The following is a 53,601-nucleotide window of genomic DNA, read 5'->3' as shown; positions in this document are numbered from 1 at the left end:
GGATCTGAATATCTCACGTGCTTTTACGCGGCCATGAACCAGACGCGCCGCAACGGCGAGCTGGTCAATGTGGCGCTCGATGAGGCGCGCCAAAGACTTCTTCTTCTAACTCATAATGACGGGGGTGGGGCATGAGCGACACGCTTATTCGCCAGTCTGTCAGCGTGCGCGACAGTACCAGATCAACTGGCAGGCGCGTCATGCAGGGATTTGTCAGCAATGGGCTGGCAGTGATCCCGCATGAAATCGTTGACGAACTGAATACGGACAACGCGAAGGCGCGCTGGATTGATGGCGGGCGCGTCGGCGCACAGCCGGGGCCGCAGCTGATACGCGGATTTATCCTTGTGCATGCACATAGTGGCTATGTGCTGACGCCGGTGGGCTGGATCCTGCCGACGCGTGAGGTCGCAGCAACATGCGTTCGTCGGCTTGTGAACAAGTTCGGGGGCCTCTTTGAGGGTGGCGCGAGCGATATCCAGTCGCTTTCAAGTGCCGTCTGCAAGGTCCAGCGAGAAGCGGGTGCATTGACGGGCAGGCACCATCATCTGCGCCAGATGGATGCTCTGTTTGATGAAGACGAGTATCAGCGCAAGCTTGCCGAACTTCGCGCATCCAAACAGCCCGCGCATCATGGCGTTGCTGCATTTCAGGAGGCGGCGGAATGAAAGAGGAAGCCACCATTCGCCGCGGTGCTCGAAATGCCCGCTATGCAGCAATTCCAAATCATGTCTTCGAGGAAGTACGTCTCTCAATGGAGGCTCGCTGGCTTCTTGGTTATCTGCTTTCCAAGCCCGACAACTGGACGGTGGTGCTGCGCGACATCATCAATAAGGGCAATTGCGGGCGCGACAAGGCACGGCGCATGATAGCTGAGTTGGTAGAACTGGGTTATGCGCAGAAAGAGCAGGCGCGTGACAGTGGGCGATTTAGCGCGTTGTCTCTGGTCATCTATGATGAGCCGTTTGCGCCCGTAGTATCAGAAAGTGTTGCATCTTTACCGCAGACTGAAAATCCGTCGACGGTAAATCCGTCAACGGAAAAACCGGCGCCGGTAAATCCCCCCCTAGTAATAACTGATAATCTAGAAAAACCTGATTATAGATCTGAGAGAGGCGCGAGCGCGATTGATCAGGAAGATCGAAAGAAAATAGAACTGGCATATTGGAAGCTGGTTCGAAGCTGGCCGAAGCTCAACGGCACGCCACAGGCAAAGTGGTTCGACACTTGGTTGGCCTTGACGCCCGAAGAGCGCATCCAAGCCGCAGAAAAGCGGGATGCCTGGGTTGAGCTACTGCGTTCGAACGGTCGCGATCATATCCATGTGCCGGGAACCTACTTCGAAAATAAGCTTTGGGAACAAGTCCCTGATGCACCGGCACCGTCTTCCGACCAGCCTGCACGTCTTGAAGCCAAGCCCTTCGGCAAGCTGTTCGGTGTTGAGGTTTATCGCAACTTTCTGACGGTTTCACCGGGAATGATATCAGCACCAACCGCTTTCGAGCGTGGCCAGATCCAGCGCGGTGAGCGAAGTGAGCAAGAGATCTACCGCGAGAAACTGGTGAAACAGGGCTGGGGATCAGTTGAAGGTATGTTCGAGCGTGCCGCCACTGGACGATCAACGGCAGTATCTGCCCGGTTCTCACCATTATGCGAACAGATGGAGTCTGTTCGGGTCGGTGGCGAGCAATGGCTCGCATGGCAGGCATATCACGCTGAACGAGGCTGGCGTTGGTATCCAGCGCCTGACTGGCTGGAATGGGTTTGTTTCCCGGTTGGTGGCCCGGATGGAATGAAAGACTTCGAAACAGCTTTGAGGGGAATTGGTGATGATGATGGCAGATAAGCGTCTCACTGAGCAGGCAGAAGAAATTGACCTCACTCGTTGCTATGCAAAGCTTGATCGATTCATTGAGGCGCGTACGCGCAGGCGTGCAGCAATCGCAAATGCAGCTATTCGTGCTGGTGGTGATTCGCCTTGGTTGGTGCTTCGCGTCATGACAGGACGTGAACTTTACGTAAAAAATGAGTTAGAAAGTGTGGATATCGAAGTCTTATCCCCAATGAAGATGGGGCCAAAACTGAGGCGTCAAGGACGGGAAATACCCCCAAAGCTCCAGCCCGTCATGATTGGATATGTCTTGGTTCGGGTAGTGATGTCTAATGAGAATTACGCCACGCTACTTGGCTTCGAGCATGTTGTTTCAATCCTTGGTGGGTATGAAAAGCCTTATACGGTAAATGCCACAAAAGTTAATGAATTCAGTGGCAAAGCGGATAAAGGTGATTTTGATCATGAAGTACCGCATACGGCATTTGTGGGTGTGAAGCGCGTCAAAATTCGTGAGGGCGTGTTTGCTGGTATAGAGGGTGAACTTCTGTCAGGCGGCGGCAAGGGCAAGGGCGTAGCCGTGGTTGAAATCAAGATATTCGGTCAGCCAACGCCGATGATCATGCCTCTTGCTTTTCTGGTTCCGGTATGACTCATATCGGTTTCTGGATGATCCGGTTTAGATAGTGATCCTCGATACACGGTAGCACGTGGGGAGCAATGCTCCTGAGGTGTCCACGCTCGGACCCCGCCCTGACAGTCTCAATCAAGAGGCATCGATTCAGGGCTAGAGCGTAAGCTATGTCTGAAATTCACCAACCACATTGAGCGCCTTCGAGGCGCTCTTTCCATTTCCATATATGTGAGGTCGTTATGAAGCGCCGTGCTTTCCTGCGCATGCTTGGTCTTGCGCCTGTTCTTGCAGTCACTCCCAGCCTCGCTCTGCCAAAGCCTGACAGCCCAAAGCGGCTGGCAAGCGGTGGAACTGTTGGTATGCCTCAATCTCGCATCGTTGGTGAAGTTCCTAATGGTTTCCCGCTGACATTCGAGAATGGTCGCCTGACCATGCAGACTTCTGTCACTCGACCTCGTGACGGAAAGGTAACGATAGTTGACCGGGGTGATACTGCTGAGTTTCGGATTAGTGTCTGATGGCATCCAAGCCCCGATCCTTTCGACCTGCGCATCTCGGCACTGTCAAGCAGGAGCGCAAGGCATACGAGGTGAGGCGGGGCAGCGCTCGTGATCGTGGCTATACGTCCCGATGGGACAAGGCGGCGGTCACATATAAGCGCGACAATCCGCTCTGCATTGGATGCGAGGCTGTTGATCGCGTTGAGCTTGCCAAGGTCGTTGATCACATCATCCCACATAAGGGCGACCAGTCGCTGTTTTGGGATAAGGCCAATTGGCAGCCATGCTGCGCCAAGCACCACGACATCGTGAAACAGCAGCTCGAACGACAGTATGAGCAAGGGCTGTTGAACGCATCGGATCTCCGCCTTGATAGCAAAGCAGCGGTCCATCTCACCCGTCTCTTTTTCAACTGATAGATCTACGAGGATGTCATGCGCGGTGAGGGTCGTACGAGGGCAATGGTTGAAGCGCTTCCAGAAACAGGGGCGCTCGTCGTCGTTCATAATGCTGTGCTTCGACGCTACGTGATGACGATGATACGCCAGCTGCGCGGAGCCGAAACGGCCAGCCGATGCAGAGTTGTTGCAGTATCCAACCATGGCGATCTCGCTCAGCTTGTCGGAGCATCACGACCAATCGTGATTGACCATGCAGTCGAAGACGAGATGGCCTTCCACCTCCGCATCCAACTTCATGACATTTGTGCCGCATCGAACGCGATGTTCCCCTCTTAGGGGGGGGCGGTCGAAAGTTCGGGCGTCTGAGGGCCGGGACCGGTGGGTGATAGCTAAAAACCCGGCGCGATATTTTCGGCGATAACTTTTTTTTCTGCACCTTCGGGGTGCCAAACAGGCGGTTCGAGGTATGGGACGGCGTAAAGACGATCCACAGTTGCAGCAAGCTAAAGGCTTTCCCGGTCGACGGAAACGCAAGGTCGAGCAGGAACTTGAGGCGATTGCGCAGGCGGCAGAAAAGTCCGGCACGGATGTTGACCCGTTTCCGGTTCCTGCTGAGTTCACGAAAGCCCCGGCCTATTGGGCTTATGCCATTCGCCTTTGGAAAGAGCTTTCCGACATCATGGTCAAGCAAGGGCGCAGGCGTCCGGCTTATCGTGGTGCGCTCGCTCGCTACTGTTGGTGGATGCAGCAATTCTTCGATTGTGCAGATCAGCTGCGCAAGGATCTGCCGAAAGGCGGTGTGACTGTCAAAGTCAAAAAGGGCGACGGCGAGATCGTTTACCGCACGCATCCAAACATTGATTTCATGGCGAAAGCTGAAACAGCGCTGCGCCTCCTCGATGCTGAGTTCGGTTTCACGCCAATGCGCGATCAGGATCTTATCCGGACCGAGTCCTTCAATGCTGGTCAGGGTCGATTGCCGCTTGGCGGCACGCATCCGCAATCGGGCGTGCAGCGTCCGACATCTGATGACGATCCTGACGCCGATCCGATGGGGTTGATGAATGGGGCAGACAGCCCACCACCGGGAGCAAGACCAAACTGACGGCTGGGCCGCTTACAATCTGCCATCGTGGTTGGCTGATGTGGCGACGGATCCTGCCTATGCATGGGCGCTTTCAGGTTGGAAACGGGCTGCCAGTGTTCCGGGGGCGTGGTTCGATCACGGCAAAGCCGACAAAGTTGTCGCTGCATGGCCCAAGATATTCCGCCTCACCAATGACCGTTTCAAGGGCGTATCGTTTCGCCTGGTCAAGTGGCAGGAAATTACGGTTCGTTTGCTGGTTGGCTGGAAAAAGCCGATTGAAGTCATCGACCCGGCCACACACAAACCTTGTATCGAGCATATCCGGATCTTCAAGCGGCTGGATCTCTGGATCCCGCGCAAGAACGGTAAATCGGAATTTCTTGCTGCTCTGGGCGTTCTGTTCTTTGTATTGGAGAAGGTTAACGGTGCAGAAGCCTACGTTTTCGGGCGCAATGAAGATCAGGGCCGCGTCCCGTTCGGCAAGATGCAGGATATTATCCGCGAGGCCAACGGCCTTTTGGAAGATGCGCAGGGCAATGAGCGCATTTCGTTGCATGATAAAACGTTCTTCCTGCGCGAAACATCTTCACTTTGCCAGCTGCTCACTGGTTCTCCAGATGGCAAACACGGACGCTCACCAACTGTCATTGTTGGTGACGAGATCCACGAATGGAAAACACGCGAACTTGCCGACACCCTTCGACAGGGAACGGGTGCCAGACTTCAGCCGATAGAGCTTTACGCCTCAACAGCGGGCCGAAAGCAAAATCGTACGGGGTTCGAATGGTTCGAAGAATCGATTTCCATAATGGAAGGCGTGAAGGATGATCCCAGCACGCTTGTCGTCTATTTCGGGATCGCGGATGAAGACGATTGGACCGATGAACAGATATGGCGCAAAGCCAATCCCAGTCTTGGTCTAACGCCGACGCTCGATTACCTTCAGACTGAGTTCCGGAAGGCGAAAGGCAGACCAGCACTTGAAGCTGTATTCCAGTGCTATCACCTCAATCGGTGGGTTGATCAGCTATCAGGCTGGATCCCGAAAATAAAATGGGCAGCTTGCACGTCCGATGCGAAATCTTGGCCTCTCCTTTGGGAGAAGCATAAAGGGCGCACAGCGTTTCTGGCGTGTGACGTATCTTCAACTCGCGATATCACGGCGCTTGTCGTGGTTTTCCCTCCTGACGATGATCACGACAAGTGGGTGATAATCCCGCTTTTCTGGGTTCCAGAAGCAACGCTCGATGACCGGGCTAATGAAGATGATCGGGTTGATTGGAAAAAGTGGGTTCGTGATGGAGCTCTGCTTACTACACCGGGCGACTTTGTCGATCAGTCCTTTGTCCAGAGAGCCATTCTCGATGCATTCGCCCAGTTCGACATTCAGGCCTTTGGCTACGATCCTTGGAACGCGAGCAAGCTTGCAGGTGATTTGCAACATGATGGCATGGATCCTGAGTTGCAGATCCAGATGCGTCAGGGACATCAGACCCTGTCCGAACCTACCAAAGAAGTCGAACGACTGATTTTTGCGGGCAAGATTGAGCATGGTGGCCATCCGGTGCTTGCATGGATGTTCGGACACTCAACTATCCGCTTTGACTCAAACCTCAATTACGTACCGGACAAGAAAAACTCGCTCGATAAGATCGACGGCGTTGTCGCGACTGTCATGGCGGTTGGTCTGGGTATGGCGGAAGAGGTCGAAGAGCCATCCATTTACGAAACGCGCGGCGTGGAAACGGTGTAATCGATGGGATTTCTAGGCACTTTATTGCGCCGTAATGCGAACAGCTCCGCCATGGCTGAGATGAGCGCCATGGAGGAACCGGCGCAGGCGCAGCCGGTCGTCACGACAGAAGATATCGTGAAGATGCTACGGGAATCGCAGATGACCAATGCCGGGATCACGGTCACGGTCGATGCTGCGATGAAAAACACTTCGATATTTCGTTGTGTGAGCCTGATCACCAACTCCATGGGCATGTTGCCCATGCATCTGATCGACTCCGCGACAAAGGAAAAGGCGCGGGAACATCCGCTTTTCAAGATCCTTCATCGTGAGCCGAATAACTGGCAGACGGCCTTCGAGTTTCGGTCGTATATGCAATACCAGGCACTGACAGAAGGTGATGCGTTTGCGCTCATTGTGCGCTCGCTTGGTAAGATTATCCGGCTGGTCCCCCTGAAATCCTCGCGGGTTTCTGTGAAACAGCTTCCCGACTGGTCTCTGGAATACTCAGTGACGCTACCGCAAGGCGGCGTTCGTAAATTTCCAGCGTCGGACATTTTCCATCTGCGCGGCATGTCGGATGACGGGATTCGCGGCATATCACTTGTGAAAGCGGCGGCTGAATCCATCGCAATCGCTATCCAAGCTGAAAAGGCTGCGGCGCGGCTCTTCAAGAACGGCATGCTGGTCGGGGGCAAGATCAAGCACCCCAAAAAGTTAAGCGATCCGGCGAAAGACTACATTCGAAAGAGCATTGAAGAGGCCAACTCCGGCGCTTCGAATGCTAATCGATGGATGTTTCTCGAAGAGGATATGGACGCTGAGCCATTCTCTGTCACCGCCAAAGACAGTCAGCATATGGAAACGCGCAAGTTTCAGGCTGAAGAGAATAGCCGGGTATTCGGCGTTCCCCGTCCGCTTTTGATGTTGGACGAAACCAACTGGGGAACTGGTGTTGGTGTGCTTGGGCAGTTCTTCGTTCGCTACGGTTTGCAGCCTTGGTTCACCGCTTGGGAACAGTGCGTGCAGCGGTCTCTCCTCGAAGAGGATGAGAAGGAGCTGTTTGAAGTGAAATTCAATGCGGGTGCGCTGATGCGCGGCTCGATGGAAGATCAAGGCGAGTTCTTCGCCAAGGCGCTTGGTTCGGGTGGTCACCAACCTTGGATGACAGCCAATGAAGTGCGTGGCCTTCAGGATCTGCCCGAAAATCCCAACGGAAACACGCTGGCAGGGCCAGCCAACGTTAAGCAGGAGACGACTGATGTCCCTTCGTGAGTTGCCTGAGATCCGTGCATTTCAGCAAAGCGATATTCTTCATTTCGAGCCGCCCGCAGAGACTGCAGCTGAGTTTCGACCAGAAATTCAGGCAGCTGCGCCGAAAGGGCAGGCGGTTATCTCGATTTATGGCCAGATCGGAACGTCGATATTCAGTGACGTTGACAATACCGAACGCCGGATCGGCACCGAATTGCGGGCAATTGGACCGCGAGATGTGACCGTGAATGTCAACTCGCCGGGCGGCAATTTCTTTAATGGTCTGGCGATCTACAATTTGCTGCGTGCGCATCCGGCGAAAGTTACGATCAACGTGCTTGGAATGGCCGGATCTGCCGCATCGGTGATCGCCATGGCAGGTGACGAGATCAACATGGCCGATGGTTCTGTCATCATGGTGCATCGGGCCTCTGCACTGATCGCTGGAAACCATCACGATGCGAGAGATGCTGCTGAAACCTTGGCCGACGCGGATGACGGTATGGCTGAGATTTATGCAGCTCGCGCGGGTGTCGAAAAGTCGGTCGCACTTTCGTGGATGGATCGCAGCCGGGGTAAAGGGACGGTGTTCACCACTGCCAATGCCATCGAAAAGGGGCTGGCGGATAAGAAGATGGCTCCCGGCACGGTCAAGTTGGTGACGGCTGATGTGTCCACAAAGCCTATCCCCGTCGAGCGCACCATCGAACGCGCATTGATGGCTTCCGGTAGCTCCGCAACGGACGCAAAATCTATTGTTTCTCAACTCAAATCGGGCAAGCGCGATGCTGTCCCAAACGTCACGCGAGACGCTGACAGACTACGGGACGCTGTGATGCGCGCCCGTTCAACCCTCCAAATCTCCTGAAAGGTCTGATTATGACTAAGCGTATCGCAAATCTTGCAGCTTTGACTGCATCCAGTGGCCTCTTGGCAATTCGTGCCGATCTGACTGATCCGGTAGCTGTCGTTGAGGCTATGAACCGTGACTGGTCTGATTTTAAAGCCGCTCACGAAGAAAAGCTGAACGGCATCACCAAGAAGTTTGATGATGTCATCACCACAGAAAAGATGCAGCGGGTTGAAGCGCGCATTTCTGAACTGGTGACTGCTCTCGATGAATCAAACGCTCGCATGGCGGCAATGTCTGTCGGTGCTGGCGGTGACGGCAGCCCTGAACTGTCAGCGGAAGATCGTGAATATCAGGCAAAGTTTGACAGCTGGTTCCGCGACGGTGACGGTGAGAATGCGCTCAAAGCCATGGTGCGTGACGGTAATATTTCTGCGGCCTATTCTGTCGGCTCGGATCCTGACGGCGGCTTGACGGCACCTGTCGAATGGGATCGGACAATTACTGATCAGCGCGTTGAAGTTTCTCCAATGCGCCGCTTTGCTACCGTGCAGAATGTGACAGGAGCTGGCTTCAAGCGCCTTTATAATGTGCACGGCACGACATCGGGTTGGGTTGGTGAAACTGATCCTCGCCCTGAAACGGCAGGATCACAACTACGCGAATATGCCTACAGCTTCGGTGAGATCTACGCACAACCGGCTGCGACGCAAACTATTCTGGAAGATTCGGCCATTGATCTTGCTGCATGGTTGTCGGATGAGGTGAATACCGAATTTGCGCGTCAGGAAGGGATTTCCTTTGTGAGCGGTGACGGCATCAAAAAGCCAAAAGGCTTCCTGATGTACGATGCAGCTGCTGAAGCGGCGCTTCCTGTGGATAATCGCCACCCTCTCGGCCCTGTGCAGGAAATTGTTACAGGTTCCGCTCTTGATATCACCGCCGATGGCATCATCGATCTTGTTTATGGTCTGCCGGAAGATCGCAGTGTTGGTGCTGCACTCTTTGGCAACCGCAAGACACACGCCAAGATCCGCAAGATGAAAGATGGTCAGGGTAATTATCTCTGGCAGCCACCATTCCAGGCAGGCCAGCCAGCGCAGGTTCTTGGTAATCCGTTCAATGAACTTGCCGGTATGCCTGACGTTGCAGCGAATTCCATTCCACTCGTTTACGGCAATATGTCCGAAGCTTATCGCATATTCGACCGCGTTGGCATGTCGATCCTGCGCGATCCGTACACCAAAAAACCTTACGTCCTGTTCTACACCCGTAAACGCGTCGGCGGCGGCATGTGGAATCCAGAATGGCTTCGCTATCAACGCGTTGCCGCTGGCGAATAAACCCAACCCGAAAACCAAAATGAAGCCATCGCAGCGCTGATTGAGGCGCTGCGAATTTCATTAGCCATTGGAGAGACCAATGAAAGCGATCGTTGTTAAGGCGTTTCCGGGTGTGCCGGATGGTGAGATCCACGCCAAAGATTTCAAAGTGAATGATTTCGTGGAAGGCAAACTCGCGGGAGTTGCTATCACACAGGGATGGGCAGTGCCGGAAGGTGACGAGTTGCCAGAGGACCTCGAAGAGCTCCGAAGTAAAGCGGCACAAACCATTGCTGATATTGAGCAAACCGTTGAGGACGCTCGCATCAAGGCATTAGCCGATATCAATTTGATCAACACATCGATCAATGATGCGCAGGCAGAGGCAAACACGAAAATTGCCGACATCAATAAGACGGTCGATGATGCTCGCACTCAGGCCAATGACGATATTGCAGGTATCCGCAAGGAAGTGGAAACCGCTCGCTCTGATGCCGATACTGAGCGCTCGGTGATTGCAAAAGAGATCTCCGACGCACGCGAACAGGCCAACAATGATCTGAATGCGTTTGCTGATGAGGTCGAAAAGGCCAAGAAACCAAGTAAGGACAAGTAATCATGGCGACCGTCGTTATTGAGCCGCCGCAGCCATTTGTTACGCCTGCCGACATTGCCGGGAGTCATTCCGAGGATGATAGCGCCGTCGCAGCGATGATCGAAGCTGTGACGGAAGGTATCGACGGTCCCTCCGGCTGGCTGGGGCGGTGCCTCGGCCCGCAGACGCTTGAACAGCAGCAATGTGATTTTTCCGATCTGCGCATTCGCTTCCCCCCTGTCATCGAGATTGTCTCAATCGAATTTACAGATCGACAAGGTGTCGTCTGGTTCATTCCGCCTGAGAATTACCGTCTGGTTCGATCATCGGTGCAGCCGGAAGTGCGTGGGATTCCAAATTTTCGGTGGCCCACGGATATAGCCGCTGATCCGGATGCTGTCCGTATTCGCTTCAAGGCGGGTTATGACGGAAGTGATGGCGTTGGCGATCTGCCTAAGAGGGCGCGACAGGCCGTCATTCTGGCTACTCAGCAGATGCTTACGACGTTCGGGCCTGCGGGAAATGTACGGTCTGAGGATGTTGAGGGCGTGGGATCTACACAGTATCTCGATGCTGATAAAGTGGCTGCGGTGGTTCAGTCAGCAAGTGAAAGCCTGTTGTCTACGTTGAGGATCCCGCGATGACACCTGAGCACGCCATTGCGAAACTGCAACGTCAGCTCGCCCGCCACGGTCAGAACGTGGATTTGCGTAAGATCGCCAATGGCCAGACACAATCTGAAGCATTGGCGCAGCGGGCTTTCGTCCGTGGCTACAAGCCTGAGGAACTGATCGAGCAGATCCAGCAAGGCGACCGAAATGTTGTGCTTCTTCCTGACGCGCCTGCTGTCGCTCTTAGAAAGGGTGACAAGATTGTCATTGCCGGTGCAGCCGCCAGTGTCGAGACGGCCGAAATCGTCCGCATGAATGATGTGTCTGTGCGGGTGAACGTGAGGGTTCGAGGATAATGGCAACTGCTACCAAGTTCGAATTCTTTGACCGGGCGATTGCGGTTGCGACGGAAGGCTTGTCGCAGGAAGCGATATCGGCGGCACTTGCCAAGATGGCCAAGGAAGAGCTGGCAAAGGCTATTCAGTCAGGTGAGGGCAGTCGTTTCTATGAGCGCTATGTTAATCGCGTCAAAGATGCACCTGAAGAAAGCGTCTCGGCTCCCGGCCCGATTGTCTATGAGTTCGTCTGGTGGCAGGCCGTTATCAATGAAGCTATATCAGGGTTACGGGAATATAGCCCGCGCAAGTCTGGCCTCTATCAGGATTCCTTCATTGTGTTGGCCGATCAGCGCCCGGTGATCAACTTTGACGAGATCTCGGCTGACGCTGAGATTATCATCACCAACGTGCAGCCATACACGCGCAAGATCCAAGTGGGTGCCATGAAAATGTCAGTCCCGCCACGCCTGTTCGAACGTGCGCGACAGCGCATGTTCCGCCGTTTCGGTCAGTCCTTCATCAGCGTGCAGGTCAAGTTCCTCAATCTGCCGTCAGGTTTGCATCGCTTGGTTCCGTATGTCCTGACCGGACATCAGCGAACGATTGCAGCAAAGGCCGTTGCCAGATCAAGCGCGCATCGAGCCGGACGCACCACGCTTGCGCGCCGTAAGGACACTGAGGCTGGAAAGCCGCTCACCTATCCCTCATTGGTTATCAATCTGGTCCGCTGATCATGGCAACACCACAAACATTTGAGCCGATTGAGGATTTCCTCAAATCGCAATGGATCGACACGCCTCTGGTTTTCGAGAATGAAGACTGGCCGACACCGGATGAACCTGAACCGTTCGTCTTTGTCGAGATATTCGGCGATCTTATGGATCAAGCTTCAATCGGCGCGGAAACACAGGCGGCGAACCGCTGGCGTGAAAATGGTCAGCTTAGTCTGCACGTGCTGGTACCGCGAGGTGGCGGAACGCGCAAAGCACGCCAATTATCCCGCCAGCTGTATGATCTGTTTCGCGGGCAGGAAATCGGAGCAATCCGGTTCGGAACGGCTTCTATCGGGGCAGGCGAACCCGGCGAAATGGACGGCAACTATTACCGCATGACCGTGACCATCGATGTGGAACGGGATGAAGGCTGAGGCCTCATAATATTCCAGCGCCGTTCGGCGTTGGTCACCTCTCAACAATCTAACATTATGGAGATGAGGCCATGGACAGCAATCGGCTGCGCATGACTTGGACTGACGAACTCACGCCCGGCATAGTACCGGCAAATCCGCGCATGCGTGTTGTTCGTCTGACTGGTGAATCCTTGCAATATAAGCCGGTATTCATCAACTCGGAAGAAATCCGCTCCGATCGCATGAACTCTGATCCGATCATGGTCAATGTGCAGTCGCAGGGCGCGGTCAATGGCGAGTTGTCTTATCCGCCTGACGGTAGCCCGTTTTCGAGCTGGCTCCGTTCACTCATGTCTGCGCCGTGGTCGCTTCGACCGTTCCGTGACAATGACGGTGCAGCCGCAAGCGTCATTACCGGCGTTGCAGCTGCGACCGGCGTTGTAACAGTAACTGCAGGTGCTGCGTTTGGCGTTGGTCACCTTGTTCGCCTGACAGGCTTTGCTGAAGCTGATAACAACGGCCTCTTTCGTATCACCACTGGATCGGGGACGGTTCCTGCGGTGGGAGCCGACAAGCTGGAAGATGAGGCCGCGCCACCTGCGACCGCACGCATTGCCGTTGTCGGCTTTGAGGGTGCGGCTGCTGACCTGAAAACAGTTGCAGATGGCCTGACCTCGGCGGCGCTCAATTTTACCACTCTAGGCCTGAAGGTCGGACAGTGGATCAAGATTGGTGGTACGGGCGCTGCGTATCGCTTTGATGCCGAAGGCCTCAATACATTTGTTCGCGTCACGGCTATTGCTGCAAACAAGCTCACACTCGACAATCTGCCGGTTGCATGGGCCGTCAATGCTGGCGCTGGCAAAACTGTCCGCGTGTTTTTCGGTGACACGATCCGCAACGGCGTGGATCTCTTTACCGGAACGCTGGAACGTGGCTTCATGAGCCAAGCGCAGCCGACCTACATTGCTCAAAACTCGATGGCGGTGGCGCAAGGTGAGTTCACCTTTGAGGCGGAGCAGATCGCCAAGTGGGCCATGACGTTTAACGGCACCACAGGTTCTCAATCAACCGTCTCTCTGGACGATACGACGGATCCTGAAACCAGTAACCCTGTTATGGCTGCGGCGGTCAACGTTGGCCGGATTGCTGAGAACGGCGTTGCCGTGGGTGGACCGAACTTCGTCCGCAGCTTCAAAGTCAGCGTGAACAACAATCTGCGCATGATCAACGCGATCCGCAGCGATGACAAAGTTGGGCCGGTTGCGATCGGGCAGGGCAGTTTCGATGTGCAGGTCGAGGTCGAAACCTATTTCGGCTCTGATGCGCTCTTGTCGAAGCTTTTTGCAGGAACGCCGACGAACATCAGCACCCGCATCGAGAAAAATCAGCAGGCGCTGATTTTTGCGGTTCCTCGCTACGTTTACACTGATGGCGCGGTGTCAGCGGGTGGTAAAAATCAAGATCTGATGCTGCCGCTCACCGGGCAGGCCAGCAAGGATCCTCTCACCTCGGCGCATCTCATCATTGATCGCCTCGAATATTACGAGAAATAAGACGCCGCGTCATTCGCAGCCCGTATTCTCTAAATAGACTTTTCTGCGGTCAACGATGTAGCGGAAGCTCTTAAAGCCGACATATCCGCCATATTGATTTTTCGCGTTTACTTGACCGCAAATTGAATCCTCGTGGCTGTTGCTTTTGTGAAGCCTTCGGATTTGCGCTGCGAGAGGATCTGTAAAACTTTCAGCGACGTCCTCAGCAATCTGCTTAGCGAGCTTGGGTTCAATACCATCCAGATCATCTACAATGGTTTGAGAGATAGCTGAGCTACTCATCAAGGTCGCCAATATCAAGATTGATCTGAACACGTTTTTTTCCCCTCAGTCGTTTAAAATAACATTGGAAACACAGTCATGAAAAAACTGATTAAGCTCGATAGCTTGAAAGTCGATGTCCATCAAGAGCAGGAAGGTGAGTGGATATTCGTTAAAACTTGGCCACGTCTTGGTGATTTGCCGGGCTTGCAGTTCAAAGTTCGCTCTACAAACAGTCCCGATTATGTGACAGCCAAAACGGCGCAGCAGATTAAACTGTCACAGAAATATGGGACTGAAACCCCTCCGTTTAAGGAGGTTTCTGAGGCCGATGGATATCTCGCGGCGGATTATCTTTTGTTGGACTGGAAGGGGGTAAACGAAAGCTACAATCCTGAACATGCGCGAGAATTGTTGTCCTCTCCTGAAGGAAGAAACATCTTGAATATGGTGTTTTGGTGCGCCGAACAGGTGGGCAGACGACAAGTCGAGTTTTTGGATGAAACAGTAAAAAACTAAAAAGCGCCTTCCGCTATCAGCTCAAGCGGAAGGGGCAAGACGATTGGCTGAAAAAGCTCCGAGCAACTGATCCCGACGCTTTTTCCAGTTTAGCAGAACCAGTTCCGCCGCAGGGTTCCGAAGGGCCGGAATGGTATGGCTTTTACATAAGAGCATGGCATTTCCTGCGATACGATCGCCAGTATGGTGCTTTGGGCGGCGAAAGCCCCATCAGCTTCCTCGCAATGGATTGTTACGCACGAAGATATGGAATCGAAGGTGTTTTCTTCGACACCTTTCGCGCGCTCATAGCTGCCTTAGACGCTGAATGGCTCGATCATCTCAATGAGACAAATAAACAAACTACCGGGTAACGAAAGTTGCCCGGCAGAGTTTTTATAGGGTGGTGCAAATGACGATCCAGCTGAGTTCCCTTCGTGTCGCAGCTGACTTCGACCCGTCAAAGTACAAAGCGGGTATGGATCAAAAAATCGCTGCGGATAAGGCTGGCGCCTTATCAAGCCATTCTGTGGGTGTTGCACTTGCTCAGGCAGACGCTGCTATGGATAAGTCTGCCACAGGCTCAGTACGCCTCAGCAAGGCACTGATTGATGGGTATGCTAATGCGGCTAAGTTCGAGAGCAGCGTTCGCGCAATTGGTCGCGCGGTTGATCGCGGTATGGGGCTGGATCGCGCTGCAGCGCAACTCGAAGGGGCTTATAAAAAGTACGGTCTAGTTGCCGATGCGATGCAGCTGGTGAATCAGGGACACGTTGAACTAGCTCCGTTAGTGACCTCGCTCAATCAAAGGTTAGAAGCTCAAGCCGCCATTTCTCAGCGCGCAGCAGATGCGGCAAGTAAACTCGCCGTCGCACAGACGTCTCAGCTTTCTTACAATAGGCAGCTTGGAATCACAGATCGCGCTTCGAGCGATCTGCGTGGGTCTGATATAAATGCGTATGGACGCGAGCTCGACAATCTGAGAGCAAAATTCAATCCGCTGTTTGCAGCAATTCAGCAATATAAGGCTACACAATACGAAATTCGGCAAGCTCATGCTGTGGGCGCGATTTCGACCGATGAAATGACTTCGGCGCTTAATCGCGAGCGTAAAGCCGCACTTGAGACTGTTGCTGCCCTCAAACAGCGGGGAGGCGCCGTGACAGGAGGTGTGGCGCGCCACAATACAGCAAACATTGCTGCCCAGTTTCAAGATATTGCTGTGACGAATGCGATGGGCATGTCGCCGATCCAGATCGCTCTCCAGCAAGGAACGCAGCTTTCCGCTGTTTTCAATGAAATGGGGAAAGGGCGTGACGTTGTTAGGGGCATTGGTTCTGCCTTCATGTCTATTATTAGTCCGGTCTCCCTTGCAACGATCGGAATAATCGCCGGTGGTTCGGCTCTTGCGCAATACCTGATGTCGCTAAAGTCTGATCTGCCCTCTGTTGATGATGCGATGAAGCGTCATGCAGAACTCGTGCAGCAGATTGGACAACGGTGGCCGGGCGTTACAGACGGCATGCAAAGGTACTTTCAGGAAAGTACCGCAGTTTTGGAAGCGAGTGCGCGCGAAAACGTCAAGGTTTTCGAGAAAGCCGCCAAGGAAGCGTACGCGGCTTTCGACCAAGAGGTCCGGCTCAGTGCCAACATTACAGGTGGAGCGCCAACCACTTTGGTTGATCAGCGTTTCAAGCCATTCGAAGTTGCAATTAATAATCTTCGCGCCAGCGTCAAATCTGGTCGTCCCGATTTCGAGGCATTTTACAAGCAGATCAATGATATTGTAGCCACCGATCCCAAGAACCTTCAATCCTTGGGTGATAAAACAATACATCTGGCCGATGCGATGGTGGAAGCAGATCGGAACACTGCAGCAGCAAAAGCTTCGATCGGCTTAATTGGAGGGGTTGCCGCCGCTCAGACAAAGCAAATCTCCGAATTGACTGCAGCATTGAGTGAACTTGCTAAGATTGGCGTTCCGCAGCTTGATCAGCGTGGCATTGCAGCACAACAATACCAAATCGCCGTCAATCGAGCGGGTGATCGCGAGAGCAAAGATGATGCTTACCTCGCATACCAGTCCGCTCTATCTCGTATCGAGGATCAGGAGAGACTCTCTAGAATGCCGGTTCCCGGCGAGAAACCAAACTTCGAGAGCATTGCGCCAACAAGCACTAAAAAGAGTGGGCGCGAGAGATCAGTCGAACGTGATGCCAATGCTTATCGAGATCTGGTGAAATCTGCACAGGATCGCATTGATCAGATGGGGCTTGAAGAGCAGCTGGTTGGCAAGACCGGGGTGGCTGCTGACGCGTATCGTATGAAACTTGAGCTGATCCAGAAAGCAACTGACAAGGGTAGGACGCTATCGGAGGATCATCGCATAGAGCTGGAAAACCTTGCATCCTCTTATGGGAAGGTTGCGGAACGTGTTGCGGCGCTATCTCTCGCGGAAGAACTTCGGTTCGAACGTGAGCAGCTATTCCGCAGCTCGACTGAACAGCGGGTTGCTTCGACGCTTCGTAGCTCTGGCATAGATCCTCTTTCCAGTCAGGGGCAATTGCTCGCTGGCCAGATCCGGTTGAATGAGCAGCTCGTGGAAAACCGGGACGCAACCTTGAGCTTAGGGCAGTCTCTTGTGAGTGCGTTCGATGACGGCAAGATCACAAGCGATGAACTGTGGAAGTCGATGTTGGGCGGGCTGGATAGAGTTATCGATAAGATGCTTAACGACCTAATCAATGCGATTTTTCAGGTGGGGCAGGCTGGCTCCGGTCTAGGCGGTGGCGGCGGAATATTTGGTAGTCTTCTCGGTGGTCTATTCGGTGGCGGCGGTGGTGGTGGCCTCGGTTACTTCCCTCCTGCGCCATCGATGGGCGTCGGCCTTTATGCCAAGGGCGGTGTTTTTCCGGGTGGTTTGAAGTCTTTCAGCGGCAATTTCACCAATCAGGTTGTTTCCAAGCCTACGACTTTTGCGTTTGCGAAAGGGGTTGGCCTGATGGGTGAGGCTGGCGCTGAAGCAATTATGCCATTGACCCGTGGCAGCGATGGCAGCCTTGGGGTTCGAAACTTTGGCAGATCCTCCAGCTCCGGTTTGTCAGGTGAGGGTGGTGAAAGCCGAACCGTCATCATGGTGGAAATGGCTCCGGATCTCATCGCCAGCATTCTTGAAAAGAGTGGCAATCAGGCCGTGACGATCGTGCAGTCAAATGAAGAGGCGCGGCAGAACAGACAGCAGAACGGTGATTCATGGTAGATAATATTGCTCTTCCGTCTGTACCTTTCGCGCAGTGTGACTTTGATCCCGTTCGTCCTTCCAACACTGAACGTATGGAAGGGCGGCGGGTCGAAAGCCAGTCAACCGGGACGCCATACTGGATTGCGAAATACCGGACCGGCTTTCTTACACGTGACCAGTCCGGGTTAATGGCAGCGTTTCGCACGCTATGCTCGGATAATGGCGGCGTGTTTGCAGCCTATGACATTGATCGGCAAAAACCGTTTAAATATCTGGGCGGTTTCCCATCCGGGTTTAACGGGCAGGGCAATGTCCGATCCTTCATAAACTCGCGATCTGTTGATGTTGACGGCCTGCCCGCTAACTTTGAGTTGGTGCCGGGTGATTATTTGGAGATCCGGCGCACATTGCTTGTGCGTTCTCTCCATCTGGTCACGCAACCCGTTATCGCCAGTGCAACCGGACGGGCAACAGTGAACTTCAACTATCCGATTGATCTACAGCACTTCAAGGTGCCGTGTTCGGTTCATTTCGAGCGGGCGTCTTGCCTGATGCAGATTGATCCCGGCAGCTGGTCTGCATCGAAATCCATGCAGGATCGGCCTGTCAGCTTCTCTGCGACGGAGATGTTTTTCTATGAGTAACAGCACGGATCCGCAGGTAAAGGCACTGGTCGATGCGGGCAATCTGGTCCGTCTGGATCTGATCCGCTTCGATTTACCGGGACGTTCGGTCGGATATCACCGGGGCGGGCGTCCTTACACCTATAATGGTCTCAAATACTTGCCAAACCGCTTTCTGGAATCGGGAGGTGCCACAAGTGCGGTAGGCGTAGGCGTCACCACGCGTACGATTAAGTTCTCGAATATCCCCACGCAGGATCCTGACGATCTGATCGCAAAGATTGAGCAATTTGATTACCTCAATGCGCCTGTCATCATCAGTCATGTAGCGGGGATCCGTGGAACGGATGAGGTCGTCGGCATTTTGATCTCAAACATCTATGAAATCGACAAGGTCACTTATCCGAAGGGTGCGCAGCAAAGTGACGGCACGCGCAGCCTCACGATCAAGATCGACTTGCAGCCTCCGGGGCGCTCTGCGCGCGGTGCAACTCTTGCCAAGCGCTCTCAGGCCGAACAGCAGTTCGATAATGATGCGAACGATACTTGCCTTGAATATGCATCGGTCACCGCGACTGATGTGGAAGAATGGGGGCAGCGATGAGCCGCTTTGAAACCATGATGCCGGTTTTGCAGGCTGAATTAGAAAAGCCGTATGTATTCGGTGAATCGGATTGTTTCTTTTTGGGTTGCCAGATGGCCGATGCCTTCGAGCCGTCACGCGAGATGACATTCTCCTATTGGCAATCATACAAGACGCTGCCCGGTGCGCAGCGCGCTTTGCGCAAGCGTGGCCACAAGAGCTTGACATCATTTTTCGCGCAACATCTTGAGGCGGTCTCGCCAGCTCAAGCGCAGGTTGGCGATATCGTCGTCATTCATATTGAGAATGGCGAGCATGTCGGCATCTGCCTCGGGGCGTCGGGCCGCTTCGTTACCAAGACGGCAGATGGCCCAAGCTACCATCGGGTAGCGGACTGCATCGCAGCTTTTCGGACCTGATCTGAACCACAGGTAAAAATCCCATGATTTTCACGGCTATAGGCACGCTTGTCGCGGGCGCGCTTTTTGGCGGCTCGCTTCTGGCAGCATCGTTGATTGCTGGCGGCTTGGCGATGGCTGCTAAGCTCGGCATCAACGCATACATGAACCGCCGCAAGTCGCGGAAATACTCCGCCGTTCAAGGTGAGATCCAGTATGGCGGCGATGTTCCGGTTCAAACACTGTTTGGCATCGGCAAGACACGCGGTCACCGGGTTTTCTACGGCAAGTGGGGATCTGGCAATAAGTTCAACGGTGACGTATTCCTGCTTGCGAACGGCTGGTGCGACGGCTTGGAGCCGTATGTCTATTTTTACGGCAGCAAACAGACACTGGTTGAGCGTCCGAAGATCGGAAACGAAACTGCACATTATGGTGTGGCCGGTTACGACAATCTGATTTCCATCCGCTTTTATGACGGTAGACCGGGGCAGGGCGTTGATCAGAAGTTGGTCAACGATACGCGCGGTCTGGGTCGCAGGTGGAAAGAGAGTAGCGTTGGTGCTGGTTACACATATGTCGTCTTCGAACGTGAATTTAATGTCGACAAGTTCGACAAGGGCCGTCTCGAAGTTGAGTGGGTGCTACGTGGCCTGCGCTGCTACGATGTGCGCAAGGACAGTTCGGTTGCTGGCGGATCCGGCCCGCATCGGCTCGGCAATGCTGCGACATATGAATTCAGCAAAAACCCGGCTGTGCAGCGTTTCAACTATCAGATCGGCCTGCGCGGCTTGATTTCTGATCGCTCGCTCATTGGCGAGGGCAAGTCAATCGGGCAGCTTGATCTGTCAACCTATGTCGCATCAATGAACGTTTGCGACGAGCTGCGGGCTGGCAAGACCAGATACACCTGTAACTTATGGGTGACTGGCGACGATGATCATACGGAAGTCCTGAGAGAGTTCGAAGACGCCATGGCGGGCTTTGCGCTTAACAGGCGCGGCCTGTCAGGCGTGCTTGCGGGCGCGCCGCAGGTTCCGGTGATGAACATTGGTCCGGATGATATTCCGGCTGGCCGCGAGGGTGAGATCTCGCGCAGGAAATCGGCCTTTGATCTCTTCAATATGATGTCGGGGCAGTTTACATCGCCCGATAGCAACTGGGGTGCGGAAAGCCTCAAGCCAATTGTCGTGAATGCGGATGTTTCCGCTGACGGCAGGCGGCGGCAGACCTCTTACGACTTCCTGCAAGTCACCGATGCCGATACGGCGCAATACCTGCTCAACATCCGCTATCGTCAGCAACGCAAGGGTGGCAAAGCAAAGATCCCTGTCAGTTGGCGAGTCGGTACGGAAGCACAGGAGGGTGACTGGATCACATATGACGGCCTGACGTGGTCTGTCGATGAATGGCAGGTGAGCGAAGATTTCCGCTTTTCTCTCGTTCTGACTGAAACCGGCGCTGACATTTATTCGGAAGCAGGGATTGAGCCGGGACCGATTGTTATCCCGCCAACTGAACCGTTCAATCCTTCGCTTCTAGCGACCGTGCAAAACTTCAACATTGAGGTTGGCATGATTAAGGGGGCGGAAGGTTTTGAACAGCCGGTTGTGCGTTTCAGCTGGGATCCTCCTGACGATCCGACAATCAAGGAAGTCCGCTTCAGATATCGTGTCGCGGATGAGTTCGAGATCTTTGAGGATCAATGCACCGAACCCGAAGCGGGTGCATACGTCACCGGCAAGAACATTCTTTCTGGTCGTTTCTATCAGGGACAGGCGACGATCACGACTGTTCCGGATCGCTTCAAGTCTTGGACGCCTTGGAAAACCACTGTTGCTCCAACTGGCATGCAGAGTGTCATCGTGCAGCTGGAACAGATGAAGGGCGCTGTCAAAGACGTGCTCAAAAACCTGACAAGCACTTATGATCGAATGGATGATCTGGTTGAGCAACTCGCCGCTGCGACTGCAGTCGGTACCGGGCAGAATATCCTGACCAGTGCCGCTGTTGTGAAAACCACAAATGCCTTGGCAGCTTCGTTTCTTGAGCAATCCGCGAAAATTGAGGAAGTCGAGGGGCAGATCGTTGCAACGGCTGGGCTTCTGGCTGGTGTGCAGGCGCAGGTTGATGATGTGTCCGCGAGTGGACTTCTGTCCATGACCGGCACCACAAATCCCGCCAACGGTGTGTTCTCCGAAGTCAGTATTTCGGCCAGAGCGTCAAAGGGTGGGCAGACGGCAAAGGCCGCGCAAGTCTATCGCGTGGTTGAAGTCAACGGCCAGCTGGTGGCCGAAAACTTCCTGTTTGCTAACCGCACATATTTCGTCAGCGAAACGGGCGATGTGGTCGAGATCCCGCTCGCTATTGTCAATGGTGAAGTGCTGTTGAAGGTCGGTCGTATTGCAACGGCCTATTTCGACCAGCTCATGTCCACTAATGGCAAGTTGGTTATGCGTGGTTACGGCGACTTTGCTGATATAAGGATGTTTGTCTGATGGTGAGCTTTTACCGTGGCTGGAAACCCGGTGTCGGGCCAGTAATGAAGATCCTCCGATATGATGAAGATGACCCGTTGACCTTGGCAAATGAAGCCTACGGGCGATATTTCTTCAATTCAGAAGCACAGGACTTGTCGTATATTTTCGACAAGTTCCATTTCTCGAATGGCTTTAATCCAAGCATCTATTCCGCCACCGCTCCAAATACGTCAAACTATGTTCTGGACGGTACAACGCTGCCAGCTGCGAGACGTGCGCTGAGTTCGAGATGGGCGTCGAGCACGTCTTACTACTTCAAGTATTACGAGATGTTCAATCGCTTCCCTGACATGGGCGGGATGGTGCCGATCTTCGAAGCAAAGCTCATAGATCCAAATGACCGGGTCAAGCTTTTTGATTTCAACGGCGCGGATGGAAACAAGCAACTGTTCTCGATTGGCACGCTCTACAATGCGATGAGCGTGTACGCGGATAATCCGGTTAATAACCAAAGCGCGACAATCGTCCAGTACGACCGGATTGCTGCGGATCTGAATTTCACCGGCTGGTGTGGCCAGATCAGCAATTACACAGGCCCAACCTATACCTACATGATTATTGGCGGAAACGTCCCTGTTATGAGGGCCTTGACCTGTCAGTGGGATCTGCCTGCGAATAACGCACCACTGCCATTTCCGAACAGCCCACCAATGCCTTGGCAGGAAACGCTTAGAATAAATCGCTCTGAAGTTAAGTTTGCCCGCAGGGGTGAAACGGTTGATTCCCCGAATCCTCGCAGTTTTCTGATCAATTCGAACAAGGCCCCCAACATGTGCGTCATGATGGGGGAGACACCGATCATCCCGGCAGGTGGGTCATATTATTTCTGGAAAACTACACCGATTGATTTGCATCCGTTGATGTTTCTCGACGGTATCATGCGTTTTGACGGCATGGCTTATTCAATTCCGCCAGTGGATCCGACTGTAAGCAGATCGGGCCGTGAGGCTCGGTTCTATTACAAAATCGACCAGAACGGCATCATGTTCACCAATGAGGGTAATTATGCCATCGGCTGCAAGTTCATGGTTTATGCAACCAGCATCGAACAGCTGACCAATGGTGGCTCATTGGTGATGCGGACGCTGCCGGATGGCAATATCCAGATAAAGCGTCCGGGTTCCAGCGACATCGCGCCGAATAGCAACGATATCCTGCTCGATACGCGGTTTCCCTCCGTTCGCATCATCAAGGAAGGCTGGTTGCCTCTCAGTCAGTTCTCGACGGAAAACTCGCTAAATCCGCTGTTTGGTACGCATGCAGCGGTAGTTCCATTCCAAAGTTCCGGGCTGTTCATCTTCCCGAAGGTCGTGGGCAACTGGCCGAAGATGATGGCGCAGGGGTATTATCGATCTCTCAGGCGTCCCGATGTCGTTTCGTGGTTCACGTCGAATTACTGCATGACCACTGTCGTTCGTGAGAATGACATGGTCATCCATCTAAGCCCCGGTCGACCAACCGATATGCGCGCCGATTCAGGCGAAGAATATTCGATGCCGGATCCGACTGGCGCTCGATACTACGTTCTGGGTGCTGCGCGCCTCTACTAATCTCTTTGAAAATTCATGTTCTGTAATCTGCCTGTGACAGGCGGAGGGGAAAACTATGGCCTATCAGGACCGATTTTATACCATTGGCGATGTGACCGTTCAAAACGGCTCTGCTGTCGTGACTGGCACTGGCACCGGCTGGGAAACAGCATTGATCGATGGCGGGGTGATTTTCGTCGGCGGTGGATCTTATCCGATCTATTCCGTCGAAAGCGAAACCTCATTAACGCTCGCTTACACCTATTCGGGTGTGAGTGGTGCGGATCTACCTTATGCGGTTGATCGTCAGAGAGCCTCTGCGACATCGAACATTCAGATGAATGATCGGCTTGCACAGATTATTCGGGAAATCGGCATTGGCAACATTGAAGAATTCAATGCGCTGACATTGCAACCGCACAAAGCCCTTTCCACGGATTCGCAGGGCAAATTACAGCTTATTAATCTCGGTATACTTGGTCGGTCCTTGATTGCATTGGGAGTCGGAACGACAAGCCAATATCTGCAAGGTGATGGAACACTACAAGATAAAGCGGGATTGCCCGTAAGCACTGCTACGCAAAATGCTCTCAATACAAAGATTGCGGCATCTCAGGTTCTCCCCGCCGTAGCGGCTGGGACTGCCGGGGCAGTTGGCACTTACGGGTTGATGATATGGCTTGGCGCAACCATCGAAAGTCCAGGACAGATTACATCCGGGGTCAATCTTGCTTTTACAAATGGTCTTGGCGCTCAGTTCGCTTCGCCTACCGGATCGTGGCGACTTATGTCAGGTGCAACAGGCAATTCAACCGCGCCGGCTAAAGTAAGCCTTTGGCTCAGATACGCATAGGATAAAACGATGCTTACAATTATTGAAGCGAAGAACCCACGTTGGGCAAGTGCAGATCATGCATATATCGATGTCGATGTGTGCTTCGAAGAATATGAAGACTTTGGTCTTCAACCCTTCACAACCCACGCGACCGCTGACACAGAACACGGATTAGAGCTTTGGCTAAAAGCCAATGCTGGCGAGTATGGGCCGATTGCGCCGTATGTAGCTCCAGAGCCGCAGCCCGTCATCACGATCCTGCCGGCCGTCTGGCTTTGGCAACGCATGACGAACGAAGAAGCCGCGCAGGTAGAGATTGCTATGTCTGCGCAGCCATTCCGCACTCGGCAAATCTTGCTGACCGCAAATACTTTCCGATCAGATCATGAGCTTTGGCCATTGTTGGAACAAGTTGCGACGGGTTTGTTTGGTGCTGAGAGAGCCGCAGAATTGCTGACGCCTTAGTTAGCGCCGGTAACCGCTTACAGTTCAGATAAGATCTCATAACCATTTCTTCCGACCAGAATGTCGCCTATTTCAGTCAGGGACGCGCCCACGTCATCGACGCGCCAGCCTGCTCTGACGGCTTCATCAACGATTGGCAGCACGCGTGGCCGGATTGCAAGAATGCAATCTTGGACTCTGCCATCAAATTCACTCACTGATTTTGGCGACTTCATTGCTTCCTCCTTTTGATCTGGAATGAGCTTAGCCGCTACATCTCATATCGTCTGCCCTCATTTTTGAGGATTGACAGATAAGCCGAAGTTAACTCCCGAACGGAAACGCTACGCAAGCTCCACGCTGCCTCGGCGCGGCGCTACCTCTCTTTTGCGGTCTAATCTGAACCGGATACCTTCATGAAACTTGTCTCCGATTGGAGGCGGGTGCTTCGCTATGCGTGGAGCATCCGCCTGCTGCTGGCCGCAGCAATTCTGTCCGGCCTTGAAGTCGTGTTGCCCTATCTGGGTGACGCTTTCCCCATCCCAACAGGCGCATTCGCAGCTCTCACCTTCATCGTGACGGTGCTGGCCTTTGTCATGCGCATTAAATCACAGAAGGATTTTCGCGATGAGTAAACGTGCAAAGGCAGCTTTGGCGTCCACCCTTGGTCTGGTTGCGTTGACTGCAACATATCTGACTGCGCCGTGGGAGGGTATGGAAAACCATGCCTATTACGACAAGCTCGGAAAGGTCTGGACGGTATGCCTGGGGGAAACCAAAGGCGTCAAAAAAGGCGACAGCTACATCGATAAACAGTGTCAGGAAATGCTGATCAAGCGGCTGGAAACTGATTTCCGACAGCCGCTTCGCAAATGCATCCGGACCTTTGATCAGGCTCCTATCAGCGTGCAGGCTTCGATGCTGGATCTCTCATACAATATCGGCACTGGCGCTGCCTGCAAATCGACTGCCGCGAGGCGTATGACGGAAAAGCAATGGCGCATGGCCTGCAACGCTATGACGGCCTTCAATCGGGCTGGCGGCAAGGTCGTGGAAGGTTTGCGCAAGCGGCGCGAGCTGGGCGATGCGCAACGCATCGGTGAGCTTGAACTTTGTCTGGCTGGTCTGAAATGAGTCAGATCCTCGACGCCATTAAGGTGACTGCAGGTGTTGCCATCGGGATCGTGCTTGCATCCATCTATTACAACGGCGTCCCGGTGCTGAAGGACATTCCTTATATCGGGGCCGTGTTCGAGGGGCAGGCGAAAAAAGGGCTGGTGCCTGAGTTTCAGGCGTTGGCCTTAAAGGCTGAAATCGATCAGCTCAAATCGATCAGGCGCGCCAATGCTCTCGTTATCGAGGCCTATCAAGTGCAGCTGCGCAACGCCCGCGCAGCTGAAGCCGCCCTCATTGAACAAACGGAACAGGAGATTGCCGACTATGAACAGCGGCTTGCTGATGCGGGGCGGGTTTGCCTGCTTGATCGCGATGACATTGAGTTCCTGCGCAAGTAACAAGCTTTTGCAGGAGGCGGCTGAACAGGCGGGACGGGCGCAGGTAGAACGGCAATTGCCAGCCTATCCCGATGATTGTCGGAAAAAGGAAGAGCATGCGCCGCTGATCGATGGGGTGGAAGCTCGATCAGTTCTCAAGCGGGAACGGCAGGCGCTTGATCGACAGAATGCGCGCACAGATCGATGTGCTGATTTTTATGATGGCTTGGCGGGGGAATGAGGTGATGCCAATGGATACTGAGGCTCCAGTTGTAGACCGAATGATTGAGTTGAAGGAAGAAACCCGTGAGTTTCTCTCCCAGCTTCGCGAGGAAGATATCGATCTGATGAAGCATGGTCTTGATCTGATACGCTCGCTACGAACCATTGGCCGCTTTATGCGGTGGGTGATTTTAGGTGTGCTGGCGATCCTGATCGGCGTGGTCTCGCTCTATGAAAACACGGTGAAGCTGATTGCCTATTTCCAGAAATGAGAAAAGCCCCGCTTCGGTGGGGCTTTTGCATTCGTCATTCGTCTGGATCCGTGCCGGTGAACCCGCGATACATTCCAGATGAAACAATCTTGATCGCATGGGCCGCTTCTTCTTCCGACCATCCTGCCGCCACTGCATCGTCAATTAGATCCCGTATACCGGGGATGCCGGTGTCAGCAATGGCTGCGGCAGCTTCTTGCTCTGAGCTGCCCGAAAGCGTGGCTTGCTCGATTAGATCTGCAATCCCTCGTGCAACCGCTTCCTGACAGTCAATGTCGCGGTCTGGATAATCGCCCGGTTGTTTTGGTCCCAGCATGTCATCCTCCTGTTTTCAAAGGAGGTAGCGCGCAAATCAACGGCGTCCAGCCAGTGCATCTTCGCCTTCTTGTTTATGGACGCGGCAAAACCAGAGCTGGCCGTACTTGGTCTTATATCCAAACGATCCCCAAGCCTTGCAGCCTTCCGCATCACACCAATGCTCAAACAGCTTTCCGGGCTTGGAAACGCGACCGTTATCACCACCATAACTACTCATGCTAAACCACCGACAAAACCGCTCATTTCTTTCAAACGCACCATGGACAGGCGCATCGGCCCATTGCAGCCCCGGCGTTTGCATATGGCCTTCTTCTCGATCTCATCGAGATAGAGTTGCGAGCGGTCTTTTCCTCGGCAGAGCATGGTTCGATCCGTATAGGCGAGGCGGTTACACTTGCGGCATATCAATTCGAGCTTCTGATCGTCTGCCAGATCGCCAACTTTGACCGTTGTTTTCCAGTTGCCCATTACCAGAAATCCTCGGCGCTAGGGATGCGGGTGTAACTGATCTTGCCACCGACATGACCGCCTGCCGGTGGTTTCCATTCACCCATGCTGACAATCGTGCCGGAATATTTGGAATTGAGTTTATCGACCGCACAGTTTGCGCGTTCCCATTTCTGCCGCAGCTCGTCGTCGTTATCGAGCAAATCGATCTGGCGTTCGTCGGCTGGTGACAGGTCGTAAAGTGTGACGCCAACCCGGAAGATCTCGACGCCTTTCGGAAAGTCTTTTCTGACGTTCTGCCAGAGTGCATGCAGGCCGGTTAGAATGGCCTGATCATCATTGACGACAGAAAGGTGATGCTTGCCAAACCATGAGCCGTCACGGATCGACAGCCAGAGCCATAAGCCCCCGGCGTAATAGTTCTCTCTGCGCAGGCGACGGGCAGCTTTCGTGAGCAACAGGCGAGATATCTCATATGCGCCGTCGATCTTGCGGGCTTCTGGCGGTAGCACTCGACCGTGGCCGAACATGCCGCGCTGCTGTTCTGGCGCTTGGATGTCATATCCGTGCAGCGCATACCAAAGCCGCTCGCCGTTCACACTGTTCCAGATTTTGCGCATGTGCTTTGGTTGAAGCGCATAGAGCTGCTCGGTGCTGTAAACCCGATTCCGATAAAGCCGCTTTGCCATGCTCGATCCGATGCCGGGGATATCCTCCAGCTCGACCTTAAGCAGTGGCACAGGCATCGATGCGGGCCACCATATGGCAAGGCCGTTGCCATAGCTTCCGTGTCGCTTGCTTTCCTCTTTGCCAGCCTTGCAGGCAATCTTCGCAAGCTGGCGGTTGGCGGCAAAGCCGATTGAACTGGTGATGTATGGGCCGATATTGTCAGCGATCGCGGCCTTGATCCTCGCCGCGAGCAATTCAGGATCTCGTTTCCCGCTGTCATCGAGAACGCAAGTCAGCTCATCGATGCTCTTTGCGGTGTCAATTGCAATGACGGTCTCGATCTCGCAGAGAAGGGCGTTGTGCGCTCGGCGGTAAAGGTCAGGCTTTTGCGGAACAAGCACAAGATCAGGACAGACGCGCAATGCGTCCTTGATCGGCATCACGTTCTTGACGCCTTGCGCCTTGGCCTCTTTCGAGCATGCAATGACTGCCGTGCGATTTGTGCCTTCAAATGGCACTACACCAATCGGTCTGCCGCGCAGGCGCTTGTCGCACTGCTGTTCGACTGAAGCGAAAAAGCCGTCGAAGTCGAGGTATAGCCGTTCAATCGTCTCCGGCAGACGCATTACAAACTCCAGAAAACAGGTTGAACGAAACCTGCCCCGCGCACAGGGGTGCACAGGAACATATTCCGCTCAATGTGGATATGTTCCTAAAATGTTCTCATTTTGAAAAAGAGTCAATCCGCATTCTGCGGTTGTGGAAATCTGCCCTTAACGGGGCGGCTATCGGTGCGCAAACACCGAAAAGCGGCGGCTACTGATTCGCGTCAAGTTCCGCCCGGCATGACGGTAGGTCAAATGCCACACCCCGACCCTTGCGGGCGCGGGCATACTGGCCTCAACAGGTTAATAAAAATGCAAGAAGGTTTTTCTTTTACGAGCGTTCGTCCAGTGTCTCCCGCTGCGAGCTACATTGGCGGCAAGAAGCAGCTCGCGCAGCGAGTGGCAGCTGTCATCGAGCAAATCCCACACTCTGTCTATGCAGAGCCATTTGTGGGCATGGGTGGCGTATTCTTCCGCCGTCAGCTGATCGCGAAATGTGAGGTTATCAACGATGTGTCTGGCGATGTGATTACGCTTTTTCGGATACTGCAGCGTCATTATCCGCAATTTATGGAAACGCTAAAATTCCAGATTACATCCCGCAAGGAATTTGAAAGGCTCAAAGCTTGCGATGCCTCAACACTTACGGATCTGGAACGCGCTGCACGGTTTCTTTACCTCCAGCGTCTGGCATTTGGCGGCAAGGTCAACGGACGCAACTATGGCGTTGATACAGGTGGATCTGCACGCTTCAACGTCAACCGGCTGGGTGTATTGCTGGAAGAGATCCACGAACGATTGGCGGGCGTCCAGATTGAAAATCTGTCATGGGCAGACTTCATTGATCGGTACGACACGCCGGGAACGCTGTTCTATATGGATCCACCTTATTTCGGTTGCGAGAATGATTACGGCAAGAACGTATTCAGCCGTGACGATTTCGAGAGGATTGCCAACCGGATGTTGGATATCAAGGGGCGCTTCCTGATTTCACTTAACGATACGCCTGAGGTGCGATCAATCTTCTCGGCGTTCAAGATATGCGATGTGTCGCTAACCTATACCATTGGTGGCGGGCAGGCGAAGCCTGTCGGTGAGGTTTTGATTATGGACCGAAAGCAGCCTACTGTGCCGAATATGCCTGACTAACGGGTAAAGCCTTTAATCTGTATTTTGGGCGGCTTGGACTTGCCAGAAAACAAAACTGCGCTACATTAATTTGCGTTGATTTCCGGATATCAATTATGAGGCCCATCCAGCATCGTCATCTCGCTGGGTGGGCTTATCATTATGCCCTGGTGCTCTTCCCAAATCACTGGGGCAGCACGGTCTCTAGTGAGTGCGTCTCCATCGTGATTATACTGTCCGTGGTAGATAGCGCGGATTGAGGCGTGGAGAGGGAAAACATGCGAATAAATGTGGGGCGGACGATTTCAAAAACATAATGAAATCATACAGACTGCTTTGGTCTCACTTTGCGTAGAACCTGCAGGGCTATCAGTTCAGCCACGGGCGGTTTGGGTGCATGAAACTGTGGTATCCCGCTTTGCATGCGGTAAGTATGTGATTAATCAGCTTTAGCGTAGCGCGTTTAAGTGAAATCACGTGAGGTCTAGCCATTCGCAGTTGATGGACTAGCTCAGAGTGAATGCTTACAATATCGGCGGCACGGTGCGGGTCTGCTTTGTGTTCTTTGGAGTTGAAGTTACCGCCAGTCGCTGCCACGTTAAGTTCGTGAGATAATCTCTTATATTCTTCCGCGCTTTGACCGCAAAAAACACACATATGAGAGAATAGATGAAAGCAGGAATAATGAGCTGCCATTACTCTCGCTGCCAACGCTTCATTAGACTGAAAATCTGCGAAATTTTCTGTCCAGTACTTAACAGACAGATCACAGAATTTTTCAAAGTCTTTAATGTGGTCGTTGATTAAATTCAATTCTTCTGAGACAGCAGATCTATACTGCTGTATAAGCGCGCCTAATGCCGCACCCACTATCACAATCAGAACTTTATCCCCGATCTCGCCCATAATGAAAATTAGTGTCGTACGGGATCTGGAACGGTTGTGGCTATAATTTTCTCGATCATCTCTTGATAAAAGAATAAAGTTGGTTTCGTACAGCGCACTTCGATCAGGTTTTGTAGCTCTTGTGAAGTATAATGGCCAAGCCGTATTAAGCCACCAAATGCTTCCTCAATAAATGAGGAGCCAAAAACGCGAACGCCGTCGATATCGATTATTAGCTTCTCTTCAATATTGGCTTTCTTAAGCTTTTCAAGCATCGGTGCGAGTATGTCTTTACGGAAATCCTCACCATTGTAGGTTCCATCTGAATGGAATCTACCTGCCGGGTATTTGCTGTAATCTTTTGCAAGGTCGATCATCATCACACTACAACTGCTCTACTCGTAGGAAGTTCCAAGTTCCACTCGATCAACGTGCCGCCAATTGACGTATTGGTTGAACTCGAAGAGAATTTGCCATTGGCTTTCCTCTCGCACCATCCACCTCGACTGTACACCTTCATTCGCCCAGTGCCAACGCGTTCCAGCACGTCAAGCATTTGGGGTAGTCCCTTTCCGCGATGCGTTTGGTCTGTACGTGACCCGCCATACCTCATCGCGGCACGAATGTAAGTGGCATCATACTCGAATTCAAATGACGGAGTTCCGTTAACAGTCCTCCGAAGAAAACGTGCCACCTTATCCCAACGCTGAATACGCGGATATGTGACAGGTATGGTGGCGCCCTGATCATATGCGACAACTGTTAAGGAATTTCTCAACCGATCAACAGTTGCCGAAACCCACAGGCTGCGCACGTGCGGATACGATAGCGGAAATTCTTCAGGATAAGCATGATGTCGCATATTGCTTATCGCTTCGGAAATCGCTGAGTTCATATCAACGACGATGTCGACGCCTTTTGGAAGATCTAAGAACTTTGACAGTTCCAATAATGCTTCATCAATCCGACCCAGATCATCATTGCTCTCTGCGCGAATGATCTGCATCGTCTTCGTTGTATCGTCTCCAACAATGCTATTTGCTTGAGGAGGCAGATGGCCCAGAACTTCAAAAAAGCCTAGTTCAAGAAGCTTTCTTAGAACCGGAACACTCCATTCATGAAGGTTGACAGTCGGGGGAGTTTCCTTATTCGACTTTGCAATTCTGTCGTATTCTGCGGTCAACACGACAGCGACAGCTGTTGAGATGCGAGTCAGACTGGAAAAGTCGGTATAGCTTTTTATCTGTGGCCTTCTGCCACTGGGTCGTTTGACGTATCTTTCTTTTCCGGTGATCACGCGGTTTCCATGTGCCCGAATTCCCGCGAGGTAGCGCAAAGTTTCCTGTTGATTGTTCTCAAGGCACAAGTTTGCAGGCGGCACATGCGGCGGATACTTAGAAATTGCCTCTTCCGATTTTCCACCTTGCCATATTTGAACTATATGTGAGCCCGTAGGCTGTGCTGATCGCTGTCCGCCTATGATGGCAGGTGACGACCGTGCAGAAACTCGACTGCCAACTCTAGTTTTTAATTTACTTCGCGATAATCTTTTTCGCCGCATCTCGTTGCGGGAACGGCAGTAAAGCCATTGAGTAATAGATTCGTTTGGCTTTTTCAAATTACGCCCCGTGATAAACCCCTTCATACGCTTTAGTTTTGTTTTGATTACAGATCAATAGCGGATAAATGAGAACAATTATTCAGTCAGAGGGGTATTCTGTTGTGGTGTGCACGGAGTGATCCACTTCCAATTAGCGTATTTGTCGCCAGTCTGGCGAATGTGGGTGTAACGCTTCAGTGAATTCCACGACCGATGGCCAGAAACCATCGCCACGTGCGGGATATTCCAGCCCATCTCGAACAGCCTCGATATGCCCTCATGGCGGAGGTCGTGAAAATGAAGGTCCTCAATTTCTAGAAACTGACAAGCCTTGGTAAAGCGAGTGCTGACGGTGTTGGAGTTATAGGGAAATATCTGATCTTTCTTTCTCGGCATCGCTTCGATGATCGCAATTGCTTCGTCTGTCAGATCGCACCAGACATCATTCCCCATTTTTTCACCGGGGTTTTTCATGTCTCTCACAAGCACACGCTTGTGGTCTTTCTCATAATCTTCCCATCTGATTCGGCATATTTCTTCCTGTCGCCTGGTCGAAAAAAGGGCGAACAGGATTGTCTTGCACATCGGCATGTGCTGCCGCACGCGTGTCTCACGGTCTGTGAAATAAGTCAGGATCTTATCTAGTTCGGAGATAGTAGGGCGGCGGCTACGTTGCTTCGACCGCGTGATCAGCCCTAAGCGCTTCATTACAAGTTGTGCGTCTATCATTGCCTGTTGATCGAGCGGTAATCCCCACGCAGGACGCGCCAATGCAAAGACCGCTCCAAGGTGTGAAATCCAGTTGCCGACCGTTTGTGGCTCACGGCCATCATTCAGATGTTCTGCAAATTTCACAATGTCCTGGCTGGTTATCGATGAACATTCTTTGTCTGCGATAGGAAAGGCTTTAATGGCTTTCAGAACTTGGCCTTTGGTGCGGCCTATCTGTTTAATGCTCGTCTCAACGTACTTATCTATCGCGTCAGATAGCTTGCTCGAAGGGCGGCGAGGTCGCCCCATCTGAGTACTATCCTTTTTCAATTCCGCTTCACGTTTTTTAATCCAAGCAGTGGCAGAGGCCTTTCTGTCGAATGTTCGCGATTCGCGATGCACAACTTTGCCATCACTTTTCAGGAGAATTTGTGCTAGGTACGCAATTGATCCATTCGCTCGCGGGCGTTCAATAATGGTCCCCATCGGTACAACATCCTCCATAAGTACAACAATCGTGTTGTACTCTACGTCAAAACAGGCGTAAAGAGGCTTAAATGAGATGAAATAAGCAGGCGAGAAATGACGCTAAGCTACGGAAAAGAAACGAACTCATTGATTTCTAATAATCCGAAATTTGCCATAGCGCCTATGCTCGACTGGTCGGATCGCCATTGTCGCTATTTTCACCGCCTGTTTTCCAAGGGCGCTTTGCTCTACACAGAGATGGTCGTTGCTGATGCGGCAATCCATGGACCGCGTGAACGGCTCATGGGATTTGATGCAACGGAACATCCCGTTGCTTTGCAGCTTGGCGGTTCCGATCCGGTCAAACTACAGGAAGCTGCACGAATTGGCGCTGGCTTCGGCTATGATGAAATCAATCTCAATGTCGGATGCCCGTCTGACCGTGTTCAGTCCGGCACATTCGGCGCTTGTCTGATGCAGACACCGGAAGTGGTTGCACGTTGCGTCGCCGCCATGAAGGAAGTTGTCTCGGTGCCCGTCACAGTCAAATGCCGGATAGGCGTTGATGATCAGGACCCGGAAGTGGCACTGGATGCAGTTGCAGATCAGGTTCTTGAAGCAGGCGCGGATGCGCTTTGGGTTCATGCCCGCAAAGCATGGCTGAAAGGGCTGTCTCCAAAGGAAAATCGCGATATTCCGCCGCTTGATTATGATCGTGTCTATCGTCTCAAACAGCGCCTTGATGCGCCATTCATTGGTATCAATGGCGGTATAAGCACTCTGGAAGATGCGATATCGCATCTCGACCATCTGGATGGCGTCATGCTTGGGCGTGCCGCTTATCATAATCCGGCATTGCTCGCGGACGTCGATCATCTCATTTATGGAGATGATGAAAAGCCAACGGATATGACCGAAATCATTGAGGCAATGTGCGACTATGTTGATCGGCACATTGCGGATGGCGGCAGGCTTTCACACATAAGCCGCCACATGGTTGGATTGTTCATGGGGCAGCCAGGTGCGCGCCGCTGGCGTCAAATCTTGTCAACAGATGCCGCCAAGCCCGGCGCGAACAGCGATGTGCTGCGTCAGGCCTATGCGACTATCATGGAAGCCAGCAGCGAAGCTGCCTAGAGCATGTCGCAGTTAAATGGATTCATTTAGCGTTCGCGAACATGCGACAATTAAAAAATCTAGAGCGAATGCAGTGGTTACGATTAGATGCGAGTCGCTCCAGAGCGGCTTCAGTTAAGACTGAATCGTAGGAATCGCGTCTCACGCAAAACCGCTTCGCGCTTTTGGCTCAAATGCTTTAATCCATCATAATAAGCTGATCGCCGCGAACGCTGAACCCGCCCAGCGTTTGCAGGAAGTTCATACCGAGCAGACTGCCGGTCATCAGTCCTTCCTGTGTCACCATTGCACGGATATTCTGCCGTTCAATGTCACCGATCTGTAATTTTGCAATGTTGATGCTGGCAGCGGTAGCTCTTCCGTTCGCGGTGTTGATCGGCACCGAATAGTTGAGCGATGACGTGCCGATGCCTGCGCGCTCTGCATCTTCCTTTGAAAGCACGACAGAAGACGCACCTGTATCAACAAGAAAATGCACGCGCGCATCATTCACACGGCCATTAACCTCGAAATGCCCGTTGGCAGACTTGGCCAATGTTACGGTAAGGGAACCATCGGCGGCACGGCCTGAAATAGGGCTGCCAGGAATAAGCCCGGCCGTAATGCGACTGCCCACATCCTGAAGCTCATAGCGATACTGATAGGCCGCGACGAGACCGAGGATGATGACCGCCCACACGGCCATGTTACGGGCAAAGTCACTCAGCTTGATTCCCGAACCAAGCAAACCTGCTGCAAGCACGACGCCCCAGATGCCCATATAGGCAGCCTGACCAAAGGCATCATTCGCAATGCCAAGCGTAGTTCCGCTGTCATCGTTCGCCATCAGCAACAATATGACAACTGCAATTGCTGCAATCACGATCCAGAACAAACGCCCCATCAGCTTTCTTTCTTTTCCAGTCTTTCATGGCGTGCAGGTAAAAGCGCCATGATTGCTCGCCGTTGATCGTCCTTCATTGAGGACCATTCGGCAATTTCATCGAGTGTGCGGGCGCAGCCGAGACAAAATCCGGTCTGAATGTCCATCACGCATACCAGAATGCATGGCGATTCGATTGTTGCCGCGTTCATAAGGTCAATGTGGTCACGTCAAAGCGTTGTGACAAGACTGAGTAACACTGTCACGGCACTGATCTGTTGCGCAGCACCCAGCGTATCACCGGTTTGTCCGCCAATTTTGACCAGGCAGAGTTTTGCAAAGCCAAATAAAAGCACGACGTTGAAAATGAGCACCTTGATGAGAGCCATTAATCCGCCTGCAGGGATGATGGTTATCATCAGTACCACCAGCGCGATTGCACATGCGCAAACGAGTGTCTCCCATTTGGGTGCGCCCAGATTATCGGCGAGCCCACCGGGGCGAGCGGACGGTGATCCGTGCCAGAGAGCGAGGATTGCAGCACGACTTGCAGCTTCTGCACCAATCAGCGCCAGAGCCGCATAACATGCGCCAGCACGATCAATAATGGCAGCAAGTAGCGAAACCTTGATACCGGTCCAGATGATGAGTGCGAGTGCTGCAAAGGTACCAATCCGCGAATCTTTCATGATATCGAGACGACGATCAGGCGTTGATGCACCAAAGAAGCCGTCCGCAGTATCTCCAAGACCATCTTCATGCAGCGCACCGGTCATCGCTGCCAGCATGCCGACGGCGATCAAGCCCGAAACAATCGCTGGAAGGTGGAGATAATTGGATACCAGAAGGGCGAGGCCAGCCAGAAGTCCAAGAACCGCGCCCGCCAGAGGGAACGCGCGCATACTCGTTTTCAGCGAATCGCCCAAGCCTTCATCTGCGTCTGCAAGCCAGCTATGCGGCAAAGGCAGACGGCTCAGAAAGCCCAGAGAACGAATTGTATCTCCTATGAAGCTGTTTCGCTGCAACTGCTTGCTCCGCTTTAAGAACTATAATGCCGCTGGCCGGAATATTTGCCGCCAATAGGGTGTGGCGCAAAGAGGTGATTTGAAAATTTACGTCAGTGCTTATAGGACGAGCACAACAGTTTTGTATCCTCCATTGATTGATTGGACTAGACGATATGAGCGCCAGTGGCCTTCCTTTTGACGATTTCCGTGAACTCATCCGCAATCTGCCCGGGCCTGATCTTGGTGCAGAAGCGGCTGTACGTGCGCGGGAAGCGACACTGACCAAGCCAGCAGGCTCACTTGGGCAGCTTGAAGAGATTGTTGCGTGGCTTGCCGCATGGACTGGCAAATCGGTGCCGCAGATCAATCGCCCGCTGGTCGCTGTCTTTGCAGGCAATCATGGAGTGACTGCCAGAAACATCACGCCGTTCCCATCAAGTGTGACGGTGCAGATGGTCGAGAACTTTGCTGCGGGCGGCGCAGCAATCAACCAGATATGCATTGCCAACGATCTTGGTCTCAAGGTTTTCGACCTCGCGCTGGAACATCCGACCGCAGACATCACCGAAGAAGCGGCAATGGATGAGCGTACCTGTGCGGCGACAATGGCGTTTGGCATGGAAGGCATTGCCGGCGGCACTGATCTTCTCTGCATCGGCGAAATGGGCATCGGCAACACAACGATTGCAGCAGCCATCGCCCTAGCACTCTTCGGCGGTACTGCTGAAGATTGGGTTGGGCCGGGTACGGGGTCGACGGGTGATCTTTTGGAACGCAAGCTTGCTGCAGTTCGTGCTGCTATCACGCTTCATCAGGCGCATCTTAAAGATCCACTGGAAGTTCTGCGTCGTCTCGGCGGACGTGAGGTTGCTGCTATGGCTGGTGCAATTCTTGCCGCGCGCATGGAGAAAATTCCAGTGATCGTTGATGGTTTTGTGGCCAGTGCGGCTGCTGCAGTGCTGTACGCCGCAAACCCGGAAGCGCTCGACCATTGCCTTTTCGGCCATGTGTCGGCAGAACCGGGCCATCGACTGATGCTTGAAAAGATGGGCAAGAAGCCAGTTCTTGATCTTGGGATGCGTCTTGGTGAAGGTACAGGTGCCGCATTGGCCGCTGGTATCGTCAAGGCCGCAGCGCTTTGCCATAGCGGAATGGCAACATTTGAACAAGCTGGTGTCACAAGCACCACAAAATGAACACAAAAAAGCCCGGAATTCTCCGGGCTTTTTCATCTGTGATGAAAGCTTTTAATTGTTTTCTTTGTCCAGAATCATGTAATCGAGCGGCAGTTCGGTCGTGTACTTGATCTGCTCCATCGCAAAGGATGAGGACACATCACGAATTTCGATCTTGCTGATAAGGCGTTTATAAAACGCGTCATAGGCCGCAATATCTGGCACTGCTATACGCAGCAGATAATCGACATCACCGCTCATGCGGTAAAATTCGATGACCTCAGGGAATTCCTGAACCACTTCCGAGAAGCGCTTCAACCATTCATTGCTGTGCGAGCTGGTACGCACTGATACGAATACGGTAACGCGTGTGTTGACGCGTACAGGGTCGAGGATTGCGACGCGGCGCTTAATGACGCCGTCTTCCTCGAGTTTCTGGATGCGGCGCCAGCAAGGGGTTGTGGAGAGGCCAACCTTCTTGGCGACATCTGCTACCGCCAGTGTTGCGTCTTCCTGCAGTAAGCGCAGTATTTTTCTGTCGAGCCTGTCCATACGTTTTTTATCCCGGTATTAGAAATCGTTTCCCGAACTTTCCGGATCAATGAAACTTCATACCTTATGGTTCGCATTCATCCGAAATTACAGGAAATTTATTCTAATGAAAATAAAGGATCTAAAATTTATTTTCTAACGTCGATCAGGTGACGGACTTTTTGGCGAAGGAGAGGAACGACTTCCTGATCAAACCAAGGATTCCGTTTGAGCCAGCCGCTGTTGCGCCAGGATGGGTGCGGCAGAGGTAAAACTGTTCGTCCGGCAGAATTCGGCGTTTCCATAAAGCTGCGCCAGTTCTGGACTGTTTCTGTGAGGCTGGTTTTGCGCCATTCGGGCAAATGATAGGCGAGTGCATACTGCCCGACGACAAGAATGAACTCGAGTTGCGGCATAGAAGCAAAGACGCGGTCGTGCCAAGTCTGACGACATTCGCGGCGCGGGGGAAGATCACCGCCCTGTTTGTCATAACCAGGAAAGCAGAAACCCATTGGCACAATTGCGAAACGCGCCGGATCGTAAAACTCTTCGCGTGTTGTGCCGAGCCATTGCCTCAAGCGGTCACCGGAAGGGTCGTTAAACGGCAGGGAGCTGTTATGCACTCGAATGCCCGGAGCCTGCCCACAGATCGCAATGCGTGCAGTATCCGAGATTATACATACCGGATTGGGTTCGTGCGGCAGAGGTGGCAGAAACTGAGGCGTGTCACGACAAATCCGACAGGCCCGGATCGAGTGCCTTAGCTCGTCCAGATTTTCCATTATTCCTATTGGGCTCCAGACCAGAGAGAGTTGAACAGAGCAGAGACGCAGCCTCTGATATAGTTGATCACATCGCTGATTGCATCGGATGAGGGCGCCTCGTGGCCCGTTTCCGCCTCCACATTTGGCTTCTGATGTTCTTTGCGCCATTGGTAGGGTACTTCAAAGCTACCCGCCCATAACCCAAGTTTTTCACGGCGGGCGACGACCTCTTCGCTTCTATAGTCGCCATAAGAGACAGCCCAGCCCTGTTCCACCATCCAACGGTTAAGATCGGTCTCACCAAGATAGCATCGCCCGAGATATCGCCTGTATTTATCAATCCCTTCTTTTTCGCAGCGAATCGCAGCTCCGCTGATTCTGCCGCGCAGCGCATTGCGCGCTTCCCGACCGCAGAGATAGGTGCGTTCACCGGTCTGACAGCTTTGCTCCATCTCCGGTGCGTCGATACCCAAAAGGCGGATGTGAACCTTGTTGAGAATGACGGTGTCGCCATCAATAACATAGACGGTGCCCGCCAATGATTCTTTGGGCTGACGGTTGACTGGCAGATATACGATAATTGCAACGAGAGCGGAAAAGATAAGCAAAGTTAAGAAGATGCTGCGGAAAGCTCCACCTCTTCTTCTTTGTCCTGTCTGATATGGTCGCCGGTAATAGCGCCGTCTGTTGCTCATTATCTGCTGCCCCCGACCTTCGTCAGATCATAACTCATCCGGCGGCTTTGCGAAATTCCATCGCTCCTGCACCAATGGGTCACCACAACTAATTGGGGCCAACAACATTTCATTTTGTGTTGATTCAGCAACAGTCTTTACCATTGCTTTAGGCTAGAAAGACGGGAGACACATTTTGCCCATTTCCCGCCACAAAGAAGCGTCACCGGATAGGAAAGGCAAAAGCTATTAACAACGCCGGGAAACGTTAGTTCCCTCAGGACAGGAAGAAATGAAGAAAGACGCATTGTTTCACAACGATCCGTTTTTGAGCAGCGAAAAGACTGCTCTGTTTTCATTTCGTGTTTCTGGCAATAGCCGAGCTTTATTCCGTCAAAATCGGGTCGCAGTGTTGACGAAAAGACAATGTACTCTGTCACTTATGTCATCAACTTCTACCCAATGTGAAAGACCAGCGTTGTGATGCGTATTCGCAGTTTTTCATATCCCCTTATCGCTGCGGCACTTGGCTTGGCCATTGTCTGCAACAGCGCTTCGGCATTTGATCTGAACGATGACTCTGAAAAGTCACGGAGCCCGTTCGAACTCTTCAAGTTCGGTTTCTCTGCCTATAAGAGCGGCCACAAGGACGAAGCCATCAAGGCGTTGCGTTATGCAGCGGAACGTGGTCATCAGGGTGCCAAGTGGAAGCTCGCTCGCATGTATGCCGATGGCGACGGCGTTGCAGAGAACGATTATGAAGCCTACCAGATTTTTGAAAAGATCGTCCGCGACGGTGCAGAACCGGGTTCTGAGAACGAACCCTATGTCGCTGATGCGCTGGTCGCACTCGCAGGCTATGTAAGGCGCGGTATTCCGGGTTCCCCGGTTGATTCTGATCCAAAGTTTGCACGTAACCTCTATGTGCAGGCTGCATCCAACTTTGGCGATCCTGCTGCTCAGTATGAACTTGGCAAGATGCTACTGGACGGCGAGGGCGGAGAACGCAATTCAATGCAGGCGGCTCGTTGGTTCCAGCTTGCAGCCAAGAAGGGGAATGCAAGCGCGCAGGCCATGCTGGGCAATATGCTGTTTCAGGCTGGAAAGACCGTTCGCGGCCTTGCCATGCTCACCGCAGCGTTCGAGCGTTGCCCGACGGAGGATTGCACTTGGATTCGCGATATGCAGGAACAGGCTTTTTCAATCGCCGGTGAAGCTGACCGCCGCAATGCCATAGCTCTCTCCAGCAACTATGTTGCCAAAGGCGACTTTTAGAGCAGCTCTAGTTAAGAATGAATCGTTGGAACCGCTCTATCTATTTGTTTTTACGCATTATCCAACGCAAAACCACTTCGCACTTTTGCTGGAAATGCTCTAACAACTGAAGAATGAGCTTTGCATTTAACAAAGCTCCCAATCGTAAGATCAGACGGACAATGTTACCGTCACAGGCACATGATCTGACGGCTTTTCCCACGCTCTGACGTGTTTTTCGATATCTGTTGAAACGAAATGGTTTGCCGCTTCCGGCGACAACATCAGATGATCGATGCGAATGCCATTGTTCTTCTGCCACGCACCGGCCTGATAATCCCAGAATGTATAGACGCCGTCTTCATCCGTCGCCGCACGAACTGCTTCGGTAAAGCCCATATTTTCAAGCCGACGGAATGCCTGACGTGATTGCGGCTGAAACAGCGCGTCACCGAGCCATTGCTGCGGGTTTTTCGCGTCGTTAGGCTCCGGGATGACGTTATAATCGCCAGCGAGAACAAGTGGCTCTTCCAGTTCAAGTCGGCTCTTCGCCCAGTTTTCCAGCCTCTGCATCCAGGAAAGCTTGTAAGGGAATTTCTCTGTATCTACCGGATTACCGTTGGGCAAATATAGCGACACCACACGGAGAACACCCTTTTCCGTCGAGAAAACGGCTTCAATGAAGCGCGCCTGTTCATCGCTATCATCGCCGGGTAACCCGCGATTGACTTCATCAGGCGATTTTTTGGAAAGGATAGCGACCCCGTTAAAGCCCTTCTGACCATGAGTTTCGACGTGATAGCCGAGCGCTTCAATCTCTAGTCGCGGGAACAGATCATCCACCGACTTGATTTCCTGAAGGCAGGCGATATCAGGCGACGATTCCTTCAGCCAATGCTGGAGGTTTTCGATACGCGCCTTGACGCCATTAATGTTCCATGTCGCGATTTTCATGAACAAATGATTAGGCGGAAGACGAGGTGAGGGCAAGCGCTGCCCTCGCTCCATCACAGAATTTCGAATTGGTCCGATTATTATTCAAAGGCCATTTGTATTGCCGCTTTCGCATTCCTATCTCCCAACAACAGTAGCCAAACAGGAGATTTGAATGTTCGACGCCAAAAAGCTTCTCGATCAGTTTCTGGGATCACAAATTCCCGGCATGTCTGGAAGCGTTCGCGATAAGGCAGGGCAGGCCACCGATCTGGCCAAGAAAAACCCCTTGGCTACTGGCGCAATTGCTGCCGCAATTCTCGGTACAAAGACCGGACGCAAGCTCGCCGGTAATGTAGCGACAGCAGGCGGTATCGCAGCTATCGCTGGTCTGGGTTATCTCGCCTACAAGAATTACAAGTCTGGCCAAGCGCCGCAGACCGCAGAAACCGCGCCGCAGACCGCAGAACCACAGGCAGCAGGGCAGCCTGTATTGCTTCCGCCGCCACCGGCAGATTCTCCGTTTCATCCGCAGTCGCCGACCATGAGCAACAGTTTTGCACTGACGCTTGTGCAGGCAATGATTGCTGCTGCGAAGGCTGACGGCCATATCGATGATGCGGAACGCGCACGCATCATGGAAAAGGTTCAGATTTCAGGCCTTGATGATGAAGCGGAAGCTTTCTTTGAGAAGGAACTCGCTGATCCGATTGATATCGATGCGTTGGTAGCCGCTGCTCAGACTGAAGAACAGAAGGTCGAGCTTTATACCGCTTCGCGTCTGACCATCGACCCCGACAGCCGTTCAGAGCGTGGATATCTCGATATGCTGGCTGGTCGTCTTGGTTTACCGGATGCGCTGGTCGACCACATCGATGCGACGGTTTCATCTGTTAAAGCGGCTCCAGTCCAGACTGAATCGTAGGAGCCGCTTTAATTTTTGTTTTTACGCATTATCCAACGCAAAGCCGCTTCGCACTTTTGCTGGAAATGCTTTAAAGCCTGATAAAACAAAACCGGCTGCATTATGCAGCCGGTTTCTTTTCGAACTTTGGAATTAATCAGATTGCGAAGCTTGTGCCGCAGCCGCAGGATGCCGTGGCGTTCGGATTGCGGATCTGAAACGATTGTCCCATCAGGTCGTCGACGAAATCGATCTGGGAACCATCCATGTAAGGAACGGAGATCGAGTCGATCAGTACCTTGGCGCCAAGCTTTTCGATGACGATGTCATCATCGGATTGATCGTCAACCAGATCATACTTGTAAGAAAAGCCAGAGCAGCCGCCGCCCTCGACAGAAACGCGAAGTGCGGTTTTGCCCGGTTCGGAACTGATAATTTTTGCAATCCGCTTGGCTGCGGATTCAGAAACGGTAATGTCTGTCATCTGCCTTGTTCCGCTTGCTGTCGCCTATGCTGGATTGAACCAATTGGGAATTGTCCAGAATTTCCAACAAACGCGTACTTGCCTTCATGTTTAACTGATAGCTATGAACGCAACGTGTGGAAGTCAATGTCCACCTGAATTTAGCGTAATCATATTACAGTGAGGAATGCATCGCAATGTCCCCGGAAGGAATTGGATCGCTGGAAGGAATTGGCTTCGGTTATCGCGAACGCGCGCCCTACGCCTGCAATCCTGCCCTGACCCGTGGACGGCTGGTTCCTGAGCCTGAAAGCGCAACGCGAACGCCTTTCCAGCGCGATCGCGATCGAATCATTCACTCGACGGCCTTTCGTCGCCTCAAACATAAGACGCAGGTTTTCATTGCCCATGAAGGCGATCACTATCGAACCCGTCTGACCCATACCATCGAAGTGGCGCAGATTGCCCGCGCGCTGGCGCGTGCTTTGCGACTGGATGAAGATCTCGCGGAAGCCGTGGCCCTTGTGCATGATTTTGGACATACGCCGTTCGGTCATACCGGCGAAGAAGCGCTCAATGAGCGTATGAAGCTCTATGGTGGCTTTGACCATAACGCGCAGTCCCTGCGTATTGTGACGAAGCTTGAACACCGCTATGCGGATTTTGACGGGCTAAACCTCTCGTGGGAAACCCTCGAAGGGCTGGTAAAGCATAATGGTCCGTTGGTCGGTCCCTTTGCCTCACATTCAGATGAGCCGGTTCCACTGCCCATCCTCGATTTTAATGAACGCTATGATCTCGAATTGTCGCGCTTTGCGAGCCTTGAGGCGCAATGTGCTGCCATCGCAGACGATATTGCTTACAACGCTCATGATATCGACGACGGCCTGCGCTCCGGCCTGCTGACGCTAGAAGGTCTCGACGAAGTGCCGTTGACCAAGCGCTTGCTCGATCTGGTAAAGACGCGCTATCCCGCGCTTGATCCTGTACGTACGGGCCATGAACTGGTCCGTCGGCAAATCACCATCATGGTCGAAGACGTGATTGCTGAATCTCAACGCCGTATCACTGCTGCCAATCCTCAGAATTTAGAGGATGTGCACGCACAACCGCGCGCGCTTGTGGGCTTCTCGGATACGATGAGGGACGAAGAAAAAGTCCTGAAGCGCTTTTTGTTCAAGAACCTCTATTTTCACGACAGCGTCGTTGTTCGCAGGCATGCAGCCGATAAAATCGTGCAGGACCTGTTCGATATTTGTTTTGATGATACCACCATCATGCCAGCGGAATGGCAATCGGGCTGCGAAACGCTTGATGAGGCGGGCCGTGCTCGTCGTGTCGCCGACTATCTGGCCGGTATGACTGACAATTATGCAGTGCGAGAACACCGACGATTGTTTGACCATACACCCGATTTAGCTTAATCGGGTCGGGACGAAGCGGGTCCTGGAGCTTAAAAGCGTCGGGATCTTTGCTATTTTTATGACGAGCCGACGCCGGAAATCATAACTATAACCGGACGGAAGCCTGACAGGACGAACCATGAATATCTTTGCAGATTTCGACGCGCGTATTAAAAAAACGTTGCAAGATATTGATCTGAAAGCGAAAGATGGCTGCGATCTAGATTTGTCGCGTATCAGTGTGGAACCACCGCGCGACGCGTCGCATGGTGATATTGCCACCAATGCCGCCATGGTGCTTTCCAAAGCTGTGGGTCAGAACCCGCGTGAACTTGCCACTGCGATCGCCGATGCGCTGAAGTCCGACAAGGATGTCGCCACGGTTGATGTTGCAGGTCCGGGCTTCATCAATCTGCGCCTGAAAGACACCTATTGGCAGCGCGAATTGGCATCGATGCTCAATGAAGGCACCGATTTTGGACGCTCGAAGCTTGGCACGGGCACCAAAGTCAACGTCGAATACGTTTCAGCGAACCCGACAGGTCCAATGCATGTTGGCCATTGCCGTGGCGCGGTCGTCGGTGACGTGCTGGCAAATCTGTTGAAATTTGCGGGCTTCGACGTCGTCAAAGAATATTATATCAACGATGCAGGTGCACAGATCGACGTGCTGGCGCGTTCGGTTATTCTGCGTTACCGCGAAGCACTTGGTGAAGAGATTGGCGAGATTCCAGCAGGCCTTTATCCGGGCGATTATCTCGTTCCAGTTGGCGAAACCCTAGCCAAGGAGTTTGGCAGCAAGCTTCTCGAAATGCCGGAAGAAGAGGCTTTTGCTATCGTAAAAGAACGCACCATCGCTGCGATGATGGTGATGATCCGCGCCGACCTGGAAGCGCTGAATGTGCATCATGACGTCTTCTATTCCGAGCGTAATCTTCATGCCGATCATGCGCGCGTCATCCGCGCTGCGATTAATGATCTGACGCTAAAGGGCCACGTCTACAAGGGAAAGCTGCCTCCGCCAAAGGGACAGTTGCCGGAAGAATGGGAAGATCGTGAACAGACCTTGTTCCGCTCGACCGAAGTGGGGGATGATATCGATCGTCCACTGATGAAGTCTGACGGCACATTCACCTATTTTGCTGCTGACGTTGCTTACTTCAAAGACAAGTATGATCGCGGCTTCAATGAGATGATTTATGTGCTGGGCGCCGATCATGGCGGTTACGTCAAGCGTCTCGAAGCTGTTGCACGGGCTGTTTCTGACGGCAAAGCAAAGCTCACCGTTCTGCTTTGCCAGCTGGTGAAGCTGTTCCGCGATGGCGAACCTGTGCGTATGTCGAAGCGTTCGGGTGAATTCATCACGCTGCGTGAAGTGGTGGATGAGGTTGGCCGCGATCCGGTTCGTTTCATGATGCTTTATCGGAAGAACGATGCGCCGCTCGACTTCGATTTTGCGAAAGTGACTGAGCAGTCCAAGGACAATCCGATCTTCTACGTGCAATATGCTTCGGCACGTTGTCATTCGGTGTTTCGTCAGGCAGTCGATCAGCTGGGGCTGAGCGATCTTGATCGCGTATCGATGGCCGGACACTTCGACAAGCTGACCGATGAGAGTGAAATAGCACTCGTTCGCAAGCTCGCAGAATACCCGCGCCTGATCGAAGCTGCGGCGACGCATCAGGAGCCACATCGCCTCGCTTTTTACCTCTATGACCTCGCCAGCGCCTTCCATTCTCAGTGGAATAAGGGCACCGAGAACACAGACTTACGTTTTATTAAGGTTAACGATCCAGAATTGTCTCTAGCAAGGCTAGGGCTAGTACAGGTCGTTTCCGATGTGCTGACGTCCGGTTTAACAATAATCGGTGCGGATGCTCCAACGGAAATGCGCTAGGACGGTTTCGTCATCCGCAAGTTCAACCAAGGTGTTGTGCGGATGTCGGCAAGTCAAAAAGATGGAAGATCAACGAGGGTGCAAGTCGTCGATCTTCCTTCAGGCGCAGGAAACTTCCGTCAACTTTTGCCCACATTGCCTCGCTACAACGTAATGTATCGAGACGTCTTGCGGCGTCCAGGGTTTGAGTTAGGAACACACCATGACGGACAGCAGTGCTAATCCCCGTAATTACGGCGAGCGTCCGCTGCATGAAGACGATCCGCTGATGGAACTTTCACGGATCATGGACTTCGGCGGGTCTGCTGATAACAAAGTTGCGCGAAGTGAGTATCGTCCTGAGCCAAATTTTGATTCTGGTGACGACGCGCTCTCTTTTGATCTTGAACGCGAACTTCTTGGTGATTTCGGCGATTTCGCGGAGCCGGAACAGCAATCGGCTTCGTTGGCGCAAACGCCATATCAGGACGCACATTCCTATCAAAATGCAGAGCCTCAGCTTCAGGAAGACGATCTCGCGTCTGCTCTGGAAGAAGAGTTTGATCTTCACATGGACGCAAATGAACCGGTTGCTCCAACCGAATCGTTTGATTTCGTCGAAACGGATCGCTCTGAACCTGTGCCGCAGTTCGACTACAATGATTATTCCGAAGCGCGCACGGCTTATGAAGAAAGCCATGTGGAGCCAAGCTATGCCGAGCCTCACGCCGTCAATGCGGCGCATGAGCCTTTGGAGCAGGGCTATGTCGACTACAGCCCCGCCAACACATACCAGCCGTCAGAAGTGCCGTATGTTGATCCATATGCGAGCGAGCCAGCGGTGAATGCAGCTGTAGGCAATGATTGGGAAGTCCAGTCTGCCGAGCCGTTCGAAACCAGCTATGCCGCAGCACCCGCCCATCAGGCGCTTTCGCTTGAAGATGAGCTGGAAAGCCTGCTGTTTGGTGATGAACCACAGCCAGCCTCCGCACCCGATGCCGTCTATCAGGATGAACCACAGCAGTTCACAGCATATACGCCGCGTTACGAAGAACCTGTCGCAGAAGCGCTGTCGTATGCTGAGCCTGCTCATCATGGTGATTCCGAGCCGGTGTTTGACGACTTTCAGCTTGATGACCCACAGGCCTATGAGCCCGTAGAAACGGCGGCAAACTTTGCGCCTGAGCCATATGATGCGCGCGAAGCCACATCGCAGACTCAGGCTCCTATCTATCCGCATTACACGCTGAGCAACTTCGCTGCCGGTGCTGCTACAACAGGTGTTCTTGCGTCTGAACCGGCCCGGGCAGAAACCGCTGGCTACGAACCAGAAGAAGCTGCACTCGACGACGACTTCTCGTTCGACGATGATTTTTCGCTTGAAAATGAGCAGACCTTTGTACCTGTCGCCGCTGAGGCGACGGAAGATGATCTCTCAGGCCTTGATGAAATCTCTTTGAGCGAAGATGATTTCGGATTTGAACCGTCAGGCGACGCGCAGTCGTCTGTCGCTGCAAATGATTCGAACTTCTTTAGTGAAGAAGACTTCTTCAATGCAGATGATCTCGATTTGGCGTCAGAAGTTGAAGACGAACAGGTCGGTGAGCCTGTCTATGCCCACGCGACCTATGATCAAGAAGAGGCGCATCCAGCAGCTCCATCTTTCACCAATTACGCGGACCCACGTTCTGCTTTCGTTGCGCCTGCACCGGAAATTGAAACGCTGAGTGTCGCTGATAGCAAGGTTGAACAGACGCATTCACTGGATTTGCCGGAAGTCAGTTATGGCGAAGAAGAAGCAAATGCCGGTTTGACTGATCTGGAAACCGAATTTGCGGAAGTGTTCAACACTATCGGTGTTGATGAGACAGCCACAAAAACGGATGCGCAGAGCGAAGCCGACAAGGCTTTTGAAGATATTTTCCGTGAAAGCGCTTCGTCCTACATGCCAAATGCAGGCGTGGCGGCTGGTGCTGCTCTCGGTCTTGGTGCGGCAACCGCTGCAGCTACGGCCGCTTATGGACGCGCAAATCCAACAGCGCAGCCTGCGGCACCACAGGCTAATGTGGCAGATGCCGGTGGTAGCAGCGATGATTTCTACAATCATTGGGCAGCACAGGGCGCTCAGACGATAGAGAGCGGCGAATTCGGTACACGAGCAGCCATGCAGCCCGAAGACGATCTCGGTAGCGCTGCGGAGGCTTACCGCAATCGCCCGGTTCGTGGTCGTCGTGGTCTGATCCTCGCAAGTGTTGCAGGCATTGCAGTGCTTATTGGCGGCATCGGCTACCACTTCCTCGGTGGAAGCGGTTCGGGCGAGCCAGTTGTGATTCGCGCTGATAATCAGCCGATCAAAGTGCAGCCGGAAAATCCGGGTGGAGCGACTGTCCCTAATCAAGACAAGGCGGTGTATGATCGCGTCGCTGGCACATTGCCGAACAATCCAGAGCAGAAAGCTTTGATCTCTGCTGGTGAAGAGCCGGTTGATTTGGGTGCGCAGGATAATGATGCGGCTGCGAATGATTTCCCTGAGCCAAATCAGACGGCTGAAGCACCATCGAACTCCGGTCAGGATGCACCGCTGATCCAGCCGCGTGAAGTCGAAACGATGATCGTTCGTCCCGATGGCACAATCGTTCAGGCACAGCAACCTGCACCTGTGACTCAGGCACCAGCGCCAACCAACACAGTCAATCCAACAAATACCGCAAGCCCAACAAACTCGGCAGGCAATGACGCACCAATTGCGCCACCAGCAGACACTGATGAAATTGCAGCGCTTGCGGCTGGCAATGCACCGCAGGAGCCTGTCGTAAACACACCGGCTACGCAGCCAGCACCTGCGGCTCAGGCACCAGCAGCGCCAGTTCGTGCGCCAGTCGTGCCATCGCGTCCAGCTGAACAGCCAACCAATATTGTTGGCAACGTGCCACAACGCACGCAGGCTCAGGCGCCTGCGGCCGCTGCACCTCAGGTCGCTTCTGCTGCCGGTGGTGGATATTTCATCCAGATCGCTTCGCAGCCATCTGCTGAACTGGCACAGAAGTCCTATGCCAACATGGCACAGCGTTATGGCAGCGTGATCGGTGGCCGGGCTGTGGATATCAAACGCGCAGATATTCCAAACAAAGGCACTTATTACCGTGTTCGTGTCCAGGCAGGTTCGAAAGATGATGCCAATGCACTTTGCGGTCGCTTCAAGACTGCTGGCGGTAGCTGCTTCGTGACGCAGTAAGATTTATCAGACGAAAAAATGAGAAGGGCGGCATTTGCCGCCCTTTTCGTATGGCTACCATGGCAGTGATTTTTCGGCTAAACCCCTATCACTGGTTTGAGCATAAAACAGATCAAAGGAATGCTGCATGAAAGAGTGCAAGGCGTGGATTGCTGGCGTGGCAGGAACAAAGCTGACGCCGGATGAGGTGGCTTTCTTCCGTGATGAAAAGCCTTGGGGCTTTATTCTCTTTGCACGCAATGTGGAAAGCCTTGAACAGGTTGCAGAGCTGACCGCGCAACTGCGCGATGTGACCGACCGTCCCCAAACACCTGTTTTCATTGATCAGGAAGGCGGACGCGTTCAGCGCCTGCGCCCTCCACTTGTTCCGAACTACCCAGCAGCTGCACAAATTGGTGCGATCTATGATCGTGACAATGAAGCGGGTCTTCGTGCCGCTTGGCTTCATGCACGACTACACGCTTTTGATCTTCTGAAAGTTGGCGTCAATGCTGATTGTCTGCCGGTTCTCGATGTTCCTATTGAAGGTGCACACGATGTAATCGGCGCACGCGCCTATTCCAAGAATCCGTATAGCGTTGCTGCAATGGGTCGCTCCGCGGCTGAAGGGCTTCTTGCCGGTGGTGTGCTGCCTGTGGTGAAGCACATGCCAGGTCATGGCCGCGCATTCAGCGACACACACAAGGAACTAGCCCGCGTTGGTGTGCCGCTCAGTGAGCTGGTCGCGCATGATTTTGTGCCGTTCAAGGCGTTGAACGATCTTCCAATGGCAATGACCGCACATGTAATCTTTGATTGCATCGATCCCAAGCGTCCGTCGACCTTATCGCCGACAGTCATCAATACGATCATTCGCGATGTTATCCAGTTCGACGGTCTGGTCATCAGCGACGATATTTCGATGAAGGCACTCTCGGGAGATCTTGGTGATATCGCCGAAGGTATTACGGCTGCAGGTTGTGATATCGTTCTCTATTGCGCGGGGGTGATGGAAGAGCTGGTGAAGGTTGCCGCACGTGTTCCGGTTCTCGATGGTAAGGCCCGCAAGCGTGCGGATCTGGCGGAAGTCTATGCAGGTGATCCGGATCTTTCTGATGAAACAGAACTGCGCGAAGAGTTTGGACAAATGTTCGAACTGATGGCGTAACCGACAAAAATTGGTACACTAAAACGGATCGGTGGGATTTTCTCACCGATCACATAATAAACAGGACAAACGGTTGGCTGGATCGGAAACGAACACAAATGGCAAAGACGGCACCAACGTGCCGATGGATGCCTTGTGGCAGGGCGAAGCCGATCGCGCTGAGGGCGAACCTTCTCTGCTGATCGACGTTCAGGGTTTTGAAGGTCCGCTCGATCTTTTGCTGCATCTGGCCCGCAACCAGCGTGTCGATCTTTCTCGGATTTCGGTGCTGGCACTCGCTGAACAATATCTGGGCTTTGTTGAACAGGCGCAGGCCCTTAGTCTTGAATTGGCTGCTGATTATCTGGTCATGGCTGCATGGCTTGCTTACCTCAAGTCCAAATTGCTGATCCCCAAGCAGCAGGATGAGGATGGCGCTACAGGCGAAGAGCTGATCGCTTCTCTGCAATTCCGTTTGAAGCGGCTTGAAGCTATGCGCGATGCCGCAGCGAAGCTTGTAAACCGCAACCGGCTGGGCCGTGACGTATTTGTGCGCGGCATGCCGGAACTGGTGGTGGTTGATCGATCCAGCCAGTTTTCGGCCACGCTTTATGAATTGCTGACTGCCTATGCTTCGCAACGTCAGCGACAGGCCGTATCTCATGTGCAGATCGAAAAGCGCGCCGTCTGGTCGCTGAAAGAGGCACGTGTCGCACTTGTAAGACTTATGGGATCGAGCGGAGACTGGGTCGCACTGGACCGCTTTCTCATCAATTATGCGCTGACACCGCAGGAAAGAGCTTCTGCCTTGGCCAGTTCCTTTGCCGCAAGTCTTGAGCTGGTGCGAGAAGGTAAGCTGGAAGTGCGACAGAATGCACCTTTTGAGCCGATCTATATGCGCGTTGCAGGCGGATTAAGCGAACTTGATGAGGACGAAAATGTCTGAAGCGGAAGTGGCGATGGATGATTATGACGACGAAGTTCAACATCCAGCTTCGCCCATGGCCTTGGCGGAACTCGCACGGATGACAGAGGCGATAATCTTCGCATCTGCGGAACCGGTTTCTGAACGCGCATTGGCAGAGCGATTGCCAGTTAATACCGATTTAGCGGCAATATTAGAGCATCTGCAAAAGGTTTATGAGGGGCGGGGCGTTCATCTGGTTCAGGTCGGTGCGGCCTGGGCTTTTCGCACAGCACCCGATCTTGGTTTTCTCATGAGCCGTGAGACGGTTCAACAGCGCAAGCTCTCCCGCGCAGCAATGGAAGTCCTTGCAATCATTGCATATCATCAGCCTGTCACACGCGCCGAGCTTGAAGATATTCGTGGTGTGGAAACCTCCAAAGGCACGCTGGATGTGCTTATGGAAACGGGTTGGATCAAACTGCGCGGTCGCCGTCGCACGCCCGGGCGGCCTGTGACCTACGGAACGACCGATACATTTCTGGATCATTTTGGCTTGCCGGAAATACGTGATCTACCGGGGCTGGAAGAATTGCGCGGGGCAGGGCTGTTATCTGCGCGCATACCGTCCAGTTTCTCTGTGCCGGTTCCGAATGTGGATCCTGACGAACTCACAGACGATGAAGAGCCGCTCGAAGATATAGATCTTGAAGGTTTGGGGCTGCTGGCGCCACGCGGAGATTGATGGGAAATTTGAGCTACAACAAATAAAATCGTTGTAACTTCGTTCACTGTCACACTTCTGTTTGAAAGATTTGGTGAAAGCGCTTAAATCGTATTCAGCATTATAGGAATAAGCCGTGTCGCAACGGCGATGAGAGGAATGAAATGGGTAGCTTTTCTATCTGGCACTGGCTGATCGTTCTCGCAGTTGTGCTGCTTCTGTTTGGCCGTGGCAAAATCCCTGAACTGATGGGTGATGTTGCAAAGGGCATCAAGAACTTCAAGCAGGGCATGTCTGAAGAAGACGCTGCTAAGGAAGATGCCAAGGCGGATGCACGTACAATTGATGCCAAGGCGGATGAAACCGTCAATGACGTCAAGAAGACGACAAAATCCTGATCTGATGTCAGGGATGCTGCGTGCAATATGGTGCGCAGCATGTTTTGCCATGAAGGCATGATCCAGCAGGTTGGGAACTATTTCCCGATAAGATCATGTGTAATAACAACAGGTTGATTGCCACTTCACCTTGAACGACGGTGTGTTTGCAATCTGGATTGCGGTTTTCCGCCGAAAGACGGGACGCGCGCGTCAGAAGCGCGGAGTATCAAATTATGTTCGATATCGGTTGGTCTGAACTGCTGATAATCGCGATTGTGATGATCGTGGTGGTTGGCCCCAAGGATTTGCCGAAGATGCTCAGAGCTTTCGGCAAGGCGACCGCGCGTATGCGCAGCACTGCTAACGAGTTCCGGCATCAGTTCAACGAAGCCTTGAAAGAAGCCGAACTCGAAGACGTCAAGAATATCGTCGATGAGGCTCGCAAGCTTGATCCGCGCTCGAAGCTCACACAGGTCTTCGACCCGATTCGCAGTGCCGGTGAGGATGTTCGTTCGGGTCTTCAGTCCACAACATCGATGTCGCCCGCTGAGCCTGCCAAGGTGGCTGAGGTGACAATGCCTGTTGACGCAAACGGTACGACGGTTCCTGTTGAAGCTCCAACAGAGAAGCCTGCAG

General features: G+C 53.0%; 63 protein-coding genes (2 of these 63 running past the window's edge). 45 read left to right on the top strand and 18 right to left on the bottom strand.

Annotation, left to right across the window (positions count from 1 at the left end; translation table 11 throughout):
- From OIV19_RS12080 to OIV19_RS11995, 18 genes are all read left to right on the top strand, one after another.
- On the top strand, positions 1 to 135 hold the 3' end of the coding sequence (locus OIV19_RS12080) for a hypothetical protein (protein WP_264231787.1). 180 nt of this gene lie to the left of the window's left edge; the window shows 135 of its 315 coding nt (coding positions 181–315); its start codon lies off the left edge, out of view; the stop codon is at positions 133 to 135.
- Entirely contained in the window at positions 132 to 668 is a 537-nt protein-coding gene (locus OIV19_RS12075; RefSeq protein ID WP_264231786.1) for a hypothetical protein, read from the top strand. Before OIV19_RS12080 ends, OIV19_RS12075 begins: the two co-directional genes overlap by 4 nt.
- Positions 665 to 1,846 (top strand): helix-turn-helix domain-containing protein, encoded by a 1,182-nt coding sequence (locus OIV19_RS12070; RefSeq protein WP_264231785.1) that lies wholly within the window; start codon positions 665 to 667, stop codon positions 1,844 to 1,846. Before OIV19_RS12075 ends, OIV19_RS12070 begins: the two co-directional genes overlap by 4 nt.
- Positions 1,830 to 2,483: a transcription termination/antitermination NusG family protein gene (locus tag OIV19_RS12065; RefSeq protein ID WP_264231784.1), complete on the top strand. Its 654-nt coding sequence runs from the start codon at positions 1,830 to 1,832 to the stop codon at positions 2,481 to 2,483. Before OIV19_RS12070 ends, OIV19_RS12065 begins: the two co-directional genes overlap by 17 nt.
- Positions 2,484 to 2,704: 221 nt before the next feature.
- Positions 2,705 to 2,983, top strand: coding sequence for a hypothetical protein (locus OIV19_RS12060; protein WP_264231783.1), 279 nt, complete (start codon positions 2,705 to 2,707; stop codon positions 2,981 to 2,983).
- Positions 2,983 to 3,381 carry an HNH endonuclease signature motif containing protein gene (locus OIV19_RS12055; protein ID WP_264231782.1) on the top strand — a complete coding sequence of 133 codons (399 nt, stop codon included), beginning with the start codon at positions 2,983 to 2,985 and terminating at the stop codon, positions 3,379 to 3,381. Before OIV19_RS12060 ends, OIV19_RS12055 begins: the two co-directional genes overlap by 1 nt.
- A gap of 18 nt (positions 3,382 to 3,399) precedes the next feature.
- Positions 3,400 to 3,702: a hypothetical protein gene (locus OIV19_RS12050; RefSeq protein WP_264231781.1), complete on the top strand. Its 303-nt coding sequence runs from the start codon at positions 3,400 to 3,402 to the stop codon at positions 3,700 to 3,702.
- Between the two features lie 130 nt (positions 3,703 to 3,832).
- On the top strand, positions 3,833 to 4,471 hold the full coding sequence (locus OIV19_RS12045) for a P27 family phage terminase small subunit (protein ID WP_264231780.1): 639 nt from the start codon (positions 3,833 to 3,835) through the stop codon (positions 4,469 to 4,471).
- Positions 4,431 to 6,206 carry a terminase TerL endonuclease subunit gene (locus OIV19_RS12040; RefSeq protein WP_264231779.1) on the top strand — a complete coding sequence of 592 codons (1,776 nt, stop codon included), beginning with the start codon at positions 4,431 to 4,433 and terminating at the stop codon, positions 6,204 to 6,206. Before OIV19_RS12045 ends, OIV19_RS12040 begins: the two co-directional genes overlap by 41 nt.
- 51 nt (positions 6,207 to 6,257) lie before the next feature.
- Entirely contained in the window at positions 6,258 to 7,463 is a 1,206-nt protein-coding gene (locus OIV19_RS12035; RefSeq protein WP_264231778.1) for a phage portal protein, read from the top strand.
- Positions 7,450 to 8,310, top strand: a complete 861-nt coding sequence (locus OIV19_RS12030) for a head maturation protease, ClpP-related (RefSeq protein WP_264231777.1) — start codon at positions 7,450 to 7,452, stop codon at positions 8,308 to 8,310. The genes OIV19_RS12035 and OIV19_RS12030 overlap by 14 nt, the downstream gene beginning before the upstream one ends.
- An 11-nt stretch (positions 8,311 to 8,321) precedes the next feature.
- Complete coding sequence (locus OIV19_RS12025) at positions 8,322 to 9,635, top strand: phage major capsid protein (protein WP_264231776.1); 1,314 nt, start codon at positions 8,322 to 8,324, stop codon at positions 9,633 to 9,635.
- A 79-nt stretch (positions 9,636 to 9,714) separates the two neighbouring features.
- Positions 9,715 to 10,230: an ATP-binding protein gene (locus OIV19_RS12020; protein ID WP_264231775.1), complete on the top strand. Its 516-nt coding sequence runs from the start codon at positions 9,715 to 9,717 to the stop codon at positions 10,228 to 10,230.
- 2 nt (positions 10,231 to 10,232) lie between these two features.
- Positions 10,233 to 10,853 (top strand): hypothetical protein, encoded by a 621-nt coding sequence (locus tag OIV19_RS12015; protein ID WP_264231774.1) that lies wholly within the window; start codon positions 10,233 to 10,235, stop codon positions 10,851 to 10,853.
- Positions 10,850 to 11,176 carry a hypothetical protein gene (locus OIV19_RS12010; RefSeq protein ID WP_264231773.1) on the top strand — a complete coding sequence of 109 codons (327 nt, stop codon included), beginning with the start codon at positions 10,850 to 10,852 and terminating at the stop codon, positions 11,174 to 11,176. The genes OIV19_RS12015 and OIV19_RS12010 overlap by 4 nt, the downstream gene beginning before the upstream one ends.
- Positions 11,176 to 11,889 carry a hypothetical protein gene (locus tag OIV19_RS12005; protein ID WP_264231772.1) on the top strand — a complete coding sequence of 238 codons (714 nt, stop codon included), beginning with the start codon at positions 11,176 to 11,178 and terminating at the stop codon, positions 11,887 to 11,889. The genes OIV19_RS12010 and OIV19_RS12005 overlap by 1 nt, the downstream gene beginning before the upstream one ends.
- Before the next feature lie 2 nt (positions 11,890 to 11,891).
- A complete protein-coding gene (locus OIV19_RS12000) occupies positions 11,892 to 12,305 on the top strand; it encodes a hypothetical protein (protein WP_264231771.1) in 414 nt (137 codons plus the stop codon).
- 71 nt (positions 12,306 to 12,376) lie between these two features.
- Positions 12,377 to 13,843 (top strand): phage tail tube protein, encoded by a 1,467-nt coding sequence (locus tag OIV19_RS11995; protein WP_264231770.1) that lies wholly within the window; start codon positions 12,377 to 12,379, stop codon positions 13,841 to 13,843.
- 9 nt (positions 13,844 to 13,852) lie between these two features.
- Here OIV19_RS11995 and OIV19_RS11990 read toward each other — a convergent pair whose 3' ends face one another.
- A complete protein-coding gene (locus OIV19_RS11990) occupies positions 13,853 to 14,125 on the bottom strand; it encodes a hypothetical protein (RefSeq protein WP_264231769.1) in 273 nt (90 codons plus the stop codon).
- Positions 14,126 to 14,203: 78 nt separating this feature from the next.
- On the opposite strand from OIV19_RS11990, the gene OIV19_RS11985 reads away from it, so the two are divergent.
- The 9 genes from OIV19_RS11985 (at position 14,204) to OIV19_RS11945 (ending at position 24,816) form a co-directional block, all read left to right on the top strand.
- Entirely contained in the window at positions 14,204 to 14,623 is a 420-nt protein-coding gene (locus OIV19_RS11985) for a phage-derived protein YdaY family protein (protein ID WP_264231768.1), read from the top strand.
- Between the two features lie 391 nt (positions 14,624 to 15,014).
- Entirely contained in the window at positions 15,015 to 17,861 is a 2,847-nt protein-coding gene (locus tag OIV19_RS11980) for a phage tail length tape measure family protein (RefSeq protein WP_264231767.1), read from the top strand.
- On the top strand, positions 17,855 to 18,487 hold the full coding sequence (locus tag OIV19_RS11975; RefSeq protein WP_264231766.1) for a hypothetical protein: 633 nt from the start codon (positions 17,855 to 17,857) through the stop codon (positions 18,485 to 18,487). The genes OIV19_RS11980 and OIV19_RS11975 overlap by 7 nt, the downstream gene beginning before the upstream one ends.
- Positions 18,480 to 19,070 (top strand): DUF2163 domain-containing protein, encoded by a 591-nt coding sequence (locus OIV19_RS11970; RefSeq protein ID WP_264231765.1) that lies wholly within the window; start codon positions 18,480 to 18,482, stop codon positions 19,068 to 19,070. Before OIV19_RS11975 ends, OIV19_RS11970 begins: the two co-directional genes overlap by 8 nt.
- Entirely contained in the window at positions 19,067 to 19,468 is a 402-nt protein-coding gene (locus OIV19_RS11965; protein WP_264231764.1) for a DUF6950 family protein, read from the top strand. The genes OIV19_RS11970 and OIV19_RS11965 overlap by 4 nt, the downstream gene beginning before the upstream one ends.
- 23 nt (positions 19,469 to 19,491) lie before the next feature.
- A complete protein-coding gene (locus OIV19_RS11960; protein ID WP_264231763.1) occupies positions 19,492 to 21,945 on the top strand; it encodes a phage tail protein in 2,454 nt (817 codons plus the stop codon).
- Positions 21,945 to 23,537: a hypothetical protein gene (locus OIV19_RS11955; protein WP_264231762.1), complete on the top strand. Its 1,593-nt coding sequence runs from the start codon at positions 21,945 to 21,947 to the stop codon at positions 23,535 to 23,537. The genes OIV19_RS11960 and OIV19_RS11955 overlap by 1 nt, the downstream gene beginning before the upstream one ends.
- A gap of 55 nt (positions 23,538 to 23,592) precedes the next feature.
- The gene (locus tag OIV19_RS11950) at positions 23,593 to 24,369 is read left to right on the top strand and encodes a hypothetical protein (protein WP_264231761.1); all 777 of its coding nucleotides are present in this window, start codon (positions 23,593 to 23,595) and stop codon (positions 24,367 to 24,369) included.
- Between the two features lie 9 nt (positions 24,370 to 24,378).
- Positions 24,379 to 24,816 carry a hypothetical protein gene (locus tag OIV19_RS11945; protein WP_264231760.1) on the top strand — a complete coding sequence of 146 codons (438 nt, stop codon included), beginning with the start codon at positions 24,379 to 24,381 and terminating at the stop codon, positions 24,814 to 24,816.
- Positions 24,817 to 24,833: 17 nt separating this feature from the next.
- Here OIV19_RS11945 and OIV19_RS11940 read toward each other — a convergent pair whose 3' ends face one another.
- Positions 24,834 to 25,031, bottom strand: a complete 198-nt coding sequence (locus tag OIV19_RS11940; protein ID WP_264231759.1) for a hypothetical protein — start codon at positions 25,029 to 25,031, stop codon at positions 24,834 to 24,836.
- A 180-nt stretch (positions 25,032 to 25,211) separates the two neighbouring features.
- Here OIV19_RS11940 and OIV19_RS11935 point away from each other — a divergent pair, with 180 nt between their 5' ends.
- From OIV19_RS11935 to OIV19_RS11915, 5 genes are read left to right on the top strand one after another with little or no spacing between them, the layout of a single operon-like run.
- On the top strand, positions 25,212 to 25,430 hold the full coding sequence (locus OIV19_RS11935; RefSeq protein ID WP_264231758.1) for a DUF7940 domain-containing protein: 219 nt from the start codon (positions 25,212 to 25,214) through the stop codon (positions 25,428 to 25,430).
- Positions 25,423 to 25,929 carry a lysozyme gene (locus OIV19_RS11930; protein WP_264231757.1) on the top strand — a complete coding sequence of 169 codons (507 nt, stop codon included), beginning with the start codon at positions 25,423 to 25,425 and terminating at the stop codon, positions 25,927 to 25,929. The genes OIV19_RS11935 and OIV19_RS11930 overlap by 8 nt, the downstream gene beginning before the upstream one ends.
- Positions 25,926 to 26,309, top strand: a complete 384-nt coding sequence (locus OIV19_RS11925; RefSeq protein ID WP_264231756.1) for a hypothetical protein — start codon at positions 25,926 to 25,928, stop codon at positions 26,307 to 26,309. The genes OIV19_RS11930 and OIV19_RS11925 overlap by 4 nt, the downstream gene beginning before the upstream one ends.
- Positions 26,284 to 26,529, top strand: coding sequence for a hypothetical protein (locus OIV19_RS11920; protein ID WP_319637601.1), 246 nt, complete (start codon positions 26,284 to 26,286; stop codon positions 26,527 to 26,529). The genes OIV19_RS11925 and OIV19_RS11920 overlap by 26 nt, the downstream gene beginning before the upstream one ends.
- Positions 26,530 to 26,539: 10 nt before the next feature.
- Entirely contained in the window at positions 26,540 to 26,782 is a 243-nt protein-coding gene (locus OIV19_RS11915) for a hypothetical protein (protein ID WP_094577089.1), read from the top strand.
- A 34-nt stretch (positions 26,783 to 26,816) separates the two neighbouring features.
- On the opposite strand, the gene OIV19_RS11910 is transcribed toward OIV19_RS11915, so the two are convergent.
- Genes OIV19_RS11910 through OIV19_RS11895 form a run of 4 tightly spaced genes read right to left on the bottom strand, consistent with a single transcriptional unit; the run spans position 26,817 to position 28,842 of the window.
- Complete coding sequence (locus tag OIV19_RS11910; protein ID WP_264231755.1) at positions 26,817 to 27,098, bottom strand: hypothetical protein; 282 nt, start codon at positions 27,096 to 27,098, stop codon at positions 26,817 to 26,819.
- Positions 27,099 to 27,134: 36 nt separating this feature from the next.
- Positions 27,135 to 27,317, bottom strand: coding sequence for a hypothetical protein (locus OIV19_RS11905; RefSeq protein WP_264231754.1), 183 nt, complete (start codon positions 27,315 to 27,317; stop codon positions 27,135 to 27,137).
- Positions 27,314 to 27,568, bottom strand: a complete 255-nt coding sequence (locus tag OIV19_RS11900; RefSeq protein ID WP_264231753.1) for a hypothetical protein — start codon at positions 27,566 to 27,568, stop codon at positions 27,314 to 27,316. The genes OIV19_RS11905 and OIV19_RS11900 overlap by 4 nt, the downstream gene beginning before the upstream one ends.
- Entirely contained in the window at positions 27,568 to 28,842 is a 1,275-nt protein-coding gene (locus OIV19_RS11895) for a Y-family DNA polymerase (RefSeq protein ID WP_264231752.1), read from the bottom strand. Before OIV19_RS11895 ends, OIV19_RS11900 begins: the two co-directional genes overlap by 1 nt.
- A gap of 291 nt (positions 28,843 to 29,133) precedes the next feature.
- On the opposite strand from OIV19_RS11895, the gene OIV19_RS11890 reads away from it, so the two are divergent.
- Positions 29,134 to 29,970 (top strand): DNA adenine methylase, encoded by an 837-nt coding sequence (locus tag OIV19_RS11890; protein ID WP_264231751.1) that lies wholly within the window; start codon positions 29,134 to 29,136, stop codon positions 29,968 to 29,970.
- Positions 29,971 to 30,318: 348 nt separating this feature from the next.
- Here the strand turns inward: OIV19_RS11890 and OIV19_RS11885 are convergent, their stop codons facing one another.
- The 4 genes from OIV19_RS11885 to OIV19_RS11870 all read right to left on the bottom strand — a co-directional run bounded on the left by OIV19_RS11885 (position 30,319) and on the right by OIV19_RS11870 (position 33,631).
- Entirely contained in the window at positions 30,319 to 30,855 is a 537-nt protein-coding gene (locus OIV19_RS11885) for a hypothetical protein (protein WP_264231750.1), read from the bottom strand.
- A gap of 8 nt (positions 30,856 to 30,863) precedes the next feature.
- On the bottom strand, positions 30,864 to 31,214 hold the full coding sequence (locus tag OIV19_RS11880) for an STAS-like domain-containing protein (RefSeq protein ID WP_264231749.1): 351 nt from the start codon (positions 31,212 to 31,214) through the stop codon (positions 30,864 to 30,866).
- Complete coding sequence (locus OIV19_RS11875; RefSeq protein ID WP_264231748.1) at positions 31,214 to 32,452, bottom strand: hypothetical protein; 1,239 nt, start codon at positions 32,450 to 32,452, stop codon at positions 31,214 to 31,216. Before OIV19_RS11875 ends, OIV19_RS11880 begins: the two co-directional genes overlap by 1 nt.
- Positions 32,453 to 32,530: 78 nt before the next feature.
- Complete coding sequence (locus OIV19_RS11870) at positions 32,531 to 33,631, bottom strand: site-specific integrase (RefSeq protein WP_264231747.1); 1,101 nt, start codon at positions 33,629 to 33,631, stop codon at positions 32,531 to 32,533.
- Between the two features lie 96 nt (positions 33,632 to 33,727).
- Between OIV19_RS11870 and dusA the strand changes: the two genes are divergently transcribed.
- On the top strand, positions 33,728 to 34,750 hold the full coding sequence (gene dusA, locus OIV19_RS11865; protein WP_264231746.1) for a tRNA dihydrouridine(20/20a) synthase DusA: 1,023 nt from the start codon (positions 33,728 to 33,730) through the stop codon (positions 34,748 to 34,750).
- A gap of 178 nt (positions 34,751 to 34,928) precedes the next feature.
- On the opposite strand, the gene OIV19_RS11860 is transcribed toward dusA, so the two are convergent.
- Genes OIV19_RS11860 through OIV19_RS11850 form a run of 3 tightly spaced genes read right to left on the bottom strand, consistent with a single transcriptional unit; the run spans position 34,929 to position 36,637 of the window.
- Positions 34,929 to 35,633, bottom strand: a complete 705-nt coding sequence (locus tag OIV19_RS11860) for a retropepsin-like aspartic protease family protein (protein ID WP_264231745.1) — start codon at positions 35,631 to 35,633, stop codon at positions 34,929 to 34,931.
- Complete coding sequence (locus tag OIV19_RS11855) at positions 35,633 to 35,824, bottom strand: DUF1289 domain-containing protein (protein ID WP_095446488.1); 192 nt, start codon at positions 35,822 to 35,824, stop codon at positions 35,633 to 35,635. Before OIV19_RS11855 ends, OIV19_RS11860 begins: the two co-directional genes overlap by 1 nt.
- 18 nt (positions 35,825 to 35,842) lie before the next feature.
- Entirely contained in the window at positions 35,843 to 36,637 is a 795-nt protein-coding gene (locus OIV19_RS11850) for an adenosylcobinamide-GDP ribazoletransferase (protein ID WP_264231744.1), read from the bottom strand.
- A gap of 155 nt (positions 36,638 to 36,792) precedes the next feature.
- On the opposite strand from OIV19_RS11850, the gene cobT reads away from it, so the two are divergent.
- Positions 36,793 to 37,815 (top strand): nicotinate-nucleotide--dimethylbenzimidazole phosphoribosyltransferase, encoded by a 1,023-nt coding sequence (gene cobT, locus OIV19_RS11845; protein WP_264231743.1) that lies wholly within the window; start codon positions 36,793 to 36,795, stop codon positions 37,813 to 37,815.
- A 51-nt stretch (positions 37,816 to 37,866) separates the two neighbouring features.
- Here cobT and OIV19_RS11840 read toward each other — a convergent pair whose 3' ends face one another.
- The 3 genes from OIV19_RS11840 to OIV19_RS11830 form a co-directional block, all read right to left on the bottom strand.
- Positions 37,867 to 38,346 (bottom strand): Lrp/AsnC family transcriptional regulator, encoded by a 480-nt coding sequence (locus OIV19_RS11840; RefSeq protein ID WP_264231742.1) that lies wholly within the window; start codon positions 38,344 to 38,346, stop codon positions 37,867 to 37,869.
- Positions 38,347 to 38,474: 128 nt separating this feature from the next.
- The gene (locus tag OIV19_RS11835) at positions 38,475 to 39,116 is read right to left on the bottom strand and encodes a uracil-DNA glycosylase family protein (protein WP_095447881.1); all 642 of its coding nucleotides are present in this window, start codon (positions 39,114 to 39,116) and stop codon (positions 38,475 to 38,477) included.
- Positions 39,113 to 39,784 carry a thermonuclease family protein gene (locus OIV19_RS11830; RefSeq protein ID WP_264231741.1) on the bottom strand — a complete coding sequence of 224 codons (672 nt, stop codon included), beginning with the start codon at positions 39,782 to 39,784 and terminating at the stop codon, positions 39,113 to 39,115. Before OIV19_RS11830 ends, OIV19_RS11835 begins: the two co-directional genes overlap by 4 nt.
- Positions 39,785 to 40,246: 462 nt before the next feature.
- Between OIV19_RS11830 and OIV19_RS11825 the strand changes: the two genes are divergently transcribed.
- Positions 40,247 to 41,038: a tetratricopeptide repeat protein gene (locus tag OIV19_RS11825; protein WP_095446493.1), complete on the top strand. Its 792-nt coding sequence runs from the start codon at positions 40,247 to 40,249 to the stop codon at positions 41,036 to 41,038.
- A 150-nt stretch (positions 41,039 to 41,188) separates the two neighbouring features.
- Here OIV19_RS11825 and xth read toward each other — a convergent pair whose 3' ends face one another.
- Positions 41,189 to 41,971 (bottom strand): exodeoxyribonuclease III, encoded by a 783-nt coding sequence (xth, locus tag OIV19_RS11820; protein WP_264231740.1) that lies wholly within the window; start codon positions 41,969 to 41,971, stop codon positions 41,189 to 41,191.
- Positions 41,972 to 42,125: 154 nt separating this feature from the next.
- Here xth and OIV19_RS11815 point away from each other — a divergent pair, with 154 nt between their 5' ends.
- A complete protein-coding gene (locus OIV19_RS11815; RefSeq protein ID WP_264231739.1) occupies positions 42,126 to 42,875 on the top strand; it encodes a tellurite resistance TerB family protein in 750 nt (249 codons plus the stop codon).
- 136 nt (positions 42,876 to 43,011) lie between these two features.
- On the opposite strand, the gene erpA is transcribed toward OIV19_RS11815, so the two are convergent.
- Entirely contained in the window at positions 43,012 to 43,338 is a 327-nt protein-coding gene (erpA, locus tag OIV19_RS11810) for an iron-sulfur cluster insertion protein ErpA (protein WP_024896593.1), read from the bottom strand.
- Between the two features lie 176 nt (positions 43,339 to 43,514).
- On the opposite strand from erpA, the gene OIV19_RS11805 reads away from it, so the two are divergent.
- The 8 genes from OIV19_RS11805 to tatB all read left to right on the top strand — a co-directional run.
- A complete protein-coding gene (locus OIV19_RS11805; protein ID WP_095446495.1) occupies positions 43,515 to 44,741 on the top strand; it encodes a deoxyguanosinetriphosphate triphosphohydrolase in 1,227 nt (408 codons plus the stop codon).
- 118 nt (positions 44,742 to 44,859) lie between these two features.
- Complete coding sequence (gene argS / locus OIV19_RS11800; RefSeq protein WP_095446496.1) at positions 44,860 to 46,617, top strand: arginine--tRNA ligase; 1,758 nt, start codon at positions 44,860 to 44,862, stop codon at positions 46,615 to 46,617.
- 202 nt (positions 46,618 to 46,819) lie between these two features.
- Positions 46,820 to 49,831 (top strand): SPOR domain-containing protein, encoded by a 3,012-nt coding sequence (locus tag OIV19_RS11795; RefSeq protein ID WP_264231738.1) that lies wholly within the window; start codon positions 46,820 to 46,822, stop codon positions 49,829 to 49,831.
- A gap of 127 nt (positions 49,832 to 49,958) precedes the next feature.
- A complete protein-coding gene (gene nagZ, locus OIV19_RS11790; protein WP_095446498.1) occupies positions 49,959 to 50,978 on the top strand; it encodes a beta-N-acetylhexosaminidase in 1,020 nt (339 codons plus the stop codon).
- Between the two features lie 124 nt (positions 50,979 to 51,102).
- Positions 51,103 to 51,903, top strand: coding sequence for a segregation and condensation protein A (locus OIV19_RS11785; protein ID WP_498831044.1), 801 nt, complete (start codon positions 51,103 to 51,105; stop codon positions 51,901 to 51,903).
- Positions 51,896 to 52,606: an SMC-Scp complex subunit ScpB gene (gene scpB, locus OIV19_RS11780; protein ID WP_264231736.1), complete on the top strand. Its 711-nt coding sequence runs from the start codon at positions 51,896 to 51,898 to the stop codon at positions 52,604 to 52,606. The genes OIV19_RS11785 and scpB overlap by 8 nt, the downstream gene beginning before the upstream one ends.
- A 143-nt stretch (positions 52,607 to 52,749) precedes the next feature.
- Positions 52,750 to 52,983 carry a twin-arginine translocase TatA/TatE family subunit gene (locus OIV19_RS11775; protein WP_024896600.1) on the top strand — a complete coding sequence of 78 codons (234 nt, stop codon included), beginning with the start codon at positions 52,750 to 52,752 and terminating at the stop codon, positions 52,981 to 52,983.
- 215 nt (positions 52,984 to 53,198) lie between these two features.
- Positions 53,199 to 53,601 carry the 5' portion of a Sec-independent protein translocase protein TatB gene (gene tatB / locus OIV19_RS11770; RefSeq protein ID WP_264231735.1) on the top strand. 242 nt of this gene lie beyond the right edge of the window, so the window shows 403 of its 645 coding nt (coding positions 1–403); its start codon is at positions 53,199 to 53,201; its stop codon lies off the right edge, out of view.

This window comes from Brucella sp. HL-2 (assembly GCF_025846885.2).
Taxonomy (GTDB): domain Bacteria; phylum Pseudomonadota; class Alphaproteobacteria; order Rhizobiales; family Rhizobiaceae; genus Brucella; species Brucella quorumnocens.
Note: the sequence above shows the minus strand (reverse complement) of the source record. Positions and strands in the feature narration are given on the sequence as shown.

Bases quoted from the DNA above. Each gene is read 5' to 3' on its own strand.
- OIV19_RS11945 (WP_264231760.1), top strand. From the start codon at position 24,379: ATGCTTACAATTATTGAAGCGAAGAACCCACGTTGGGCAAGTGCAGAT.
- OIV19_RS11805 (WP_095446495.1), top strand. From the start codon at position 43,515: ATGTCCCCGGAAGGAATTGGATCGCTGGAAGGAATTGGCTTCGGTTAT.
- OIV19_RS11935 (WP_264231758.1), top strand. From the start codon at position 25,212: ATGAAACTTGTCTCCGATTGGAGGCGGGTGCTTCGCTATGCGTGGAGC.
- OIV19_RS12055 (WP_264231782.1), top strand. From the start codon at position 2,983: ATGGCATCCAAGCCCCGATCCTTTCGACCTGCGCATCTCGGCACTGTC.
- OIV19_RS11885 (WP_264231750.1), bottom strand. From the start codon at position 30,855: ATGGGCGAGATCGGGGATAAAGTTCTGATTGTGATAGTGGGTGCGGCA.
- argS (WP_095446496.1), top strand. From the start codon at position 44,860: ATGAATATCTTTGCAGATTTCGACGCGCGTATTAAAAAAACGTTGCAA.
- OIV19_RS11920 (WP_319637601.1), top strand. From the start codon at position 26,284: ATGACATTGAGTTCCTGCGCAAGTAACAAGCTTTTGCAGGAGGCGGCT.
- OIV19_RS12030 (WP_264231777.1), top strand. From the start codon at position 7,450: ATGTCCCTTCGTGAGTTGCCTGAGATCCGTGCATTTCAGCAAAGCGAT.
- OIV19_RS12035 (WP_264231778.1), top strand. From the start codon at position 6,258: ATGGCTGAGATGAGCGCCATGGAGGAACCGGCGCAGGCGCAGCCGGTC.
- OIV19_RS12070 (WP_264231785.1), top strand. From the start codon at position 665: ATGAAAGAGGAAGCCACCATTCGCCGCGGTGCTCGAAATGCCCGCTAT.
- OIV19_RS11960 (WP_264231763.1), top strand. From the start codon at position 19,492: ATGATTTTCACGGCTATAGGCACGCTTGTCGCGGGCGCGCTTTTTGGC.
- OIV19_RS11830 (WP_264231741.1), bottom strand. From the start codon at position 39,784: ATGAGCAACAGACGGCGCTATTACCGGCGACCATATCAGACAGGACAA.
- cobT (WP_264231743.1), top strand. From the start codon at position 36,793: ATGAGCGCCAGTGGCCTTCCTTTTGACGATTTCCGTGAACTCATCCGC.
- nagZ (WP_095446498.1), top strand. From the start codon at position 49,959: ATGAAAGAGTGCAAGGCGTGGATTGCTGGCGTGGCAGGAACAAAGCTG.
- OIV19_RS12025 (WP_264231776.1), top strand. From the start codon at position 8,322: ATGACTAAGCGTATCGCAAATCTTGCAGCTTTGACTGCATCCAGTGGC.
- OIV19_RS11975 (WP_264231766.1), top strand. From the start codon at position 17,855: ATGGTAGATAATATTGCTCTTCCGTCTGTACCTTTCGCGCAGTGTGAC.
- OIV19_RS11980 (WP_264231767.1), top strand. From the start codon at position 15,015: ATGACGATCCAGCTGAGTTCCCTTCGTGTCGCAGCTGACTTCGACCCG.
- OIV19_RS11880 (WP_264231749.1), bottom strand. From the start codon at position 31,214: ATGATGATCGACCTTGCAAAAGATTACAGCAAATACCCGGCAGGTAGA.
- OIV19_RS11905 (WP_264231754.1), bottom strand. From the start codon at position 27,317: ATGAGTAGTTATGGTGGTGATAACGGTCGCGTTTCCAAGCCCGGAAAG.
- xth (WP_264231740.1), bottom strand. From the start codon at position 41,971: ATGAAAATCGCGACATGGAACATTAATGGCGTCAAGGCGCGTATCGAA.
- OIV19_RS12000 (WP_264231771.1), top strand. From the start codon at position 11,892: ATGGCAACACCACAAACATTTGAGCCGATTGAGGATTTCCTCAAATCG.
- OIV19_RS11940 (WP_264231759.1), bottom strand. From the start codon at position 25,031: ATGAAGTCGCCAAAATCAGTGAGTGAATTTGATGGCAGAGTCCAAGAT.
- OIV19_RS11930 (WP_264231757.1), top strand. From the start codon at position 25,423: ATGAGTAAACGTGCAAAGGCAGCTTTGGCGTCCACCCTTGGTCTGGTT.
- OIV19_RS11840 (WP_264231742.1), bottom strand. From the start codon at position 38,346: ATGGACAGGCTCGACAGAAAAATACTGCGCTTACTGCAGGAAGACGCA.
- OIV19_RS11855 (WP_095446488.1), bottom strand. From the start codon at position 35,824: ATGAACGCGGCAACAATCGAATCGCCATGCATTCTGGTATGCGTGATG.
- erpA (WP_024896593.1), bottom strand. From the start codon at position 43,338: ATGACAGACATTACCGTTTCTGAATCCGCAGCCAAGCGGATTGCAAAA.
- OIV19_RS11970 (WP_264231765.1), top strand. From the start codon at position 18,480: ATGAGTAACAGCACGGATCCGCAGGTAAAGGCACTGGTCGATGCGGGC.
- OIV19_RS11965 (WP_264231764.1), top strand. From the start codon at position 19,067: ATGAGCCGCTTTGAAACCATGATGCCGGTTTTGCAGGCTGAATTAGAA.
- OIV19_RS11825 (WP_095446493.1), top strand. From the start codon at position 40,247: ATGCGTATTCGCAGTTTTTCATATCCCCTTATCGCTGCGGCACTTGGC.
- OIV19_RS12045 (WP_264231780.1), top strand. From the start codon at position 3,833: ATGGGACGGCGTAAAGACGATCCACAGTTGCAGCAAGCTAAAGGCTTT.
- OIV19_RS11795 (WP_264231738.1), top strand. From the start codon at position 46,820: ATGACGGACAGCAGTGCTAATCCCCGTAATTACGGCGAGCGTCCGCTG.
- OIV19_RS11775 (WP_024896600.1), top strand. From the start codon at position 52,750: ATGGGTAGCTTTTCTATCTGGCACTGGCTGATCGTTCTCGCAGTTGTG.
- OIV19_RS11870 (WP_264231747.1), bottom strand. From the start codon at position 33,631: ATGGGGACCATTATTGAACGCCCGCGAGCGAATGGATCAATTGCGTAC.
- OIV19_RS11860 (WP_264231745.1), bottom strand. From the start codon at position 35,633: ATGGGGCGTTTGTTCTGGATCGTGATTGCAGCAATTGCAGTTGTCATA.
- dusA (WP_264231746.1), top strand. From the start codon at position 33,728: ATGACGCTAAGCTACGGAAAAGAAACGAACTCATTGATTTCTAATAAT.
- scpB (WP_264231736.1), top strand. From the start codon at position 51,896: ATGTCTGAAGCGGAAGTGGCGATGGATGATTATGACGACGAAGTTCAA.
- OIV19_RS11895 (WP_264231752.1), bottom strand. From the start codon at position 28,842: ATGCGTCTGCCGGAGACGATTGAACGGCTATACCTCGACTTCGACGGC.
- OIV19_RS12005 (WP_264231772.1), top strand. From the start codon at position 11,176: ATGGCAACTGCTACCAAGTTCGAATTCTTTGACCGGGCGATTGCGGTT.
- OIV19_RS11925 (WP_264231756.1), top strand. From the start codon at position 25,926: ATGAGTCAGATCCTCGACGCCATTAAGGTGACTGCAGGTGTTGCCATC.
- OIV19_RS12050 (WP_264231781.1), top strand. From the start codon at position 3,400: ATGCGCGGTGAGGGTCGTACGAGGGCAATGGTTGAAGCGCTTCCAGAA.
- OIV19_RS11910 (WP_264231755.1), bottom strand. From the start codon at position 27,098: ATGCTGGGACCAAAACAACCGGGCGATTATCCAGACCGCGACATTGAC.
- OIV19_RS12010 (WP_264231773.1), top strand. From the start codon at position 10,850: ATGACACCTGAGCACGCCATTGCGAAACTGCAACGTCAGCTCGCCCGC.
- OIV19_RS12060 (WP_264231783.1), top strand. From the start codon at position 2,705: ATGAAGCGCCGTGCTTTCCTGCGCATGCTTGGTCTTGCGCCTGTTCTT.
- OIV19_RS11985 (WP_264231768.1), top strand. From the start codon at position 14,204: ATGAAAAAACTGATTAAGCTCGATAGCTTGAAAGTCGATGTCCATCAA.
- OIV19_RS11915 (WP_094577089.1), top strand. From the start codon at position 26,540: ATGGATACTGAGGCTCCAGTTGTAGACCGAATGATTGAGTTGAAGGAA.
- OIV19_RS12040 (WP_264231779.1), top strand. From the start codon at position 4,431: ATGGGGCAGACAGCCCACCACCGGGAGCAAGACCAAACTGACGGCTGG.
- OIV19_RS12075 (WP_264231786.1), top strand. From the start codon at position 132: ATGAGCGACACGCTTATTCGCCAGTCTGTCAGCGTGCGCGACAGTACC.
- OIV19_RS11815 (WP_264231739.1), top strand. From the start codon at position 42,126: ATGTTCGACGCCAAAAAGCTTCTCGATCAGTTTCTGGGATCACAAATT.
- OIV19_RS11890 (WP_264231751.1), top strand. From the start codon at position 29,134: ATGCAAGAAGGTTTTTCTTTTACGAGCGTTCGTCCAGTGTCTCCCGCT.
- OIV19_RS12065 (WP_264231784.1), top strand. From the start codon at position 1,830: ATGATGATGGCAGATAAGCGTCTCACTGAGCAGGCAGAAGAAATTGAC.
- OIV19_RS11995 (WP_264231770.1), top strand. From the start codon at position 12,377: ATGGACAGCAATCGGCTGCGCATGACTTGGACTGACGAACTCACGCCC.
- OIV19_RS11785 (WP_498831044.1), top strand. From the start codon at position 51,103: ATGGATGCCTTGTGGCAGGGCGAAGCCGATCGCGCTGAGGGCGAACCT.
- OIV19_RS12015 (WP_264231774.1), top strand. From the start codon at position 10,233: ATGGCGACCGTCGTTATTGAGCCGCCGCAGCCATTTGTTACGCCTGCC.
- OIV19_RS12020 (WP_264231775.1), top strand. From the start codon at position 9,715: ATGAAAGCGATCGTTGTTAAGGCGTTTCCGGGTGTGCCGGATGGTGAG.
- OIV19_RS11950 (WP_264231761.1), top strand. From the start codon at position 23,593: ATGGCCTATCAGGACCGATTTTATACCATTGGCGATGTGACCGTTCAA.
- OIV19_RS11955 (WP_264231762.1), top strand. From the start codon at position 21,945: ATGGTGAGCTTTTACCGTGGCTGGAAACCCGGTGTCGGGCCAGTAATG.
- OIV19_RS11900 (WP_264231753.1), bottom strand. From the start codon at position 27,568: ATGGGCAACTGGAAAACAACGGTCAAAGTTGGCGATCTGGCAGACGAT.
- OIV19_RS11990 (WP_264231769.1), bottom strand. From the start codon at position 14,125: ATGAGTAGCTCAGCTATCTCTCAAACCATTGTAGATGATCTGGATGGT.